At 37.3% G+C, this 57,671-nt stretch carries 47 protein-coding genes, 3 tRNA genes and 1 pseudogene (1 of these 51 cut by a window edge); 12 read left to right on the forward strand and 39 right to left on the reverse strand.

Translation table 11 applies throughout. The features are described 5' to 3' along the window. The 7 genes from AC106K_RS22670 to AC106K_RS22700 all read left to right on the forward strand — a co-directional run. Window positions 1–293 carry the 3' end of an ABC transporter substrate-binding protein gene (locus AC106K_RS22670; protein ID WP_482447748.1) on the forward strand. Its footprint begins 715 nt before the window's first position, so 293 of the gene's 1,008 nt are visible here — the last part of the coding sequence; its start codon lies beyond the left edge, outside the window; its stop codon occupies window positions 291–293. 2 nt (window positions 294–295) lie between these two features. Beyond that, on the forward strand, window positions 296–1,303 hold the full coding sequence (locus tag AC106K_RS22675) for a FecCD family ABC transporter permease (RefSeq protein ID WP_482447749.1): 1,008 nt from the start codon (window positions 296–298) through the stop codon (window positions 1,301–1,303). After that, a complete protein-coding gene (locus AC106K_RS22680; protein WP_482447750.1) occupies window positions 1,300–2,070 on the forward strand; it encodes an ABC transporter ATP-binding protein in 771 nt (256 codons plus the stop codon). Before AC106K_RS22675 ends, AC106K_RS22680 begins: the two co-directional genes overlap by 4 nt. Window positions 2,071–2,075: 5 nt before the next feature. Further along, window positions 2,076–2,597 carry a GNAT family N-acetyltransferase gene (locus tag AC106K_RS22685; RefSeq protein ID WP_482447751.1) on the forward strand — a complete coding sequence of 174 codons (522 nt, stop codon included), beginning with the start codon at window positions 2,076–2,078 and terminating at the stop codon, window positions 2,595–2,597. A gap of 19 nt (window positions 2,598–2,616) precedes the next feature. Beyond that, window positions 2,617–5,049, forward strand: coding sequence for a TonB-dependent siderophore receptor (locus AC106K_RS22690; protein WP_482447752.1), 2,433 nt, complete (start codon window positions 2,617–2,619; stop codon window positions 5,047–5,049). Window positions 5,050–5,555: 506 nt separating this feature from the next. Further along, on the forward strand, window positions 5,556–6,314 hold the full coding sequence (locus AC106K_RS22695; protein ID WP_482447753.1) for a helix-turn-helix domain-containing protein: 759 nt from the start codon (window positions 5,556–5,558) through the stop codon (window positions 6,312–6,314). Window positions 6,315–6,340: 26 nt separating this feature from the next. Further along, window positions 6,341–7,507: an FAD-dependent oxidoreductase gene (locus AC106K_RS22700; RefSeq protein WP_482447754.1), complete on the forward strand. Its 1,167-nt coding sequence runs from the start codon at window positions 6,341–6,343 to the stop codon at window positions 7,505–7,507. A 725-nt stretch (window positions 7,508–8,232) separates the two neighbouring features. On the opposite strand, the gene AC106K_RS22705 is transcribed toward AC106K_RS22700, so the two are convergent. Both AC106K_RS22705 and AC106K_RS22710 read right to left on the reverse strand, forming a co-directional pair. Continuing rightward, on the reverse strand, window positions 8,233–9,561 hold the full coding sequence (locus AC106K_RS22705; protein WP_482447756.1) for a tetratricopeptide repeat protein: 1,329 nt from the start codon (window positions 9,559–9,561) through the stop codon (window positions 8,233–8,235). Between the two features lie 250 nt (window positions 9,562–9,811). Next, window positions 9,812–11,251, reverse strand: a complete 1,440-nt coding sequence (locus tag AC106K_RS22710; protein WP_482447757.1) for a tetratricopeptide repeat protein — start codon at window positions 11,249–11,251, stop codon at window positions 9,812–9,814. Window positions 11,252–11,625: 374 nt separating this feature from the next. Here AC106K_RS22710 and AC106K_RS22715 point away from each other — a divergent pair, with 374 nt between their 5' ends. Then, on the forward strand, window positions 11,626–12,132 hold the full coding sequence (locus AC106K_RS22715) for a GNAT family N-acetyltransferase (RefSeq protein WP_482447759.1): 507 nt from the start codon (window positions 11,626–11,628) through the stop codon (window positions 12,130–12,132). Window positions 12,133–12,899: 767 nt separating this feature from the next. Here AC106K_RS22715 and AC106K_RS22720 read toward each other — a convergent pair. The 5 genes from AC106K_RS22720 to AC106K_RS22740 form a co-directional block, all read right to left on the reverse strand. Continuing rightward, window positions 12,900–12,972 (reverse strand) — tRNA-Lys (locus AC106K_RS22720). 434 nt (window positions 12,973–13,406) lie between these two features. Next, window positions 13,407–13,479, reverse strand: a tRNA-Lys gene (locus AC106K_RS22725). 259 nt (window positions 13,480–13,738) lie between these two features. Continuing rightward, window positions 13,739–14,440, reverse strand: coding sequence for a DAPG hydrolase family protein (locus AC106K_RS22730; RefSeq protein WP_482447760.1), 702 nt, complete (start codon window positions 14,438–14,440; stop codon window positions 13,739–13,741). Between the two features lie 271 nt (window positions 14,441–14,711). Then, window positions 14,712–15,503, reverse strand: a complete 792-nt coding sequence (locus tag AC106K_RS22735) for a helix-turn-helix domain-containing protein (protein ID WP_482447761.1) — start codon at window positions 15,501–15,503, stop codon at window positions 14,712–14,714. Between the two features lie 449 nt (window positions 15,504–15,952). Continuing rightward, a tRNA-Lys gene (locus tag AC106K_RS22740) sits at window positions 15,953–16,025 on the reverse strand. A 367-nt stretch (window positions 16,026–16,392) separates the two neighbouring features. On the opposite strand from AC106K_RS22740, the gene AC106K_RS22745 reads away from it, so the two are divergent. After that, window positions 16,393–17,427, forward strand: a complete 1,035-nt coding sequence (locus AC106K_RS22745) for a S66 family peptidase (RefSeq protein WP_482447762.1) — start codon at window positions 16,393–16,395, stop codon at window positions 17,425–17,427. 121 nt (window positions 17,428–17,548) lie between these two features. On the opposite strand, the gene AC106K_RS22750 is transcribed toward AC106K_RS22745, so the two are convergent. The 5 genes from AC106K_RS22750 to AC106K_RS22770 all read right to left on the reverse strand — a co-directional run bounded on the left by AC106K_RS22750 (window position 17,549) and on the right by AC106K_RS22770 (window position 23,467). Then, window positions 17,549–18,181 carry a DJ-1/PfpI family protein gene (locus tag AC106K_RS22750; protein ID WP_482447763.1) on the reverse strand — a complete coding sequence of 211 codons (633 nt, stop codon included), beginning with the start codon at window positions 18,179–18,181 and terminating at the stop codon, window positions 17,549–17,551. Between the two features lie 98 nt (window positions 18,182–18,279). Beyond that, window positions 18,280–19,281, reverse strand: coding sequence for a GlxA family transcriptional regulator (locus tag AC106K_RS22755; RefSeq protein ID WP_482447764.1), 1,002 nt, complete (start codon window positions 19,279–19,281; stop codon window positions 18,280–18,282). Window positions 19,282–19,489: 208 nt separating this feature from the next. Beyond that, window positions 19,490–21,082 (reverse strand): efflux MFS transporter permease, encoded by a 1,593-nt coding sequence (locus AC106K_RS22760; protein WP_482447765.1) that lies wholly within the window; start codon window positions 21,080–21,082, stop codon window positions 19,490–19,492. After that, the gene (locus AC106K_RS22765) at window positions 21,082–22,140 is read right to left on the reverse strand and encodes an HlyD family secretion protein (protein ID WP_482447766.1); all 1,059 of its coding nucleotides are present in this window, start codon (window positions 22,138–22,140) and stop codon (window positions 21,082–21,084) included. Before AC106K_RS22765 ends, AC106K_RS22760 begins: the two co-directional genes overlap by 1 nt. A gap of 4 nt (window positions 22,141–22,144) precedes the next feature. Further along, window positions 22,145–23,467, reverse strand: a complete 1,323-nt coding sequence (locus tag AC106K_RS22770; protein ID WP_482447767.1) for a TolC family protein — start codon at window positions 23,465–23,467, stop codon at window positions 22,145–22,147. 132 nt (window positions 23,468–23,599) lie between these two features. On the opposite strand from AC106K_RS22770, the gene AC106K_RS22775 reads away from it, so the two are divergent. Beyond that, the gene (locus AC106K_RS22775) at window positions 23,600–24,415 is read left to right on the forward strand and encodes a helix-turn-helix domain-containing protein (RefSeq protein WP_482447769.1); all 816 of its coding nucleotides are present in this window, start codon (window positions 23,600–23,602) and stop codon (window positions 24,413–24,415) included. 195 nt (window positions 24,416–24,610) lie between these two features. Here AC106K_RS22775 and AC106K_RS22780 read toward each other — a convergent pair whose 3' ends face one another. The 7 genes from AC106K_RS22780 to AC106K_RS22810 all read right to left on the reverse strand — a co-directional run bounded on the left by AC106K_RS22780 (window position 24,611) and on the right by AC106K_RS22810 (window position 32,465). Further along, complete coding sequence (locus tag AC106K_RS22780; protein WP_482447770.1) at window positions 24,611–28,096, reverse strand: glycosyltransferase family 117 protein; 3,486 nt, start codon at window positions 28,094–28,096, stop codon at window positions 24,611–24,613. 202 nt (window positions 28,097–28,298) lie between these two features. Next, complete coding sequence (locus AC106K_RS22785; protein ID WP_482447772.1) at window positions 28,299–29,087, reverse strand: SDR family oxidoreductase; 789 nt, start codon at window positions 29,085–29,087, stop codon at window positions 28,299–28,301. A gap of 94 nt (window positions 29,088–29,181) precedes the next feature. Further along, window positions 29,182–29,571 (reverse strand): RidA family protein, encoded by a 390-nt coding sequence (locus AC106K_RS22790; protein ID WP_482447773.1) that lies wholly within the window; start codon window positions 29,569–29,571, stop codon window positions 29,182–29,184. A gap of 104 nt (window positions 29,572–29,675) precedes the next feature. After that, window positions 29,676–30,239, reverse strand: coding sequence for a Crp/Fnr family transcriptional regulator (locus tag AC106K_RS22795; protein WP_482447774.1), 564 nt, complete (start codon window positions 30,237–30,239; stop codon window positions 29,676–29,678). A 341-nt stretch (window positions 30,240–30,580) separates the two neighbouring features. Next, the gene (locus AC106K_RS22800) at window positions 30,581–31,171 is read right to left on the reverse strand and encodes a hypothetical protein (protein ID WP_482447776.1); all 591 of its coding nucleotides are present in this window, start codon (window positions 31,169–31,171) and stop codon (window positions 30,581–30,583) included. A 133-nt stretch (window positions 31,172–31,304) separates the two neighbouring features. Beyond that, window positions 31,305–31,790: an SMI1/KNR4 family protein gene (locus AC106K_RS22805; RefSeq protein ID WP_482447777.1), complete on the reverse strand. Its 486-nt coding sequence runs from the start codon at window positions 31,788–31,790 to the stop codon at window positions 31,305–31,307. 90 nt (window positions 31,791–31,880) lie between these two features. Then, window positions 31,881–32,465, reverse strand: a complete 585-nt coding sequence (locus AC106K_RS22810; RefSeq protein ID WP_482447779.1) for a TlpA family protein disulfide reductase — start codon at window positions 32,463–32,465, stop codon at window positions 31,881–31,883. A 393-nt stretch (window positions 32,466–32,858) separates the two neighbouring features. Between AC106K_RS22810 and AC106K_RS22815 the strand changes: the two genes are divergently transcribed. Next, the gene (locus AC106K_RS22815; protein ID WP_482447780.1) at window positions 32,859–35,189 is read left to right on the forward strand and encodes a TonB-dependent receptor; all 2,331 of its coding nucleotides are present in this window, start codon (window positions 32,859–32,861) and stop codon (window positions 35,187–35,189) included. 3 nt (window positions 35,190–35,192) lie between these two features. Beyond that, window positions 35,193–36,011, forward strand: a complete 819-nt coding sequence (locus AC106K_RS22820; RefSeq protein WP_482447781.1) for a DUF4249 domain-containing protein — start codon at window positions 35,193–35,195, stop codon at window positions 36,009–36,011. A gap of 101 nt (window positions 36,012–36,112) precedes the next feature. Here AC106K_RS22820 and AC106K_RS22825 read toward each other — a convergent pair whose 3' ends face one another. The 20 genes and pseudogenes from AC106K_RS22825 to AC106K_RS22920 all read right to left on the reverse strand — a co-directional run bounded on the left by AC106K_RS22825 (window position 36,113) and on the right by AC106K_RS22920 (window position 57,580). Next, entirely contained in the window at window positions 36,113–36,379 is a 267-nt protein-coding gene (locus AC106K_RS22825; RefSeq protein WP_482447782.1) for a hypothetical protein, read from the reverse strand. Between the two features lie 43 nt (window positions 36,380–36,422). Continuing rightward, window positions 36,423–36,986 (reverse strand): hypothetical protein, encoded by a 564-nt coding sequence (locus tag AC106K_RS22830; RefSeq protein WP_482447783.1) that lies wholly within the window; start codon window positions 36,984–36,986, stop codon window positions 36,423–36,425. Window positions 36,987–37,058: 72 nt separating this feature from the next. Beyond that, complete coding sequence (locus tag AC106K_RS22835) at window positions 37,059–37,415, reverse strand: hypothetical protein (protein WP_482447785.1); 357 nt, start codon at window positions 37,413–37,415, stop codon at window positions 37,059–37,061. An 82-nt stretch (window positions 37,416–37,497) separates the two neighbouring features. After that, window positions 37,498–37,836: a hypothetical protein gene (locus tag AC106K_RS22840; protein WP_482447787.1), complete on the reverse strand. Its 339-nt coding sequence runs from the start codon at window positions 37,834–37,836 to the stop codon at window positions 37,498–37,500. A 60-nt stretch (window positions 37,837–37,896) separates the two neighbouring features. Beyond that, window positions 37,897–38,385, reverse strand: coding sequence for a hypothetical protein (locus AC106K_RS22845; RefSeq protein ID WP_482447789.1), 489 nt, complete (start codon window positions 38,383–38,385; stop codon window positions 37,897–37,899). A gap of 225 nt (window positions 38,386–38,610) precedes the next feature. Next, window positions 38,611–38,922 carry an RHS repeat domain-containing protein gene (locus AC106K_RS22850; RefSeq protein ID WP_482447883.1) on the reverse strand — a complete coding sequence of 104 codons (312 nt, stop codon included), beginning with the start codon at window positions 38,920–38,922 and terminating at the stop codon, window positions 38,611–38,613. A 109-nt stretch (window positions 38,923–39,031) separates the two neighbouring features. Further along, entirely contained in the window at window positions 39,032–39,553 is a 522-nt protein-coding gene (locus AC106K_RS22855; RefSeq protein ID WP_482447790.1) for a hypothetical protein, read from the reverse strand. Window positions 39,554–39,555: 2 nt separating this feature from the next. Next, window positions 39,556–40,254: a JAB-like toxin 1 domain-containing protein gene (locus tag AC106K_RS22860; protein WP_482447884.1), complete on the reverse strand. Its 699-nt coding sequence runs from the start codon at window positions 40,252–40,254 to the stop codon at window positions 39,556–39,558. A 57-nt stretch (window positions 40,255–40,311) separates the two neighbouring features. Next, window positions 40,312–40,374, reverse strand: a pseudogene (locus AC106K_RS22865) (hypothetical protein); the annotation flags it as partial. A 111-nt stretch (window positions 40,375–40,485) separates the two neighbouring features. Continuing rightward, window positions 40,486–40,920: a hypothetical protein gene (locus AC106K_RS22870; RefSeq protein ID WP_482447791.1), complete on the reverse strand. Its 435-nt coding sequence runs from the start codon at window positions 40,918–40,920 to the stop codon at window positions 40,486–40,488. 2 nt (window positions 40,921–40,922) lie between these two features. Next, the gene (locus AC106K_RS22875; protein WP_482447792.1) at window positions 40,923–41,825 is read right to left on the reverse strand and encodes an RHS repeat-associated core domain-containing protein; all 903 of its coding nucleotides are present in this window, start codon (window positions 41,823–41,825) and stop codon (window positions 40,923–40,925) included. A gap of 69 nt (window positions 41,826–41,894) precedes the next feature. Then, window positions 41,895–42,614 carry a hypothetical protein gene (locus AC106K_RS22880; RefSeq protein ID WP_482447794.1) on the reverse strand — a complete coding sequence of 240 codons (720 nt, stop codon included), beginning with the start codon at window positions 42,612–42,614 and terminating at the stop codon, window positions 41,895–41,897. Between the two features lies 1 nt (window position 42,615). Then, window positions 42,616–46,155, reverse strand: coding sequence for a DUF6443 domain-containing protein (locus tag AC106K_RS22885; protein WP_482447796.1), 3,540 nt, complete (start codon window positions 46,153–46,155; stop codon window positions 42,616–42,618). Window positions 46,156–46,161: 6 nt separating this feature from the next. Then, window positions 46,162–47,274 carry a hypothetical protein gene (locus AC106K_RS22890; protein WP_482447798.1) on the reverse strand — a complete coding sequence of 371 codons (1,113 nt, stop codon included), beginning with the start codon at window positions 47,272–47,274 and terminating at the stop codon, window positions 46,162–46,164. A 111-nt stretch (window positions 47,275–47,385) separates the two neighbouring features. Then, window positions 47,386–49,497: a hypothetical protein gene (locus AC106K_RS22895; RefSeq protein ID WP_482447800.1), complete on the reverse strand. Its 2,112-nt coding sequence runs from the start codon at window positions 49,495–49,497 to the stop codon at window positions 47,386–47,388. A 6-nt stretch (window positions 49,498–49,503) separates the two neighbouring features. After that, window positions 49,504–51,129, reverse strand: coding sequence for a T9SS type A sorting domain-containing protein (locus tag AC106K_RS22900; RefSeq protein WP_482447801.1), 1,626 nt, complete (start codon window positions 51,127–51,129; stop codon window positions 49,504–49,506). Window positions 51,130–51,738: 609 nt separating this feature from the next. Continuing rightward, window positions 51,739–53,037: a TolC family protein gene (locus AC106K_RS22905; RefSeq protein ID WP_482447802.1), complete on the reverse strand. Its 1,299-nt coding sequence runs from the start codon at window positions 53,035–53,037 to the stop codon at window positions 51,739–51,741. 41 nt (window positions 53,038–53,078) lie between these two features. Then, a complete protein-coding gene (locus AC106K_RS22910) occupies window positions 53,079–55,493 on the reverse strand; it encodes an ABC transporter permease (protein WP_482447804.1) in 2,415 nt (804 codons plus the stop codon). A gap of 44 nt (window positions 55,494–55,537) precedes the next feature. After that, a complete protein-coding gene (locus AC106K_RS22915; protein ID WP_482447806.1) occupies window positions 55,538–56,260 on the reverse strand; it encodes an ABC transporter ATP-binding protein in 723 nt (240 codons plus the stop codon). 78 nt (window positions 56,261–56,338) lie between these two features. Next, window positions 56,339–57,580, reverse strand: coding sequence for an efflux RND transporter periplasmic adaptor subunit (locus tag AC106K_RS22920; RefSeq protein WP_482447807.1), 1,242 nt, complete (start codon window positions 57,578–57,580; stop codon window positions 56,339–56,341). Window positions 57,581–57,671: the final 91 nt, after the last annotated feature.

The raw sequence follows: 57,671 nt of genomic DNA on the forward strand, positions 1-57,671 counted from the left end.
CCAACATCAGTGCAGAAACCATGTACAAATGGAATCCGGATCTGATTGTTTTATGGAATTCAAAGTTATCAGATGTCTATAGCCTTAAGGAGCTGGCAGCACTGCCGGCTGTGAAAAATAAACAAGTATTCGTCATGTCTCCATCTTTTCCATATGATCCGCATACCGTAAAATTTATGCTGTTTGCCAAGCAGCTCCGTCACTGGTGCATGCCCGGATATACCCAGGAGCAGCTGGATCAGGATGTAAAACAAGCCTTTGAAGTGATCTACGGCAAAAAAGGACTGATCTGATCATGGAAAACATCAAAAAAACAGCTTTATTAATTCTGCTGCCTTTCCTGCTTGGATTGGTTTCTCTGATTATGGGTTCCAGCCAGAATATAGGTTTCGGGGAATTGTTCCATCATATCGCCCTGGAATTAGGAATTTCTAAAGACGAAGCGGCACTACAGGGAAGTTTACATACCATTTTATGGCAGGTACGCTTGCCCAGGCTTATCCTTACCTTTCTGGTAGGGGCTTCTTTAGCTTCTTCAGGCGGTGTATTACAGGCTGTTTTCAGAAATCCTATTGTTGATCCGTTTACCTTGGGGATTTCCTCAGGTTCAGCATTCGGTGCAGCACTGGCTATGCTGTTTCCTGTGGTGGCGGTTAATATTTCCGCCTTTATCTTCGGAGTCATCGCTGTGGTGATCACCTATCTTGTTTCTTATGCTGGGGCCAAAACCTCCATCGTAAGCATGGTGCTTGCCGGAATGATTGTATCTGGTGTATTTACTGCCCTTCTGACGGTTCTTCAGTACCTGAGTGACCCTTATAAACTACAGGCTATTGTACAGTGGACCATGGGAAATCTACACACGGCCTCATGGCAAAAAGTAGATACCGCAATATTTCCGATCCTTTTCGGGCTGTTGGTCATCATTATGCTTCGCTGGAAACTGAATCTTCTGGCATTGGGAGACCACGAAGCCATGGCAGTTGGCGTAAACCCTACCCTTCTGAAACTAATCCTGATGGCCGTAGCTACGATGATCTCCGCTTCATCTGTGGCTGCCGTAGGGGTTATCAGCCTTTTTGGATTGATTGTTCCGCACATCAGCAGAATGATTTTCGGACCGAACAATACTATCGGAGTTTGGGCCAATATCAGTATTGGAGGAAGCTTTTTACTGATGATTGATGATTTTTCCCGTACGGTAATGCCGTTTGAGATTCCGATTGGTGTGTTTACAATGATCATCGGGGCCCCTGTTTTTATTTATTTAATGCGTCGAAATGCTATAAACTGGAACTCATGAATTCTATAATTTCTATCGAACAGCTTACATTCAGCTATGGGAAAGATGAAGTTCTGAACCATGTACAGGCAAAATTTCAGAAAGGAAAACTTTCTGTCATTCTGGGCAGAAACGGAAGTGGTAAATCTACTTTATTCAAAATTATTGCTGGACTGGAAAAAAACTACCGGGGCAATGTATGGATCGGAGACAAAGAACGCCGTAAGATTAAAGCTGGAACAACCGCTCCTGTCCGTCTCGGATTTTTAACTCAGTTTCATCAAACAACTTTTCCTTTCAAGGTTTCTGATGTAATTCTGACCGGGCGGGCTTCTTTTTCACGGTTTTCGCCCAAAGATTCTGATCATGAAGCCGTAGAAAATATCCTTCATAAGTTTAATCTGACTCATTTAAAAGACAAGCCTTACACCTCGCTTTCCGGAGGAGAACGTCAACTGGTACTTCTGTGCCGGGTATTGGTACAACAGCCTGATATTCTGATGCTGGATGAGCCTACGAATCACCTGGACCTGCACTATCAGGTTGCTGTGCTGGAAGTTATCCGTCAGCTGGTGAATGAAGGAACCACCGTGCTGTGTGTAATGCATGATCCTAATCTGGCCTTTCTTTTTGGTGATGATTTTTTTGTCATGCGCCAGAACCAACTGGTGGCTGTTCAGTCCCTCGAAAAGGGAGAGCTGAAAGAGCTGCTGGAAGAAACCTATCAGGTTCCTTTGTCGGTTTTAGACCATCAGGGAACCCCAATATTTGCACCTCAATTAAAATAAAATATATGAATAATCTTGAAGAAATATCCATTTCGAAGGTAGAAGACTACCATGTCTTTGAAGTACTTCCCTATGTCATGGAGTTCAGACGTCAGCTATATCCTTTGCTTGATCCGCTTATTGTTCCCAAAGACCTGGTCAATTTTGAGCAGAACTACCTGCACTCCCCTTCCGGAGCATTCTTACAAGCCAGAACAAAATGCGGAAAACTGATAGGTGTTATCGGGATGATGCCTTACGATTATCGTTTCCCACATCTTAATATTGATGAAAAAACTACGGTAGAGGTCGCCCGATTATTTGTAAATCCTGAATACCGGAGAGCAGGGATTGCCTCCCGTCTGTTCCAGGAACTGGTAAAAACAGCACAACAAAAACAAATAAAACGTTTGTATCTCCACACTCACCCTTTCCTTCAGGGAGCCTATGAATATTGGCTGAAGCAGGAATTTAAACTTCTGAAATCCTGCTATGAAGGAACCTATCCCACGCTTCATATGGAGCTTATGATTTCAGCCCAAGAATAAGTAATACAGAGAACAATATATGAATACAACTAAAAAAGTATTATCCCTTAATGGAATGATGCTCTTACTTCCTTTTGCCTTATCCGCACAGGAAACCCATCCTATTTTCGGAAAAGTTCTGAGCCAGGAAGGTAAAATAATTTCGAATGCCACCATTTCCATCAATCAGGGAACCTCAACGATAACCAGCAGAGATGGGAAGTTTTACTTTGACACACCCGTTCAGTATCCGGCTCAGCTAACGATTGATGCCAAGGGATATTCCGGATCGCATATTACCCTAGACTCACTTTCTTATGATGATAAAAACGGGATCATCATCCGACTGGCAGAAAATCAAACCGATATTCAGGAAGTTTTGATCACTGCCCGCAGAAACAATTCCTATCTTACCAATAATCTGGAGCTTGGAGGAAAGTTTTCAGGAAACCTGAAAGACCTTCCACAATCGGTTTCTATTGTCAGCAGTGAATTTATGGAAGACAAGCAGGCTTATACCACCCGTGAGGTTGCCCAGGATCTGGCAGGAGTAACAACAGCTTCGTCTTATGATGATCTTATTATCCGAGGTTTTAAAAGCGGCTATGAAACCGGAATCCGCCTTGTCAACGGGTTACGTTCAGGCTACAGCTACGGAAACAGTTATTACCGTTCTCCTTTGACGATCAATCTGGAAAGTGTTTCCGTTCTGAAAGGTCCTGGAGCATCATTATTCGGGGACATCACTCCCGGCGGAACCATCAATATGGTCACTAAAAAGCCTTTAGATCAACAAAAAGGTTCAGTCAATTTTTCAGTAGGCAGCTTTCAGACCATCCGTACAAGTATTGACCTGACCGGTCCGCTGGATAAAGAAAAAAAGATTCTGTACCGTTTGAATGCAGGATATGAGGACAGCAAAACATTCAGAAATGTGAATCAGCAGAAAAACTTCATGATTGCGCCGTCATTTACCTTTAGACCACTTGATGGTACTCAGGTGGATATTGACCTGGTATATGATCAGTTTCATGGGTATCTGGATCGTGGAATGGGACTAAGAAACAATGATTTTTATGCCCTGGACCGCTCTTTTACACTAAGCCAGCCTTCGGATTTTTACAATACGAAAACTCTGTCATTCAGTGCAAGACTCAGTCAGCGCCTTACGCACAATCTTTCTTTAAATGCAAGCTACATGAAATCGATCTATCAGGAAGACGTGAATGAGCACCGTACCCTGAACAGCTATGCAGATGCCCCGAATAATACCATCATGAATATGCGTTTCTTTGACCGCCATGGAAAAGATTATACAGATAATTCTGTTGTCTACCTGAAATGGGATCTGACGGGCGGAAAAACCGAACATCATATCATAGCCGGAGTAGATTATGCCCAATATGAAGGCGACAGTAATAATCAGCAACGGGAAGCCAGACAGCAAAAAATAGACGGTAAAACCATACCACTGACATTTGATCTCAATAATCCTACCTATACTACTCATGACCTGAGTAATTATATGTGGCTGCCACAGGGAAATTATCCTTTTTTAAGCCCTTACAAAACGACGGGAATCTATGTACAGGATCAGATTTCATTTGCTGACAGGCTTAAAATTATTCTGGGATTACGTCATGAGCATTATTATTCTGAAACGGTAAGTTCTTCCGATCGTTACCATGCTACACAGAATGCATGGCTGCCACGTATCGGCCTTACCTACCAGATCAATGATCAGATCAATTATTTTGCAAGTTATTCACAGGGGTTTGCTCCTGTAGGTGCCAATTTTATCCAGAACTATCAGGATTATGGTGCCGACAAGCCTTTTACCGCAGAACACAGTTTCCAGATCGAAACAGGGCTTAAGACTGGATTTTTTAAAAACCAGCTACAAATGGACCTTTCTCTCTTCCAGATCGAACGCCGGAATATGCTGATCGCTACCGGTGAGATCGCCACAACAGGGTTTCCGGTTTACAGACAATCCGGAGAGGCCGTTTCAAAAGGTGTAGAACTGGATATACGCGGGCAGCTGACAAAGGAGTTTCAGATCATGGGAAATTATACTTATAACGATACTGAGGTAAAATCCTCTTCTATCGCTTCGGAAGTGGGCCAGGCTTTACCCGGTGCTCCTAAAAATATGGCCAGTATGTGGGTAAAATATGTATTCTCCGATTCTGCTGTGAAAGGTTTAGGATTCGGAGCAGGAATTTATTATGTGGGGACCAGACGTATGGACAACAGTATCGGAAAAGACAGTTCCGGAAATGCCCTTTGGGGAAAATGGCCTTCTTATACCACTGTAAACGCGGCTATTTATTACCATATCGGAAAGATGAAAATGGCTGTGAATGTGAATAATATCTTTGATCAATATTATTTTCTGGGTGGGTTTGATTATACCCGGGCGTTCCCGGGAGCTCCAAGAAATGTGACGGTTTCTGTGGGATATTCTTTTTAATTTAGTTTTTTTTAATCTTGATAGACCTGGGTTATCTTTTGATAATCTGGGTTTTTTGTTGATTTTGGTTGTTGTAAGACGTAAAGAATTCTAAAAGGGTTGTGTTGTAAGGTGCAATAAAATCATAGATTTTCAGCAAATATTCTGTAGATTTTTATTTTGCCACGGATGCACGAATAAAAGTGTTGTAAAATACATAATTCGATCATTAATGCGATGTACTGTAAACCTGTCTATAGAATTGTTTGTGGTTGTAAAAAGAAATGAGTCTTTTGTAATCTTAACAAGATATAATTTGCAGATGTCTTAGAATACACAGGTAAGAGGAAAAAACTCGTGCATTCGTAGCGATTATATTCTCTTCCTCCGGATTGAACCAATTTTTTAACAGACTTTTGTATCATTTGTAACCAGAGAGATCAGCATCTCAAAAGATCTTTATTTTTATCTCCTACATCTGTTCTATTTTTGTAATTTAAACCGTTAAAAAACAAAGAGCATTTACCATGGCAGATCATGACTTTCAATTTCACTTTATTGAGCCTGATGAAAGTATTTCAGATTTTGTAGAGAATCTGGGAACGTTCTATAATGAGTCTCAGGAAGTGAAAGAAGTGGTTATTATTCCGGATGGGAGAATTGATCTGTTCTTTATGCAATCTTCTACACATTCTTTCCAGGTTGCCCTTATCGGTCTTGAGACCTATTCTGAGCAAAGGTTTATTCCTCCGTTTACCCGGGCTTTTGTAGTAAGTTTCAAACCTATTGCTGTGGAATATATTCTAAACACCTCTATTGCTGATGTATTAAATAGCGCAAGGGATCTTCCTGTTGGTTTCTGGAGTTTTCAGGCTGATGATCTTCAAAATTTTGAACTTTGCTGTGCAAAAGCAACACAAAAGATAAAAGAACTGATCCCTCAGAAAACAGATGACAGAAAACGTAAGCTTTTTGAACTTCTCTACACTTCAAAAGGCGAAATGAGTGTTCATGAACTTTCTGAAAAAGTAGGCTGGAGCAGCAGGCAGATCAACCGTTATTTCACCAAACAATTGGGATTATCTCTGAAAGCCTACTCTACGATTTTACGTTTCAGAGCCTCGCTGGAGCATATTGCCAAAGGAAAACTGTTTCCTGAACTGAATTACACAGATCAGAACCATTTCATCAAGGAAGTAAAAAAGTTTTCGGGAGTTGCCCCTAAAGAATTATCAAAAAATAAAAACGACCGATTTGTACTATTATCAGTGTTGAAGGGAAAGTAATTTTGTCCTGTAAAATTTAAATAAAAATGCTGATCAACAATAAATCAATAGCAATCGTTGGTGGTGGTCCCGCAGGACTTACCTTGGCCAGACTTTTACAATTGAAAAATGCCAATGTAAAAGTATATGAAAGAGATATAAACCAATATGCCCGTGTACAGGGCTCTCCGCTTGACATGCATGAAGATTCCGGGCTGGAGGCCATCCGTAAAGCTGAACTTTTGGAGGAGTTTAAAAAGACATACCGCCCCGGAGCAGACAAAATGCTGATCGTCAACGAGCAGGCGGAAATCGTTTTCAGTGATCATGAAGGAAAACCTGATGAAGATTTTGGTGCTGAACATTTCCGGCCTGAGATAGACAGGGGTCCTCTACGAAATATGCTGCTGGCTTCCCTGAAACCGGAAACTGTGGTATGGGACAGCCATTTTATCGCTATGGAGCCTCAGGGTGACGGCTGGCTTCTTCTTTTCAAAAACGGAACTTCGGCCTATGCAGATCTTGTCATTGCTTCAGATGGTGCCAATTCAAAGATTCGCCCTTATCTCACAGGTCATCAACCTGTTTATTCGGGAATCATTATGTTGGAAGGAAATGTTTCAAAAGAAAATGCACCTCACATCAATGCTCTGATCAATGGAGGCAAAATAATGGCTTTTGGAAATGCTAAAAATATATTGCTGGGACAAAAAGGCAACGGTGATCTTGGTTTTTATGCAAGCTTTAAAGCAAATGAAAACTGGGCTGCTGAAAGTGGTCTGAACTTTTCTGATCCTTTACAGGTTTTGGAGTGGTTTAAAAAATCCTATCCTGAGTGGAATGAAATATGGTACGAACTGTTTGAAAATGCAGCAATTCCTTTTATCCCCCGACCTATTTATTATATGCCTCTGGAGCAGACGTGGGAAACAAAATGCAACCTGACCCTGATGGGTGATGCTGCCCATGTAATGCCTCCGTTTGCAGGTGAAGGGGCTAATATGGCTATGCTTGATGCCCTGGAACTCAGTGAATATTTAACCAATAGCCACTATAGTACTCTACAGGAAGCTATTTCCGCTTATGAAAATAATATGTGCAAACGGGCTTCTGCCGCTACAAAAGAATCCCTTGAAAATGGGGAACGGATGCATTCTGAAAAAGCACTTGTCACAATGTTGAATTTTTTCGAAGGACATCTGCATTCAAAATAAAAAAAGAGGCTGTCTCAAAAGTACCCCCTCTCTCGGACTCCTGTCTGACAAATTTTGTCATTTAGGAGATTCTCAGAGCATTAGTTTACCTTTTGAGACAGCCTCAACTTTTTCCCTCTGAAAATAAATATTTTTCTCTCCGTTAGATCCTGATTCCGGAGATTCATTTGTGTCATTTCAATGATTATTCGAATAAATAATTCAAAAAATAAGCTTAGCAACTATTTTGTATTAAAATTCTTTCGCAAATCTATATTTTAAATTCAAAAAAGCATAAAAACACCCTACTACACATATACAACATTGATATAAAACACTAATTATCAGAGTATTAAAAAACAAACTATTGATCATTTGATTTTAAGAGAAAAACAGCAATATTGAAATAACTGTACCATACGCAGAAAAATACAAGACTGATGTAAAGAAGAATTTACTCTGAAAGAAATCTTGATTTCAACTCCTTATTTCTAAAAAACAACTCTGTTATCTTAATAAATCCCACTTTATACAAATCTGACATCGAATTTAGCCAAACACCACAACATCCTAAACATCAAATATTTAAACATTGAATTATTGATTGTAGTATCTGTGTAGTAGAGCTTTTTTTCCTTATTTGAACAAAATTTTTCAAATTTGAGCACAAAGCCACTAAAAAAATACAGGTGGTGAAAAGAGAATATTTCGAACACTGTCTGACCTGATGAATCAGACAGTTTTTTTTATCCTAAAGCATCAAAGAAATCATAAATATCGGTTTCACCCGGAATGTTCAGTTTTTTTCGGATTCTGTATTTTTTTTGCTGAACGGTCCTATGCTGAACTAAAATATAGCTTGCAATTTCTTTGGAGGTAAAATGCAGTTTCAGCATAGCACAAAAGGCCAATTCTGAATTTTCAAGGCCTGGATTGATGGTGAGCAGCTGATCTATGAATTCCGGATAGATTTCTTTAAAGCGTTTCAGAAAATCAGGATCATTATTTCTGCCCAGCTCCATGATCTCTTCTTGTTTATTATCTGTCATACGGGCTTTCAGATGTTCTGCTTCAAGTTTGAGGTCTGTTTTCCGTTTTCTGAGTATACTGATGGCCCTCCAGGCATATATTCCTAATAATGAAAGACCTGCAAGTGAAAAAAGGATCACCCACTGTATCCTGCTTTTATGTTTTTCCGTATTTTCCTGGGTAAGTGTAATAAAGGACTCCATATCATGGTTTATCGTAGCCAGTAAAGCGGTATTGGTCTTATTTTTTGCTTCTGTATAGGCATTCAGATAAAAATAGGCCTTTTCTTTGTCTCCCATCTTGTCATACAATCTCCTAAGATCATTATAGATATATTTGGTATATTGGGAAAAGATTCGCCGTGTTTTTTTATCGATCTCCAAAGCCTGCAAAAATTCTTTTTCTGCCTTTTCATATTCTCCATAGGCAAGATAGTATTCTCCCATGATCGTACGTATATTGAGCGCAATAGCATCCTCCTGCCTGATTAAGCTCATTTGTTGATAGGCCCTTACAATATATTTATACGCAGAATCTTTATTTTTATACATATAGACATAATCACTTATGGCACAATCAGCAATACCTGTATTGTCAAACTTTCTTGCTTTATTAAAAAATTCCAGTGCTTTGTTATATTGATTTTTCTGTACGTAATATTGGCCTTGTCTTATATAAACATTATAAAGCACTCTATTTTTTAGCTTGGAGCGTGAATCTTTTTCAACACAGTTTAAGGCAGTATTATTATATGCAAATGCTTTATCAATTCTTCCCAGCTCATTATTTAATCGGCCGTAATTGTTATAAAATATAGCCTTATGGATATTATTTTCTGAGTTTTTCAGTATCTTTTCTGCCTTATCAAAAAGGATCTTTGACTTTTGATAATTTTCCAGTGAGATATTAATTTGGGCCAGATTTATATAACACAAAGCTTTCCCCTCTTCATATCCTGTTTCTTCTGCTTTCTTATAATATTTTTTATTGAGGTTAACCAGAGAATCATATTCACCTGAAAGCCGCAGTCTTTCATTTTGTGTCATCAACGGCACGTCAAAGTTTTTTTCACGTTCCTTCTGAGAATGGGACTGGCATGAAACCAAGATGATCAATAAAACCAAAAGAAAAATACGCACCATATGCTATCTTTATTTAAACTGAATTTCCTGTATAAATTATCATAAAAGAATAACTTTATAAAGCGAATAATATTATATTTTCTTTAATTATTATTTGATTACACGATATAGTTTACAGTATTTTCATTTGTAAAGAAAAAATTCGGTACTTTTTTTACATTTTCACATTTTCAAAAAATTCATAAATGTCCATTTCCCCCGGAATATTAAGCCTTTTTCTTATTCTGTATTTTTTCTGCTGAACAGATCTATGCTGCACAAAGGTATAATTTGCAATTTCCTTAGATGAAAAACGCAGCTTCAGCATTGCACAAAAGGCCAGTTCCGAGTTTTCAAGTTCAGGATTGATCTTTAAAAGCTCACTGATAAAATCCGGATATAAATCTCTGAATTTCAACAAAAAAGAAGAATCATTCTTCTTAGCAAGCTCAATAACCTCGTCCAGCTGTTTGGTATACATATGGTCTTTCAGTTCTTCGGTCTCCATCTTTAAAGTCTTCTTTTTCAGTTTCAGAACGTTGATCACCTTTCTTACGTATACTCCTGAAACCGTGAGTACTGTAATGGATAGTGCAATGAATAACGGAAGATCATTTTTGTGCCAGTCAGACTCGTTCTTCATTTCTGAAATAAAATTTTCAGTAGCTTTATTCATGGTAGCCAGCCGAACTTCATCAATTTTCCCTTCTTCTTCCATATATTTTTTTAAATAGTAATAGGCTCTGCCACCATCATTCTTTTTCCTGTACAGTTCTGCCAGTGCCTTATACACCCCATTGATATGGGTAGAATAGGTACGTCTTGTTTTTATATTAATCTCAAGAGCTTTTTTCAGGTTTTTTTCAGCCTTATCATGGTTATTGACCTCGTTATAATAATAGCCCAGAGTATAATAGACCCACAGAGATTCTACATCACTTGTTTTCTCACTTAGCATTTTTTCATCTGCTCTGGATATGTATATTCCGGCTGAATCCGGCTGATGAAAATACAGATAATATTGGGCAACCATACAATTGCTGTATGCAGAATGCTCTAATTCATTTCCTTTAAGAATACATTTCAGAGAGGTACCCGGCCATCTTTTTTTGGCAAAATAGATTCCCCGGTTGATATAGAGTCTTGACTGAAGTTTCGTTTTAAGCTCAGATTTTTTTGCTTTTCTTATAAAAGAAAATGCTTTACTGTTATAGGCGACAGCCTTATCATACAATTCAAGATGGTGATAATACAAACTATAATCGTTATAATACAGTGCTTTATGATAATAGTTGCCCGAGTCTTCCAGGTCTCTTTCCGCCTTATTGAAAAAGAATAACGCCTTTTCGTAGTTTCCTGTAGAAACATTGACGTCTGCCAGATTGAGATAGCAAAGCCCCTTCCCTGCTTTATAATTCATTTTAGCAGCTTTTTTAAGGTAGTCTACATTGAGAGCGATAAGCGCTTCATATTCTCCGGAAAGATGGAGTTCTGAGTTTCGGTTGATGAGTGAGGTATCAAATTTTTCTCTATCCTTTTCTGCTGAATTTCGTTTACAGGAAAGCATTAACAGCAATAGACCCACAAAAAACATGCAGATCATTGTTTTCATCATGATTACCGGATATGTTATATTTTTTTTAATGGGACTTGCTTTTTGATATAATTACAGCTTTTCCTCTATACCTACCTAAGCATCAATAAATGATCCGGTAAGAGTATCTGCCGATTTGCTATTCTGACTATCTCTTCTATAAATATACATAATTTAAGTAAAAATATAGGGGATTCTTACCAAATATTAATATAGGCTATGCTTAATTTTATAAATAAAAACAGACTGATTTTTAAGAACGGGCAAGAGGATTTATTAACAGAAAATCGACTGTACAAAAGAAAATACCAGCAGCCTCCGCTTACCTGATAGCTGATAAAATCAGTTTTTTATTTATTTTTAAAAAACGAATTATTAACAATGAAAACAGAGCCATGAAGATCAGCTACCGCAAACTTCTCCCGGAAGAAAGTAAAATATACAGAACCATCCGTCTGGAAAGCCTTAAAAAATACCCGGATTCATTTGCAGCCACCTACCAGGAAGCTCTGAACACCAAAAAACTCAGAATGGAAACCGATATTGAAAATTCAGTACCGGGCATGTTTATGATGGGAGCTTTTGCCAATCAGGAACTTATCGGTATCTGTGCTTTTGTAAAAAAAGAAGACAGCATGGGAAGTATCTACCAGATGTATGCGAAAGAGGAATTCCATGGGAAAGGTATAGGTTTGGAGCTGATACAAGCGGTCATTCAGCAAGCGATCAACGAATTCGGCTGCTCTGAAATCACCCTGGAAGTAAGTCCCGGAAATGACAGTGCCTATTTTCTTTATAAAAAGGCAGGATTCACAGAGATTGAAGGTCATGAAACAGATGGAATTCCCGGATTAGATTCAAATGTCCCGCCAGTGATACGATTACAATACCATGTCGGCTAAAATTTACCTGCCAAGGTTTATTTTGGATCAATTGCAAAAGCAGGGGGGATAATATTGTATTATTTATAGAATTTAGTTTAACACAAAGTTTTTAGCCTCTTATCTCATATTTTCAAGGGAGCAAAGGATGGAACCAATTTCATTAATTCTTTCTAAGCGAATGTATATCTATGAAGCTTCATCAGCAACAAAGTCGCTCTTCTTTGCTCCCTAAAATAAAACATTCAAATGAGCTTACTTTGCGTTTTTTAAAATACATTGTTTCATTCAATAAGAATAGTGTATGTTTTGTACTGTTCCCAAATTTTTGAACCTGATCCGTTTTTATGGATTAGTACCAAAGGTTGTGGGGCCAGCAAAAAGTTGAGTTCATCTGAACAGAAAAAATGTGATGTTCTTTACCAATTAGAATCAACAATTGTGGAGATGGGGTTTCACGCAAAGTTTCAAGTTTGTGTATGCTTTATTTTAAGTGGGGTAAGAAGGGATCGATTTTCAATCGATCTGAAGAAGCGAGCGCATAATCACAAAGCTTCATCAGCGACGAAGTCGCATTACTTAGCCTCCTAAAATAAAGTATTCGAATCACTAATTCTTTGCGTTTATAAAATTTAGAATAATCAATCGCTATTCAATTGTTTTATCACAGCTTTTGAGCATGATCCGTTTTTATCTTGTCACATGAAAATCAAGCTGCAACAATCACCATAGTTTGTCTGCTATAAAAGCAAAAAAAGAACCACTGAAACAGTAGTTCTTTTTGATTGTGACCCGGCTGGGATTCGAACCCAGGACCCATACATTAAAAGTGTATTGCTCTACCAGCTGAGCTACCGAGTCGGCCACTTAATTTTTTAAGTAAATCCCTTTGTTTAAGGGACTGCAAAGATAAAAACTTTTTCTCTAACTCCAAATTTTTTCCGACTTTTTATCCCAATAAATTTCATCAAAATCCATAAGTCAAATATTTTCATTGCTTTACATTTTAAAAAAATTAATCCTTTAAAAAGAGTCAATATTTATGATGACTTTTAGGGAACATTACCACGCCTGGAGAACACTTCCGTTTCTAATAAGAAAGCTGGAGATATTATTACGATGGCTTTCCATTAGAAAGGTCTTTAAAACAGTAATTTATGCCATTTTTCAGGGCAATATTGTCTGCAAATTATATAACAATCTGAGTTTTTATGGATCAAGCTGCAACAATTATTATAATTTGTCTGCTATAAAAACAAAAAAAGAACCACTGAAACAGTAGTTCTTTTTGATTGTGACCCGGCTGGGATTCGAACCCAGGACCCATACATTAAAAGTGTATTGCTCTACCAGCTGAGCTACCGAGTCGGCCACTTACTTTTTTAAGTAAATCCCTTTGTTTAAGGGACTGCAAAGATAGAAACTTTTTCTTTAACTCCAAATTTTTACCAGACATTTTTAGTATAAAATTTCTTTCTTTTGGCCTCACGAACGAAATGTTTTTAAGCAAGAGGGTTAATAAAAAAATACAATCAACTGATAAAAAACAAGTTGAAAAATAACACTACATGAAAACAGTCACATAGTGTTATCGTCATTTTTTTCGTAAAAATTATTTTTTCTGTTGTTACCAAAGAAGAGGTGCTTGATCTCCAGCCTTGTTTTTAGCATAATAAAGAGAGGGAAGAACTTTGGACAGGTAAGTAAATTCACTGTAACAATGCTCCATTAAACCAAACCCTATTTCATCAGGCAATGAACTTTCAGTATCTGCCGATAAAGCACCAAGAAAAAAATGACTTCTCAAGGTACATCCCTGTACAGTATCTCTTGCTACATGAAACATATAGCCATCTAAAGGATCTCCATTGGTATCTATCGGTGTATGGTCTCCAAAACCAATTCTCGCATAGACCACAGCACTCACTTCCCCATGAGTGTACGCATTTTTTAGAATATCAGAATTAAAAATTTCTGCCGGATCATGAAATTTAATGGTAGCAGCTACAGGAGGAATATCACCCAGAGATTCTGTAGCATGGATGGTAGCTCCTATATAATTTTCATGTTTAATCCATTGATGATCCCAGCCACTGTGCTCTACGTGGTCATGGGGATGCCACAGCTTCAAATCTTCAGTTGTTTCAAAATACTTGAACCACCAGTCCAGCATTTTACCGTTGCAATTCTGCAGCACATTTCTCATCGCAACATGAAGCATTCCGTTTTCCAGTCTTTTGATCCCGGCTTCCAGAGCAAGGGGTTTGGGGGATAAAAGGTTATTTATATCCTTAAACATTACTTCTTCGGTTTCTTTTGTCAATTTCATACTCGATATTTTTAATTGTATTTTATCATTAAAAGTCTCCAGCATACAGATTCAGAGCCTGCATATACCTACTCTATCCTTTTATAGGTAAGCCTTTTAACGTATTAATCACAGTACAAATTTAAATCAGACAGAAACCGGAATTCATGCACTATCTCCTAATCGACCTGTACAATCTGGAAATAATGCGTCATAGAAATTCACTTCAAAGAATTTATGTGATAAAAATAGATGATGGAAAGAATAACCGAAGATGAAAAGCAGGACAATATTATGGGTAATCAATATCTTTTTTAAAATCCTCAGGACTTTGCCCCTTCTGTTTTTTATAAAACCGGGAAAAATAAGCGGGATCATCAAAATTTAAATGAAAGGCAATTTCCTTGATGGTCAGTTCACTGGCCTTCAACATCCTGTCTGCTTCTATCATAAGCCTTTCATGCAACAACTGGGTAAGGGTTTTATTCATTTTCTCCTTCAGGATCTGATTGATTCTTTTTTCGCTGATCCCCATTTTCGAAGCATAAAAATCAGCTTTTCGTTCTGTTTTATAGTGTTCGTCCATCAGCATGATAAACTGATAGACCCGCTTCTGATTGACATCCTGATGTAAAAAATAATGTTGACTGATACGAATCAGATTCAGCAGAAATACTTTCAACAAAGCCTTTAAAACAAGATAGGTCCCCATAGCATTGTGGCACTCCTTCTCCATCAATCCTTTTAAAAGCTGAAGTGTCTCCAGGGTATTCTGATCTATAAGAAAACTGGTAGACTGCCCATGCATATTGAAAAGGTTGAAAACATCCAATGCGTATTCTTTATCATCTTCTTCCAGATAATCTCTTTTAAAAGCAATGATAACCCCGTCTTTATCATGAATATCCAATTCTACAAACCGATACGGAGGAATAAGAAACATTCGGAAATCTCCTGAAAGCTCTCTGAGCCAGATCATTTCAAAAAAATCTGCCCGCTGAGGATTCTGCATATAGTTTTCCGTACAGTGACGAAGTTCAGAAAGGATAAATTTGGTAGAATCAATGGGATGAATGAATTTCATATTCCGGCTCAATTTTCATGATAGAGTACAAATATACAGGATCAAGCGCAAAAGCTGGGGGATAATATTGTTTGTGTTTATTGAATTTAATTGACGCAAAGAATTAGTGATTCGAGTGTTTTATTTTAGGAGGCTAAGTAATGCGACTTCGTCGCTGATGAAGCTTTGTGATTATGCGCTCGCTTCTTCAGATCGATTCAAAATTGATCCCTTCTTAGCTCACTTAAAATAAAGTACACACAAACATGAAACTTTGCGTGAAACCCTATCTCCACAACTGTTGATTCTAATTGGTAAAGAACATCACATTTTTTCTATTCGGATGAACTCAACTTTTTGCTGGGTCAACAACCTTTTGTACTGATCCAATATACGTCACAACGGCTTCAAATCCGGAAGGGACAAAAAACAAAAAAAGAACCACTGAAACAGTAGTTCTTTTTTGATTGTGACCCGGCTGGGATTCGAACCCAGGACCCATACATTAAAAGTGTATTGCTCTACCAGCTGAGCTACCGAGTCGGCCACTTACTTTTTTAAGTAAATCCCTTTATTTAAGGGACTGCAAAGATAGTAAAACCCTCTTAAATTCCAAATTTTTCAGTGCTTTTTTCGCATAAAATTTCAGCTAAAATAATTAAACAGCTGTTTATAAATTAATTACAAAAAAAATAATTTATGAGAAATTTTATCTGAAAACAATCAATATAATACCTGGTCCTATTTTTTCCATAAAACTTATTGGATGGGATGACAAACTTATCTTGCATTTCTTCTCAAGATGTCCTATTTTTGAAAGAAATGAGGGTCAAAAGCCTTTAGCGATTTATCTTTTCAACAGGTGAATCATCATCATCTCAGTTTTCTGTTTTTTAATAGTCTGATATTTATGAAATTAATTACTCCCAAAAGATTAACCAGCGGTGATAAAGTAGCAGCCATTTCAATGTCATGGGGAGCAGCCGGCGATTTACCACACCGATATTCAAAAGGCAAAGAGCGTTTAATCCTAATGTTCAATCTGGAAGTAACTGAAACAAAACATGCTCTGCAATCGGCAGAATGGATCTATAATCATCCGGAAGCAAGAGCCAATGATCTCATGGAAGCCTTTGCTGATCCTTCCATAAAGGCGGTTATCTCAAATATTGGCGGTGATGACAGTATCAGAATGCTAAAGTATATTGATCTGGATGTGATCAGAAATAATCCCAAAATATTTCTGGGATTTTCCGACAGTACGGTTACTCATTTTATTTGTCTTAAAGCAGGTCTAAGTTCATTTTATGGCACTTCTTTACTGGTAGGATTTGCTGAAAATGGTGCGATGCATGATTATCAGATCAATGACCTCAACAAAGTCTTATTCTCCCCAGCCGTTATCGGGCAGATTCATCCGAATCAGGAAGGCTGGACCACGGAATTTCTAGACTGGTTTGATGTTTCTTTACAGGATGTACAACGAAAACTGACTCCATCTTCAGGCTGGCGTTTCATCAGGGGCAATTCTATTGCTCAGGGCCCATTGATCGGCGGCTGTATGGAGGTATTGGAAATGTTGAAAGGAACTGATTACTGGCCGGATCTGGAAACATGGAAAGGAGGTATTTTATTTTTTGAAACTTCAGAAGATAAACCAAAACCGGAGTATGTAAGATGGTGGCTAAGAAACTATGCTTCTATGGGAATTCTTGCTCATGCTAAAGGAATTATTTTCGGCCGGCCTTACGACAATCTCTATGCGGAAGAATATGAAACGGAACTCTTGAAAGTACTTGACGAAGAAGGCTTATATGATCTTCCTGTCATCACCCGGATGGATTTTGGCCACACCTGCCCTACCTTCACGCTTCCCTACGGAAAACTCGCAGAAATCAACTGTATTGATCAAACCTTTTCAATATTGGAAAGCGGAGTTTTATAAAACGTTATTCCCAATACCATAAAATGTTTTTGCTGGCCTGGGGCCAGCAAAAACACCTCATCATTCTCTTTATCTTTTTACGGAGAATAAAGGTTGCCATTTATGAATCTAATCTTTGGAATCAGGCATTCAAACCTCTCTGCTGATATTCAAAAAGTTTCACAATGGTATCTGTCATTTCCGATCCGTAATGTTTGCCTACCAGATAAAGAGCGGCATCTATTCCGGCCGTAATTCCGGCAGTTGTAATCAGTCTGTCCTGATCTACAAAACGAACATTTCTCTTTACGATACTTTTCGGATTATGCTGTTCCAACACATCCAACAACATGGAATGGGTAGTAATCTCATAATGATCCAGAATACCTGTCCGGGACAGATGCATACTTCCTGTACAGATCGTAAATATGGTGGTCCCTTTGTTATAATGATCTTTGATCCATCCCATTACGGTTTCCTGAAAATCATCATCCTGCAGATATTTCATTACCTGATCCGGATTTGCTCCCGGAATTACGATCATATCCGGCCTGGGAGCAGTCTGCAGATCATATGTTGGGGTAATTGCCATTGTATTGGCTTCCATATACACTGCTTCTCCGGTTTTTCCGACGGTAAAACAGTTATAACTTCCAGGATGTATGACATTTGCTTTTACGAAAACATCTAAAGGTCCGGTCAGATCGAGCGCTTCTACCTGATCATAAATTAAAAATGCAACGTTCATTGTTTTGCCATTTTGTTTCTGCGTCATAATGATATATTTAAAAATTATTGTGTTTAGAATAGACATGGCTTTTCCCTGCTGACAAATAATCATCAGCCTTACTAAGTCTCAAAAAGTGAAAAAAATTATGGGGTTCCTTTACAGTTTTTACGATACTGTGCCGGAGACAGGGACAAATATTTTAAGAACAGCCGGCGGAGGGAAATTATACTTCCGAAACCACACTTTTCAGTAATCATTTCGATAGTCATATCCGTGTATTCCAGCATATTTTTTGCCTGATCCAGTCTCATTTTTTCAAGAAATTTTCCGGGCGTCATTCCTGATTCTTTCAAAAATACTCTTGAGAAATTGCGGACACTCATATTTACAGATTCTGCCATATATTCTATACTAATGGCCTTATCTAGTTTATCTTTCAGCAAATCCCGGATCTGTTTGGTAAAAGGAGACAGCATTTCATACTCAGGCAGAACATTTCCAAACTGAGATTGCACTCCAGGCCTTTTTAAATGTAATACAAGGTGCTTGGCCACTTCCGAGGCCAGTGGTTTTCCAAAATCCTCTTCCAATAATGCCAATGCCAGATCCATCCCCGAGGAAACACCGCCTGACGTATAAATCTGCTGATCCCGGATAAAAAACGGGTTGACATTCACCTTAAGGTCAGGGTAAGTCTGCTGCAGTAAATCGGCATATTTCCAGTGAGTAGTTACCTGTTTTCCGTTCAGAAGGCCTGCTTTTGCCAGCACAAATGCTCCGACACAGACTGATCCTATGCGCTTTGCGTGGGTTGTCAGACTCTGCAGATACTCATAAAGACCGGGATTGATCTCGTCCAATACAGTTAATGTAGTTCCTGCAACCAGTAAGGTATCTATAGGAAAATCTATATCATCAATCGTATGACTGCAGGTTAAAGGTATTCCTGAGCCTGAGCAGATGATTTTATCTGAAGTACCGGATACCATATGAACACGATACCTCAACTCAGAGGTATCATCTGACAAAAAGAGATTAGCCGATGTAAAAACATCGCAGGGACCTGCCACATCCAACAATTGCACCTGTGGTAAAACCAGGAGTACTATATTTTTTGTGCTGATCATCTTTTCCTGCATTTCCATCTCTTAATATTTATGATACAAATGTAGCGACAATGCACCATGGCTGCAATGACAAAAAAATAACAGTTTCGGACAAAAAAAAGACTGCCTTCTCAAGACAGTCTTACCACTCTTACTATAAAATTAGCTATAACAGCTATACTTTCTGATGGTATTTAAAATCCTGAATTAAAAAAAATTCACATCGGGGAAAAGTTCCACCATATATCTATGCAGGTGATAGTCTGCGGGATTTTAAATAAAGTGCCGTACGGTTCAGGTATGGAAAAAGAAGAATCAATAATAGGAAGCCTGCAAGAAGCCAAACCATTATTTCGTAATAATCCATCGCAAAGCGTACGTGATCCTGAACATTAAGCCTTGCCACTAATAATTTGTTGGAGGCTTTTACTGCATGATCTTCCAGCATTCCTTTAGCCGTAAGTTTAGCCGTCTGCTTATGAAGAAAATCTTTTACAAAAGGGTCTACAGCACTCAAATGATCCTGAAAAGCATTATAATGACGGCTCTTCTCATACAATTCAAAAAAATTGATCAGCGCTATGCTGACACAGAACCCCAAATAACGGATCGCCAATGCCGTAGCCGCCGCCGATGGCCCAATGGACGCCGGAACGGATGATATAATGAAAATAATCGTAGGAACCATGATCAATCCTACTCCCAATCCCTGAAGGAACAAAGGAATATAATAATTGAATTCATTCGCCTGAACATCAAACGAATAATACATCAGTGCATGAAACAGCAACAACATCAAAAACCCCGGCACCCATATATACTGTATCTTTTTTTTCTGCAAAACCATACAGCAGGCAATAATGACCCCAATAATAAGCCCTGAAAGATTGAAAATATTGATATAGGAAATATAAAACGGGTCAAGGTGCAGCTCTGTCGCAAAATAAGTATTGGTAATCCCTGATGCAAAACGACAGATATACATGATGAACAGAATCATCAGACCTACTTTGAAGTTCCTGTATCTGAAAACTCTGAGATCAATATAAGGTCTTTTAATAGAATGCTGGCGAAAAACCGATATTCCCCCCAAAACAATGATCCCTATTACACTTCCTAAGATCCGGGGATCTTCCAGCCAATAATATTCCTGCCCGAAAATGGTAATATATCCTATGAGCACTAATATTGTACTGAAAACTGCAAAACTCTGCCAGTCCAGTTTATACAGGTGAAATCTGGCATGTGTTCTGTAATTACTCATGGCAAGGGTCAGGAAGACAAGTCCCGGAAGGTATGAAAAGATCGCTGTTTTATAGACGATATTAAAGTTATAAGAGTCTATAAGATCTGCCGTAATCAGATTATTGAAAGGTAAAGCACAAAGCAGGATGCCAAAAAATACGGAAAAACTGATTTCCCGCCCTCTTTCACTATTTAATCTTGTAAAAATCTGTGTAAGGGAAAGATTGACATTTCCGGCAAACAGCATTCCCTGAAGAAAACGTACAGGAAAAAGAATATATACTTCACGAGTACAGTAGCACACCAGGCAGGCGAATATCTGCAAGGTGGTAAACAGAAGAAAATATTCCTTAGCGGCCAGAAAACTGAAAAATCTTCTTTCCAGGCTGTAAAACCCTACATAGCCAGCATAGAACAGGGCTACTGAAAACTGAATATCAGCAGGCTCACATCCATAATATCCTGCAGCAGCATTGATGTTGGTAAGGGGTAAGAAAAATATGATGATCCCGGGTAAGGTCATGGAGAAAAGAATGATTTTCACCAGCCATTCCGGTGCCCATCTTTTAAAAAAGGGCATTTGTCTTCTTCCCATCAGGAATGTTTTTTATTGGCGTATACGTTTACGTTCATTCCCATTTTGAGAATGTCAATATCTTTTCTTTTACCATCCACCCGGATTCTTACGGGAATACGCTGTACAATTTTCACATAGTTTCCGGTAGAATTATCTGGTGGCAGCAGCGAAAAACTTGAACCTGTTGCGGGTGATAATGAAATAATGGTTCCCTGAAATTCCTGGTCAGGATAAGAATCGGCTACTATTTTCACACGGTCCCCGATATGCATATCCTTGATCTGCGTTTCCTTATAATTGGCAACCACCCATTTATCGGTTTCATTATTCACGATAAAGGCAAGGGTTTCTCCGGCATCAATCATCTGCCCCACTTCTACTGTTCTGCGTCCCATTCTGCCATCATATGATGCAACGACAGCTGTATAACTTACATCCAGTTTATGACGGTCCAGTAAAGCTTCTAATCTTACTATCTCAGCCTGTACCACCGTTTTTTCGGCCTGAATATCATTGATTTTGGAAACAGAAGCCGCATAATTATCCTGAGAAGATTTATAGTCACTTTCGTTCACATCCAGTGTAGCTTTTACATCTTCCAGCCTTTGTCGGGTAGCAGATTCTTCATCATAAAGCTTTTTGTATCGGTTATAATCAAGCTGTTGCTTCCATACTTTTGCTTTACTGGCATCTACCTGAGCCTGCGCTGAAGCCGCTTCTTTCTCTGTAGTACCGGTATTGCTTTCCAACACTTTCAGTTGTGCACGGGCTTTCTGAAGGGCGGCCTGGGTTTGTTTCTGCTGAAGAACATATTCGCGGTTATCGATCAGTAAAAGGGTGTCCCCTTTCTTTACTTCCTGATTTTCCTCAAATTTTACGGCTACAATGAATCCGCCTGCTCTTGAGATGACAGGGTTTACATATTCCTGGATCTGGGCATCATTGGTCTGTTCATATTTATAGTAGCTTTTAAGGGTAAAACCGCCCCAGACAATAAGTGCGGCAACGATAAAAACGGAGATCCATCCTGTAATCTTTGTGATCAGTCTGTCGGTAGGGGTGTATTTTTTTTTCATTGTTTTATAAAACGCCTGTGATATTTTGTAATAAATAATAATTGTTTTGTGCCATAATCTTTGCTGCTTCCAGTTCAAATTTGGTCTGAAGAAGCTGTATATCAGCATCCAGAAGTTCTGTAATAAGGGAAGTCTGGCTGAAGTAAGTATTTTTGATAATACGGGCATTTTCTTTTGCCTGAGCTACATTGGTTTCAGCGACTTTGATCTGCTCAAGTGCTTCCTGATAGCGTAAATAGGCTTCTTTTACCTGTTGTCTTATCTTATCTTCGGTATCTTTATGTACTTCTTCTTCTTTTTCAAATTCCAGAGCTGCGGCTTTTACCTTCTGCGTATTGTGATAAAGGGAGGAAATGGAAAACGAAGCTTTAATCCCTACAATACCCAATGAGTACCAATAAGGGTTGTAAGGATAAAGGAAGATCTGCGGATTGGCATAATAAAATTCTCCGTACATTCCTATTTTCGGTCTTACATTGGCTTTTACCTGCTTCAGTTTGATCATGCTCAATTCTGTCTGCTGTTCAGAAACATGATAGTCAAATGAGTGATCCAGTGCCTGCTTCAGATAGTCTGCATAGGTTGTATTTTCATTCCACTGATTGAATGGCACATCCGGAATAACGATCTGATCATCAGGAATTCCTAAAATAATATTCAGTTTCTGGGTCGCAATGAGAATATCATTTTCTATGGTGACCAGGGTCATTTTACGTTTGGAAAGCTCCAGTTCGATTCTTAAAACATCACTTTTCAGCACTACCCCGTTTTTGTACAAGGCCTGTATTTCTTTAAGCTGTGTTTTCTGGTCTTCAATATCCTTTTTGATAAGGTCTCTGAAAATTAAGGTTTTCTGCAGCTCAAGATAAAGGGTTGCTGTTTTGTAATGAATGTCAGAAACAGACTGTTCTTTCTGTATATTTTTGATTTTCTGAAGGGTTTGGTTTTCCCTGATTTTAAGATTCAGTTTATTTCCGTTGTAAATATTTAAATAAAAATCCGCTCCGGCTCTGTAAAGGGTGTGGATGACTTCATGCTGGGTAGGTTTAGAAAAAATTCCGTTTTCATAGATAGGAATATTGGAAGCTTTTTCTGCAGAACCTTTCACTTCTATTTCCGGAAGCCGTTCCCGTTTGGCATCTTTTACTTCGGCTTCGGCGATGTCTACATTGATGGTTTTGATTTTAATATGACGGCTGTTTTCTTCAGCTCTTTGCCATGCGTCTTTTAGAGAGATCCGGATGGTATCATTCTTTGAACTGCCTGCTTGGGCTGATATTGTGTAGGAAACTCCCAGCATCAGCAGTCCGGTGACATAGATTTTCATTTGAATTTTTCGAAATTATTGCACTGCAAATTTATCTTCAATCCGGATATTATTTTTATCTAAAATAGTCAAGTTTTACATGATTCCGGCCAAATGATTATATTTGCATTTTCATCTCAAATTATTTTTCACATGGGGTTAATTGCTGCACTTCCGGATATTGATAAACACGATAAAAGTGTGTTTGTGATGCATGAAAAATCGGAGAAACTGATCCCGTTTCATAAGCATACCAAGGGCCAGCTAAGCTATGTAGAAGGCGGTATTGCCTATATCACCATCGATAACAGAACGTACGTAGTGCCTGCCAGACACTTCTTCTGGATTCCGCAGGGCATGGAGCATATTTTAGAAGTTGGGCACACCGCTACTGTTCTGCGTTCTCTTTATTTTTATGCCCACGATGATGCTTCTGACCCGTTTTATGGCAAGTTGGGAATTTATCCGGCATCCGAACTTTTGATTCAGATGATCAAGTATACGGAGATATGGGATGAAAAACATGTGACGGAACGGGACGAAAATTTTGAATTTTTAGTGGCGTTAAAAAAAATCTTACCCAAAACCCACAAACAGCCTTTACCGATCATTCTTCCTGCCACGCATAATAAACAGATGATGAAAATTGTCTCTTATCTTGAATGGAATATCGGAGAAAAGCTGACCCTAGCGAATGTAAGTGCCAGATTCGGGTTGAGTGAGCGCTCTATGTCTCGCCTTTTTAAAGCTGATATGGATATTTCTTTTCTTCAGTATCTGAAAACCTTAAGGATCATCAAAGCAATCGAATTGCTTTTAAATACAGACAAACCGATCAACGAAATTGCAAATGACGTGGGCTATAGCTCCATCAGCGCATTTAGTGATACGTTCAGTGAGTTTACCCAATCCAGACCGTCAGATCTGAGAAAAAGCAGCAAAGTATACCGTAATCCTACGCCCATTTAGAATGAATTCTATATTTCAGAAAGGTAGTTACAAACTGATAGATTGGTGCTCAGAATAGTCCTTTTGAAACCGATTTTTAACCATCAAGAAGATAAGGTTGAAAAGAAATAAGGTAAAGTCAAGTGACTTTAAAACAAAACGATAAAACAAATCCTTCTTTCTTAAACCTTATCTGGTCTTAATGGTCCTATTTTTTTATTGGGTAGCCCTCATCATCGCAGTCGTGATCTGCTCTTCCTTCTTTTTTGAATAATTGGAATCCAAAGGTTTCATCACATCAAATAAGTACTGATAGAAAGGAACAATCTGCTGAACTTTCCCAGCTTCTTTCATCGCTTTTTCTTTGTTCATCTGCTGAAGCGCATGGATAAAGGCATTGAACTTTTTATCAATAGGTTGTACTGATTTCAGCAGATACGCATATGCCTTGTCATTCTGCCCCAGCGTTCTGTAAGCGTCTGTAACTGCAGAAATCACCAGTGCATATTCCATTGGCTTCGATCTTATTTGTCGGCGGGCAGCAGCCTGAAATGATGGAGTAAGTTTCATATAATAGTCATATTCATCAAATATTCCTTTTTTAAGGTTTTCTGCCAGCTGAAGTCCTTTCTGTTCCTGCCCTGTAACGATATATCCGTTTACAATGGAACTCAATGAACGCGGATCATTGTATTTTTCCGCAGGAATTTCTCTGGCTGCAAGATTCAGTAATTCGATGGCTTTAGCTTTTTGCCCACTAGTAACGAGTGCAGAAACAGCTCTTCCTACAGACATTCTGTAGCCTAGAATATTGGAAGTTGCCGTTTCGTCATAATAAATACTCAGGTCTTTGAAATTCCCCCATTTGTAGTTTTTCACCACGTTGTAAAGAGAATTGGCATCTACCCTTCCCTTATCTCCATCCGGGCTCTGCGGAGTACGGATCGGTACCAGTCTGTAACTGAAACCGTCAAATTGAAGGTAATCATCGAGATAGAAAATATTTTCACTGTCGTACATCCCTCCTGATGAAAAGTTAACAGGACGTTTCCAATCGAAATTGGCAAGCATGTCCAGCATCATAAGATGGCTTTTGTAAAGGGTAGATCCTTCGTAGTTGATGGTGATCTGATCAACGGTATTCGGAAGATCAGACGGGTTGATAATTCCTGCCTTCACTGCATTTTCCTTATTGACAGGAAGAATGAATTTGTTTACCGGAATAATATTATACTTTTCATATTCATTTTCGCCGAAGTACATTTTCAGTAATTCATCTTTTGCAGGAGATTTAGACTTAAGAAACTTCATGGCCTCTTTCAGTGTCAGAGAATCCTGTGTTAGATATTTTCTGAATTCCTGAAATTCCGTTTCAGGAGCTCCCTGTTCTTTTAACATTGCAAAAAGCCCTTCCCAGTCTTGTTTTTTCATCAGATACACCTGGTCATTCACCCCATCTCTATACTCTTCATGCGTCAGTTCACCCGGAATTCCCATAGCATTGTATGTTCTTCTTTTTACCTGATCAATATTCCATGGAGTGGCTAGCAGGGTAAAGTTGACGGTTTTCACATCATCTCTGAATCTTTCCGTCTCCTGAATTGCCCAGACCGGGAAAGTATCATTGTCACCATAAATAAAAATAATATCATTCTTAGGCAACGATGCCAGGAAAGAATATGCGGAATCATAGGCTGCAGACTTTTTGCTCCTGTCATGCGCGGTGTAATTCTGGAATCCCATCATCAAAGGAATTCCCAACAAAACTACTCCTAATACCATATTGACTGCATTAGATTTTATTTTTGATTGCAAGAACCAGAGAACAGCTCCTGCTCCCAATCCGATCCAGATGGCAAAAGCGTAAAATGATCCTACCATGGCATAGTCTCTTTCTCTTACTTCAAAAGGTTTCACTCCTGTATAGAAAACAATTCCGACACTGGTGAGGATAAAAAGGGAAAGAAGCGCATAAAACCGTCCAAAATCTCTGTTGAGCTGAAAAAAGAAACCAATTAATCCTAAAATTAACGGCAGGAAGAAGAATTTAACCGTACTTTCATTTTTAAATTTAGCCGGAATATGATCCTGATCTCCCCATAGGGCATTATCAATAAACGAGAAGCCTGAAATCCAGTTTCCCTGGGTATTTTCCATATGTCCCTGAAGGTCATTCTGCCTTCCCACAAAGTTCCACATCAGGTATCTCACAAAATAATAGCCGTTCTGAAAGGAAATAAAATAATCCATATTCTGAGCCAGAGAAGGCTTCTGCACCTTGATGAGATCATAAGGCTTTACCTTCAGATAATCGGCTGCAGTAATGGAATCATCTTCATATTTTGCTCTTAATTCCTCAAAAATTCTTTTGGCTTCGGGATTATCTGCAACATCTTCATTATCATAATTAAAGGTAAAATCAGGTGCTCCATACATCGCAATATAATTGGCCATTACATCCTTATCTTCATTGAACATCCTTGGCATGAAGCTTATATGTGACTTATTGAATACATAATTGAAACGCTCACCGGTTTTTCTATAGGTTCCGGTTTTTTCATCTTTCTCATAAATATCCCCTGTTATATTCCTTTTATAACTCCCGTCTTCATTTTTTTCTATTCCGTTTTTATCAAGGAAGGCGGTATAATTTTGGCCATAGATTGTTGGCCAGTCTCCGTACTGTTCTCTATTGTAATAATCTCTCATACCAATTGCTGTATCCGGATCATTAAGGTTCATTGGCGGATTGGCATTCGCCCTGATCGGAATCACCATCCAGCACGAAAAACCTATAATCATATATACAATCGACAGCGCAACGGTCTGATAGATGTTTTTCTTTGTTTTTCCCGCATATCTGATGATAAGATAACTAATAGCCGCCATGATCATAAAAGCAGCAACGGTTCCTGAATGGAAAGGAAGACCCAATCCGTTCACAAAGAAAATCTCAAGCTTCCCAAACATCGTCATGATCAGTGGGAAAATTATTTTGAATACAAAGGCAAGAACGCCAAGGGTAATCAGGTTGGCCAGAATGAAGCTCTTCCAGGTAAAAGTATAGTTTCTGGCATAATACACCAGACATACCGCCGGAATGGCCAGCATACACATCATGTGAACGCCTACGGAAAGCCCTATGATAAAGAAAATAAGAATGATCCACCGCTCACTGTCAGCTGCTTTGTACTCATTCTCCCATTTCGTGATGAGCCACACCAGCAAAGCAATGAACATAGACGCCATAGAATACACCTCTCCTTCTACTGCTGAAAACCAGAAGGTATCGGAGAAAGTAAAACACAAAGCTCCGATCACACCGGCAAACAGAATGGCAATCTCCTGATGTTGGCTGATCTCTTCAAAATCCTTGTTTAAAAGCCTTCTTACAAAATGGGTAATGGTCCAGAAGAGGAACAAAATAGTGAATGCACTGAATAATGCTGACATGGCATTGATGACAATGGAATACTTCTCTACATTGCCCAAAGCAAAAATACTGGCCACCGCTCCCATAATCTGGAACAAAGCAGCTCCCGGAGCATGGGTAACTTCGAGCTTTACAGCAGAAGAAATATATTCTCCACAATCCCAGAAGCTCAGAGAATGCTCCATGGTAGACCAATACGTGATTAATGCAACAGCAAAGAGGAACCACCCGAGTACGGTGTTCCATTTTTTAAAAGACCAGTTTTTCATATACTATTTTCCAATAATATCTGTAAGACAACTGGGGAAAAGAGTTTATTACATGAAAAATTGAAAAAAATTGCATTCAGAACAAATATATGGGTCTAAAACTGAAAAAAGAACCCATATTACTGATCATGTAAGAACTTACAATATTGAAATCCTCCTGAAAATCAATGTTCTGAATAAAGTTCGTTTTGTCTGATAAATATTAATAGGTATTATTCAACCCACCATCTAAAGGGATGCTAGTTCCGGTAAGGTATGAGGCATATTCTGAGGCCAGGAAAGCAACGAGATGCCCATATTCTTCCGGTTTTCCAAATCTTTTCATCGGGATTTTATTTTCCCTGGCTTTTCTGATGCCTTCTGTAGAGGCTCCGGTCTGCACGGCTTCATGGTGGATCAGATTTTGAATTCTTTCGGTATCAAAATACCCGGTAAGGATATTATTGACGGTAATATTATGTTCTGCGACTTCTTTAGATAAAGTTTTTGCCCAGCCTATTACCGCAGAGCGAATGGAATTGGAAAGGGCCAGATTTCCGATGGGCTCTTTCACCGATAGTGAGGAAACATTGATGATCCGTCCATTTCCTTTCTTGATCATATGTGGTAAGGCCAGCAAAGTTGTTTCACAAACGGTTTTAAAAAGCAAATCAAATGCTGTCTGGTAATCATCTGTATTTTTGTCCAACGCTAGGCCAGGTTCCGGACCATTGGTATTATTGACCAGAATATCGATGGAATGAGCATTAAAATATTCTGTGATTATTTTTTTATAGTTTTCAAAATCAGAAAAATCGACTACAAGATATTGATGTTTCTGATCAGCATTTGGCCGGGGTAATGATTCTACGAAATCTTTAAGTTTAGCCTCATTGCGTGACATTACCGTGACATTGGCTCCGCATTTTGCCAACTCAATGGCGATTCCTGCTCCTATTCCCTGGGTAGCACCTCCTACGAGTGCATTTTTTGAAGAAAGTTGAATATTCATATCTTCTTGATCATTATGATTTAATGTAGATAAAGGTAAGAAAAAACCTCCGAAATACATCCGGAGGTTGAGTTTTAAGCACAATTATGAATGGCTATTTAACCGCTGTAGCTTCTAATTCCACTTTTAAAGTTTCAAAGAGCCTGTTGACTTCAAGCATCGTAACAGCCTGCTCAATCTGATGTTTTGCAATCCATTCCTGAAGGATAGGAAAATGAGGCCAGAGTTCTTCTTCAGAGGTAGTGTATATGTTTAACCTTACAATTCCTTTACATTCATAGCCTGCTGTTGTGATCACTTCCTCAAGGTTGGCTATAGCCTGCTCCAGCTGACTTTTCATGTCTTTATTACTCGAGGTACCGTCAGGATCAATGGCTGCCTGACCGGAACAATATAAAGTGGCTTCCACATTTTTTACTTCAACAGCCTGCGAATAGCTGCGTCCTTCCTGCCATTTCCATGGGTTTACGGTTCTTTTTTCCATTGTATTCATTAGATTTTGTTATACATGACTTTGCAAAATTGCAGAAGATGTACAGCAAATCACTGTGATCGGGATCACAATTATGAAGTGACAGAAATCACTATTTACAGAGGCAGACGGCTCAATGTTTCCCTGGAAACTCCCAGATAGGCAGCAAGAAGGGATTTCGGAACCCGCTGAATGAGTGAAGGGTATTTTTTTAATAACTGATCGTAACGTTCTTTTATGCCTATCGTCATCGTAGAAATAATCCGTTGCTGAGCTGCAATAAATCCCATATAAGCTTTTTCAAGGAAGAAGTGCTCCAATTTCGGAAGTTCAGTGCAAAGTTTTCTGTAGTCCTCCAGTTTCAGGCACAATACTTCCGTATCTTCCAGACATTCCAGTGACATGGTTGCCGGTGTCTGATGATAATAAGCCGGAAAATCGGTTTCCCACCAATCTTCCATGGCAAATCCTATGATATGTTCTTTTCCTGCTTCGTCTGTGTACACGAGTTTCAATAGTCCTTTCAGTACAAAATAATTATAGGGTACCACCTGACCTTCCTGAACCAGGAACTGATGTTTCTTGTATTTCTTATGAGTAAAACAGGACGATATAAGCTCATATTCTTCATCATTGAGGGGAAGTATTTTTTCGATGTGATTCCTTAGCTGATCCGGCATATCCTATTTCTTAACCTATAAAAATACTGTTTTTTCATAAAGGAACTCATTGCCGCCATTTGTATTTCAGTAAATATATCATAATGAATGCCATTCAATATTTTGATATACTGATCAAAAGAAGTTTTCCAATCACGACAACAGGATTCTGGGTGAACTTGAAAGCCGTTTCGAAGATGAACTTTCTCACCAATCATGAAAAGGCCTTAAAAATCTTCCTGAAAGACAGAGCTTCTGCGGGAGCCAACGTACAGATGCAGTTTCTGTATGAGTACACCCATTATCATTTAACTATTCCTGTACAGCAGGCGGTGGACATCCTCCGATGGAAGACCTTTATTCTATGTATAGCGTTCTATGCAAGTATACGTTTTGTTTTTCCGGTCATAGAAAACTTCTATAAACGGTTCATCCTGAACTCCAATTTGAAAGAGAAATTCAAGGTTTTCATCCCATTCCATCGGTACATCATCTTCTGGCCATATCATCGCCCAGCCTCCCTGATAGGCAAAAATCCCGTCATTGGAGTAGATAGGGTGTGAATCCATCCAAATATCCGTGTATTCCTCAGGCACAAAAGCTGCTAAGCTACACAGGTCATCCCGATCGCCATCATTTTCGGCAATCCATGCCTGAATTTCTTCATCGCCGTAATGCATCAATGTTTCAAAAGGCGGATAGACTTCCGTTGTTTTTTCTGTCAGCGGGGTATATGAAGTCAGATCAACAGATTCTATATCGATTGGTATAAAGCTGAATTCGTCCTGAGTTTCCGTGAGCCCCATCCATTGATTCAAATGCTTTACAATAAAGCGGGTGGGTAAATCTTCGTTAGCATATGCTGTTTTTTCATCCGGGCCATCAGCCTCCATAAATAACTGTACCTTGCGGATCAGTGGCCGGGCTTTCTCCTTCAACTGTTCTATTGTCATATGAAATGTGGAAAATGGTGTTAATTCTTTTGATTCAAAAATAGGGCTTTTTACCGGGTTCGACAATCTTTAAAAAGGAAAGGTGTGTGAATTCATAACTTTCTACTTTCAGTTTCCATCCTCTCATCCAATTCTAAATGCTAAAAGGATAATTTTCTCCCAGTGTGGGATGAATGCTATTCAAAGTATCATAAAAACTTTGTTGAATGGCTTCCGGAATCTCATCATATTCATCAAAATACTGATCCAGCTGCTGAATGACAAATGCCATTTGCAGCCATTGTTCAAAACTGATGTGCATAGTTCGTAGTTTTTCATCATCGTGATCATAGAAAAATACCTCATCACGCCGACCTAAAAACCATCGGTCGCCCTGTCCGTTACCTGCAAAGCACCAATAATCCGGCAGTTCGGATTCTTTATTTTCGTTAACCGCTTCAACCGAATTATACAGAATGGCTTCTGATGCCAGCTCAATGGTTTTTATTGAAGTCACCAGCTTTTTATATCGTTCAGGGAAAGGGAAATCAACCGTTGCAGGAAAGTTTTGAAAACTATTCTGAGCTTTTAAAATCTGTTTTTCGATAGCTTCAATGGGCTGTATTTTAAATAAAATCATAGGATGAAATTCGTCATGTATACTCAATTTTCAAATGATGACTGTTGATGATTCTCCAGCCGCTTAACTTTGCAACGGATCATCATTCTGTTATTTCAATAATGCCTCCATATCTGCATAAAAGGAGTCTTTACTGTAATCAGCAACTCCTGTATGCCGAAGTCTTATGGTTCCTTGTTTATCGAGAACCACAGTGGTAGGCAATGAACCGTCATATATTTCTTTCGGAATGTTTCCTGATAGCGTCAAAAATGGAATGGTAAAGCCTTTTTCTTTAAGATAAGCTTTTCCCAATGCCTGATCGTCATCCAGATTAATGGTCAGAAAAACCATATCGGGATGGGAACGGTATTTGTCATACAGCTTTTGAATGGAAGGAAATTCTGCCCGGCATGGAGGGCACCATGATGCCCAAAAGTTGATAAAAACCACTTTCCCTCTCAGATCTGATGTATTTGTAGGGATTCCTGCTTCATTTTTCACCGTAAAATCATGGTAAGAAATAGCGACCTCCCCAGCTTTAGGCTCTGATATACCGGAGTTTAATAATCCTGTGGAGGCCACCTGCCTCATCAGCCATGCTCTGGCGTCTGTATTCACAAGTATCACCACAAACAAGACCGTCAGAATTGCTGTAGACCAATTATTCTGTACCCATTTCTTCAAATCACCCATATTTTTTATTATAATGTTTTTAAATCCATACGTTTTGCTTCTGATCCGAGAACCATGCTCTATAAAAAGGCGCTTTCGCTTTCATGGATTTTAAATTTAGTTTGTCAAAAATAGAACATTCCTTCTCTTCACAGCAATATAATTTATCCTGTTCCGTTTAATTAACTGAAAATTAAAATAATAATAGTCTGAATATTATACGATGCTTTACATAAGTTCTGTTATCTTTGCTGCCGGAGTTTTCGGATATTTTGAGACGAAATCGCCGCTCAGGGAATTAAATTATTCAATAATAAGCTTTTGCGTGTAACTAATCTCCTGTTCGTTCAACTAATTCTACATCAATAAACTATTTAATATAGAAAAAGATCTACTTCTTTTTAAATAAAACTAATGCAAACATCCTTTTTAAAGATTACCGCAGCCACTGCGGCGCTCTGTTTCAGTACTTTTGTAATCGCCCAGCAAACCTACTCCGTAAGCGGAACGGTGAAAGACAAAAAAAACGGTGAACTACTGATCGGAGTAACGGTAAAAGTAAGTGAAAACCCGTCTATTAATGTTGTTGCCAATGAATATGGTTTTTATTCTTTATCACTTCCTGAAGGCAGCTATACGATTGTGATTTCAAATCCGGGATATCAGGATTTTGAACAACAGATCAAGGTGGATCAGAACATAAAGCTTGATCTTCCGCTTATCCAGCAGGAAGCCATCTCGAAATCGATTGATGAAGTTGTCATCACAGGAATCAGGAAGGACAAGAATCTGTCGTCTGCCCAAATGGGAACGGAAACCTTAAATATTAAAAGTATAGAAAAGCTTCCGGTTCTTTTTGGTGAAAAAGACGTAATGAAAACGATACAGCTGCTACCGGGAATTAAGAGCAGTGGTGAGGGAAACAGCGGATTCAGTGTACGGGGAGGTGCTACTGACCAGAACCTGATCCTTCTGGATGAAGCTCCGGTTTACAATGCTTCTCACCTGCTTGGATTTTTCAGTACCTTCAACAGTGATGCGCTGAAAGATGCCAGCATTATCAAAGGAAACAGCCCTGCACAATATGGAGGCAGGCTAGCTTCTGTACTGGACGTGAAAATGAAGGACGGAAATAATCAGAATTATAATGTGAATGGAGGAATTGGTTTGATCAGCAGCAGACTGAGTGTGGAAGGTCCGATTCAAAAGGAAAAATCTTCGTTCATCGTTTCAGGAAGAAGAACCTATGCCGATCTGTTTCTTAAAACATCCAAAGACTACAAGGACAATAAGTTATATTTTTACGATCTCAATTTAAAGGCTAATTATCAGCTGAATGAGAACAACCGTCTTTATCTTTCGGGATATTTCGGGAGGGATGTACTGGGATTAGGAGATACGTTCTCTACAGACTGGGGAAATTCTACGGCAACATTACGCTGGAACAGCATTATCAACAGTAAATTATTCTCCAACACGTCTTTTATTTACAGCAATTATGATTATAAGATCAGTCTGAAAAATGATGACAGCGTCTTTGATCTGAATTCTAAAATACAGGACTGGAACCTTAAACAGGATTTCACGTGGTTTGCCGGCAATAAGCATTCTGTACGCTTTGGTCTTCAGTCGATCTATCATACTATTACTCCAAGCAGTGCGGGAGGGACGAGTGTAAGCAGCTATCCAAGAAATCCAAGAAAATCATGGGAGAATGCTTTATATATCAATGATGATTTTAAAGCGACAGAAAAGCTGACCATCAATTATGGAGCAAGGCTTTCGATGTTCAGTGTTCTGGGAGGTGATACTTTCAATACGTATGAGAATGGGGTTCTTACGGACAGCAGATTCCTTGAGAAGGGAAAATTCGGGAAAACCTATGTGAATATTGAGCCAAGAGTTTCCGCCAACTACCGAATCAATGAGGTAAGCAGTGTGAAAGGAGCTTATGCCCGCAATACGCAGAACCTGCACCTTTTAAGCAACAGCAACAGCGGAAATCCTACAGACCAGTGGATCGGAAGCAGTTATACCGTGAAGCCCGAAATTGCAGACCAGATCAGCTTAGGCTACAGCAGAAATTTCAACAATAACAATTATGAACTGAATGCTGAGATTTACTATAAATCTATGCAAAACCAGATCGACTTCAAAAACGGAGCGCAAATCGCCTTTGATACGGGTGCAGATGTGGAAAGTGAACTTCTGTTTGGAAAAGGCAGAGCCTATGGTCTGGAAATTATTGCCAAAAAGAAAAGCGGAAAGCTTACGGGATGGATTTCCTATACTTTATCTAAAACGGAAAGAAAGATCAACGGCATCAATGATAACAACTGGTATAATGCCAGAATGGACAAAACACATGATCTTTCTATTGTAGCCACTTATCAACTGAATCCAAAATGGACCCTTTCCGGACTTTTTGTTTACAGTACCGGAAATGCTGTAACCTTCCCTACCGGAAAATATGAACTGAACGGGCAAACAGTATTCCAGTACAGCAACAGAAATGCAGACAGAATGCCTGCTTACCACCGAATGGATCTGAGTGCTACTTATGAACCGGAATCCAACAAACGTTTCCGCGGTTCCTGGACTTTCGGAATTTATAACCTGTATGGCCGTGAGAATGCTTACATTATCAATTTCGAAGATAATCCTGACCGTCCCGGAACTACCCGCGCCATGCAGACTTCTTTATTCCGATGGGTACCTAACATCACTTATAACTTTAAATTCTAAATCATGAAAAAATCATTTTTTATCATATTGTCCGCGTTTGCCCTTGCTTCCTGTGAAAAGGAAATTGATGTAGACCTTAACGATCAGAGCGGAAATATTGTCATTGAAGGCAATGTAACGGATAAACCAGGACCTTATACGGTGAAAATTACAAAATCCGTAGGGTTTTCGAGCCCTAATCAATATCCTGCTATTGCCGGAGCTGAAGTGGTTTTAAGTGATGATGCCGGCCAAACCGAAACGCTTCACTATGTAGGTAATGGGGAATATCAAACCTCCACATTCTATGGTGATCCCGGCAGAACATACACTCTGAAAGTAAAGGCTGAAGGAAAAGAATATACCGCACAGAGCACCATGCCTGAACCGGTACCGTTAATGGGTCTGGTACAGAGTTCTTTTAAATTCGGAGACAAGACTTCTTATACTCTTCTACCCGTTTTTACAGACCCTGCCCCACTGGGAAACCGTTATCTTTTTAGTTTTACCATCAATAATCTTACTAAGAAATACATGAATGTTTTTTCAGACAATGTGAATAACGGCCTACCCAATCAACAACCTCTTATTCTTCCTAATGACGACAATAAAGGAAGGGATCATGAGGTGAAACCAGGCGATAAGATCCATGTAGAAATGCAGTGTATCAGTACCAATATATTTACGTATTACAATGCTCTTCTTCAAATCACAGGAGGCAATGGTGGCAGTGCAACCCCAGCCAACCCGCCGAGTAATATCAACAACGGAGCATTGGGCTATTTTTCTGCTCATACGGAAAGTAAAGAGAGTTTTGAAATTGTAGACATGACTACTCCATAGATTAAGAAAGGATATTCCAGTGTTGGAATATCCTTTTTTATAGGGTATTTCTGCAGAAACGCTGTTCTTATTTTATCGGGATACGAGCAAGACCTTTGTATTTATTTTAAAGTCTTATCAGAGCATTCATCAATAATGTCAAAGATTTGATTTCTAAACGCTTCCACCTTTTCTTTTTCATCTTTCCAGGTTTCCGAGTTTAGAATTAACTGATCTGCTTCTGTAATACTTATTTTAAATTTTAAAACTAATAGCATTGTTGATTGTACCATGGATAAACCTTCTTTTCTCATCATGGATAATAAATCTTCTCTATTATCAATAGTATATTTTTCATATTTTTCTAACAGTTCTTCAGTATTCATCATTTTATAATTTCAAGAGTTGACAGAAAGAAATGGACAAACTTTCTTAAAATTTTTTATAAAATCCGGAAGTTATTTGTTCCTCTGTATTCAAAGACAGCAACTTTTCAATGATATCACTTTTTTTAATGTCCTTCAAAAGTAAAAATCTATTTAAGACAAAGGCAATGTCGGTAGAATAATATTGAACAAATATATCTTCCAATCTTTTATGGGTTGTTTCAATTAAATAATTCATGGTAGAATAGGTCCAATAATAACTATTCTGGCTAATTTTTGAGACTGCTTCAATCATTATAATTTCCAATTCCTCCTTATCCTTATCAATCTGAAAGTTTGTATAAAACCAAAAGCTTTCATTTTCTGTCAGTAAGAATTTCTTTTTTATTTTAAAAAAGAAACCTCCATTCTCATTAATTTCCGTAGGGCTATAAAAATTAACGTTTTCATCTTGATAATCATAAAAATGACCATCCTCTTTAAATTCTAATAATTCGCATATAAGTTTATTTCTGTATGCATACCCTTTTGTGAACGCATATCCTATCAAAAAGTTCTCAAACTCATAAGGTTGAAAGCCAAAAAGTTCTTTATTTATTTCTAATTTCATTTATTATTTCAGATAAGAATGTACACCACGAAGATATTCGAGGATTTTATCGATGCATATTCTCATTTATTTTTAAAAAAAATCTTCGAATGAATCTCCAAACTCCAATTCTTCACCCATTGCAAGAATAACTCCTCCAGTAGAAACAAGCTGAAAATCTGCATTAGCCTCTACAACCGTAAATGTAACCTCTGAAGTTTCTTTATTAATATGCCGCTTTACCGATAATTGGGGCAACTTTAATGTAAAAGGTCCTTTCATATATTGACAGCCTGGCAATATTAAATACATCACATTCTCATTTTTGTATGAATAAAGCTTTAGGGCCAGTTTTACGTGAGTTATATCAAATAACCATATTCTGGCAGTATCATAATGAGGCTCTTTTAAAATTTCATTGATATGCTCTAAATCAGTTATAATTTCCATAGTTATTGATGAATTTGAAAGACTAATTATATACTCTAAAATCTTACTCCGGACTCAATATTTCATTAGCCAATTATTTTTCTCAAGTCATATCTTCTATATCCATGTATTGTGTTTTCGGATCAGGAAATACATCTTCTATATGACCAATTTCAGAGCAAATATGTCCGATGTGTCCTTCATTGACAATTTCCGTTATAACCTTTTTAATTTCCAGCTTGGTAACATTCTTAGCAATAATCATATCTATCGCCCAAAAATAACTTTCCGGTCCCTCATCCAATAAATATCTGACATTTTCCAAAGTAAATATTGTAGCAAAAAAGACTTTTCTATTTTCTAAAACAATATTTATATCAATATTGTCATTATCAGGATCTGTCACATTATATCCGGCTGGAAAAATTATTTTAAAATTCATATTAAAAATGATCTAATAGTCAATGAATTACTTGTTTGGGGTTGTGTGGTCAGAATATCTCTATTCATAATTCCTTTTGCCAGGGTTAAGATACCATCGCCCTTCTTTCTTAAACAATAATGCATTACATATTAACATTTTGGAAAAAAATGCTGGATAATAAGAATCAATTATGGCTAATAATTTAGTTTTGTTGGTCTTTTTTATACAGATAAAATTAGTCTTTGGATGTTGATCATTTTCTGTTTTATAATTAAATTTTTCATAATCATTGCATAATTCTTCAAAGTCTTTAGAATAGACCTCGTCGTAATGGCTATCTATTATCGAAATCACTCTTTCAGTAGTAACTAGCATACAAGAGCTATCCAAACTACATTCTAAAATAGGCAATTCATTTTTCTCTAATAAAACAAACTCAGATTGATAATTGTCGTCTACTAAAACTGTATTCATACAATCATTAAAAGTAAGCCAATCCTTTGGCTCTTTGTCTATACATTTAAGACTAACCTCAAGCACTTTATCTTTAAATTCTTTTGCATTCATAAACATTAACCTATTCCTAATATTTATCCGGGAGTACCGAGTTGGGCATATTTTAGTTTTTTTTCTTTTATTTAAATTTACCCAAGCTGGTGCGAGCATCTTGCTCGTACCAACAATAACAATTTTAAAACTACACTTATTTTCTATATTTCAAAAATATAGATTCGTACTTACAGCTTTAAATAACCAATCCCTTACTATTTGTAAAGGGTTGATGCTATTTTATCAGATACGAGCGTGACGCTCGCACCAGCAGGGGGACCAACGTCTCATCTTCTCTGCCAGCGGGTCAGCAACACCCCATCTTCCAATATCCGGCATATAGAATCTCGCACCATAATCATACATACCCGTCTCCTGCAACTCCTTACCATTGTACTTATAATTCAAATACCCTCCCAACTGGCTTTTAATTCCACCTATATGGTTCATTCCAAATGGGTAGTAATTATTGGTATCGGTTATTTCAAGAGCGCTTGCGCTGTTTTTTGCAAAGTTTACCCGGGTATTGCCAAGGTGATCTTTGTAGTGATAAATATAACGATTTTCTTAGATTGAAAATGATAAAACCATCACAATAGCAATGGTTTTTATCACTAACTACACAAAAAGATTCTTGTTGGTACATTTTTTGTGCTTATGAAGATTAATCTGTATAATCCTTTGAAAATTTTATACTTTTCTTTTCTAAAAGACTTTTGATTTCATTTGACTTTTCCTGAGGTAAAATTTCAACAACTTCATTTCTACTATTCAATGTAATATGCCAATTGGTTGTATTGTATGTGATAGCCATTTTAGCTAAGTTAAGATTTTCATATGGAACTTCTTTAAACGTATTTTCTAATAAGTAAGATTTATCTAAATCCTCGCTGATAATTAATTTATACCCATTAATTTCATACACTTTAGAATATTTAAAATCCATTAATAATGCTGGATTTACAAAACATAAATCAATCCAATAATTTCCATTTTTAGCATCATCACTTTGTGCTCCGATAATAATAATATTTGTTTTTGGACTTACTACTTTTTGTTGATTTCTATATTCTATGTAACTGGCAACAATGTTTCTTGCTGCATTATTTTCCTTATTAAAAATTGCTGTATTACAACTAAGTATTAAAACAAAGAAAATCAGTAGATAATATATATTCTTTTTCATTTTTAATTCTTTTTACCACCTATAAATATTGCATTTTTTGAGTCGTATTTAAAATACCCTTTGCCAGGAGTTGGCCATTTCCAAGTACCATATTGATATGTATTTGTAATTTGAGGGTTATTACTTCTAAATTTCGCATCTCCTTGCTTTAAACCATAAGTCATTACTGGAACATTATTTATAAATCTATCATTCCAACCTGAAGGCCCCACATTTGCACCAGGAGGATGAGAGTGTACATTTTCAAAATGGGTTCCATCTTGTATAGTATGTCCTCCAAAACTATATGCTCCCAACATAGCACCTGCATTCACACTTTGATTAACAGAATGATTGGTACTTACAATACTGGTACTATATCCATCACTAAAATTAAATGTATCTTGAGAAAACTCTACTTTTGTATTTTCTGCTGCAAATTCAAAGAATTGAGTTGCTGCATCATAATTCTGTATTTGCAGATAACTGTATGTTGAGCTTGCGCTTCCTTCCACTCCATCACTTTCAGGTAATTCAAAGGGCAATGATTTCATTTCTCCAATCTGCGAATTTCCTGTTGGATTTTCCTTTGTTACATTTGTTCTTGCAATTTGGATTGATTTAGATTCATCTTCGTTAGTAATAGTATCATAAGCATTGTTATCCTTTGTTCTTTCTATATTACCATTATTAAAAATCTTGATCTTATCTTCTGCTTGCATACCATCAGGATCAATGAATCGTATAGGATTATTATAAGCATATGTATATGTCGACCCCCTTCTCGAAGTTTCCGCCAACGGATCTACAACTCCCCATCTGCCTAGATCAGGCATATACATCCTCGCTCCAGAATCATAAATATCCTTTTCCTACAACTCCTTTCCATTATATTTGTAACTCAATCAATTTCTTATAAAAACATGTAAGAGCCCAGTTGCCAAATATCATACTTATTTTGAGTAATAACTACATTTAATATATTCTGCTATATCTGGTAATAATTCAATCCCTTTGTATATTTGTATCTCTATAGAATAATTTTTATTGGAAAAATTTCCTTTTCCAATAATTTCGTTCTTCTTAATTAATTGTTGAGGAGTTATTTTTTTAGGAATATTTACAATATTTGAATATATAAAAAATAAACTATCACTTTTTATTACAATACTATTTGAATTACCATTTTTAATTATTTTTGAAACGATTCCATCTGATAACGAAAATACTTTAGAATTTTTAGAACTGATAGAAAGTGAATGATTCGGATTGTAATACTTTCTTAATGTATTCGAACTTGGATATGTATTACAAAAACAATCTCGCATAGGCTCTACTCTTTGAGCATTTAAAGAACAAAATAAGAAGAAAAATAATATCCTTACCATAGTTAATTTATTAATTCATTAATCATTTTCTGTGCTTTTTGTTTTGCATCAATTTCATGTTGTCTTTCATTATATGATTTGGTATTTTGATTTTCTATAAACTTTCCTGTAGAAGGATTTTTCGTTTTTTGATTAAAATCCAAACTATTTTGAGTAGAGTGAACAGCTTCCTCGCCACCTGTTTTTAGATCCCCCATCAAGCTTCCTTTTTCTCCATACATAGATTCTCCAACAGCATTCCCTATATCTACTTGAGTTTCGCTTAATACAATGTGTGTATCTTTCCAATCATCTGTTTTATTATATTCCCCAGTTTCCTCATTAAATTTCCCCATCGTATCCATTGATTTTGAAGAAATGTTTCCACTGGTTTTTAATTCATTGTACATTTTTCCAGTCATTGTTTCACCATTTGCTCCAGATAGCGAAAGATATTTTGATTCTACTTGCGTAGTAGAGTTTCCAACATAATGTATATATATTGTATTCTCTGAATCAACCATTTTTTGCCAAGTTTCTCTACCTGTTTGGGTTTTTGATAATGCATTTTGTAATCTTTTTGCATCAGCACTTTCAGGATTCCCTATTTTTAAAGGACTTCGCCCATCAGGATCAATAAACCTAATAGGATTATTAAATGCATAGTTATAAGGACTATGTCTTGTCATTTTTTCTGCTAGCGGATCAATCACACCCCATCTTCCAATATCCGGCATGTACATTCTCGCTCCATAATCATACATTCCAGTTTCTTGGAGCTCCTTACCATTATATTTGTAGCTATATAATCCTCCCAAATTAGAAAGACTCACCATTCCTGTGATATGGTTTAATCCAAATGGATAATAATTGTTGGTATCCGTAACTTCAAGGATTCCTTCATTATTTTTAGCAAAACTAATCATATCATTCCCAAGATGATCCTTGCATTGATAAATCTAATTGAAACCACTCAAAGAGTGGCTTCAATTACATCATTTTGGATTAAAAAGTCTAATAGTTTCGGTAGGGAGCTTTTGATTTAAGCTAAGGTCATCTAACACATATATATCATTTTGCCCAAGCTTTTTATCTTTGTCTTCAAATAATTCCGAAAATAAACCTTTTAAAATAATATGCTTGTTTGTGTTAGAAAAAGGGATATCAATAAAAAAAACATTATCCTGCTTTTTACATTCAACAATCTTACTTGTAATTAGTTTATTGTCAATAAAAATATAATATTCAAACTTTCCTACAGAGTTAACTTTTTCATATTCACTAGGAGTGTAAAAAGAATATCTCAAAGTATTTTTATTTTTTTTCTTTAAAAAAAATTTACTATTTATTTTGTAACTACCATGTTTTGGATGATAAAAAATAAATTGATTTACTTTTTCTTTATTATCAATAATCCTGTACTCAAGTCTTACATTATATCCGTCATCTTTTTTTAAATCAATGATATTCCACCAATTTATTTTTTGACCTAAATTATTTATAAATCCATTAATTTCATATTGATTAAATCTACCTGATACTTTTTTTATCGTATCGTTTATAGGTACTTCCTTATAATTTTTTAATGTTTTTAAATTAGTTGCAATTGAAAAATAATCCGAGGATAGAATATCTTTCTTATCATCTTTTTGACATGATAGCAATGTAATTGTGATTATTAGAAGAAATAATGTTTTACACATCTTAATTTTCATACTATTTTAAAGCTTTAATTTTCGCACTTCTTGCAGAATCTGTTGTTGTCATAAAACGAATATACCTTTCACTATCCCATTTTTTTCCCATAGGAATACCTGGAAGCGTATCTTTAATTTTACCTTGTTTGTCAATTGTCCAAGTATCATAATACACAGAATCAATTTTCTTATTTCCTGTTAGGGCAGATACCCCCAAATCAACTAATGACATTACATCTACCATAAAGTTTATTTTATCTTTCCCATCATTTCCTCTACTCAAACTATTAACCATTCCCATAAAACCATCCAAACTCACAATTTTGTCTATATCCCCTCTAAAAAAAGGATTCGTATAATTTAAAGGAGCTGCACCCCCTAAATTTGTATAAAAATTACCACCTTCATCTCCTAAATGAGATAGATATTTTGTAAGATCAAAAGCACCTTGGCCTTTTATATACATTCCTCCTGCTGTTGTCTTCGCTCCATATGAAGTATTACCATCTGCATCTGTATAAGTTCCATCTGCATTTAAAGTATATGTTACATTACCATTAGTTTCGTCAGTAACCTGACCTGTTTCAGCTACTCCATATACATTTGCATACCCTGCATCCAAGGCTTCTTGGGTAGTATTAATATTAGCATTATATATTAAATTATGTTGTTCTCCTATAACCTGATGTATCCATCCTTTTCCTTCTCTTCCATCTGGATCTATAAAGCTTATAGGATTATTAAAAGCATAATTATACGGACTAAATCTTGTCATCTTCTCCGCCAGCGGATCAACAACACCCCATCTTCCAATATCCGGCATATAGATCCTCGCTCCATAATCATACATACCCGTCTCCTGCAACTCTTTGCCGTTATACTTATAATTCAAATATCCTCCCAACTGGCTTTTAATCCCACCTATATGGTTCATTCCAAATGGGTAGTAATTATTGGTATCGGTTATTTCAAGAGCGCCTGCGCTGTTTTTGGCAAAGTTTACCCGAGTATTGCCAAGATGATCTTTGTACTGATAAATATAACGATTTTCTTCAAAACTATAAAAACCTTCTGCTGTAGGGACAAAATCTAGCTTCCATGTTGGTGGTTCTCCTAGATCAGGAATGGTTTGTCCGATACCCTTATAAGCTTGTTCTTCAAAAGCAGATGCAGTGCGGCACCCCAGACATATTCCACCACTGTCTCTATATGTATACTGGAACCCATCCAGATAATCGGTTATAGTGGTACTTGTTATTCCTCTTGGAGGTGTAGTTGAATACATTTTTCTCAACTTGGTTCCATCTGCACGATAAAGATAATTCAAACCTATATACATAGTAATTCCAAAAACCTCATTTTCAACCGAATAAGCATTTGGTAAATTAAGATAATTATACGTAATGGTATTAATACCTTTATCCTTCATATTAATCATGCTGCCATTCAGATTATAATCAATAAGATTATTTCCACCTTCATAGCCGGTATCATTCATTCCATCTTCTATTACCTTATTCAAACGGTTTCCAACGTATTGATAAGTAAGATCATCCACCAAAGTAGAAGTTAGCCCATATACTGGAACTGCCCAACGTTTCAGGGTACCGATGTTTCCGTTCAGATCATAGGTTAGATGTTCATCAAAGGTTCCGCTGATACCCGTTGAAGGTTCTTTATAAAAAGCTTTGGTCAATCTATTGACCTTGTCATATTCGTAATCATAGCGTTTCAATAGATTTTCAGAGCCATTGTTCCAGTCTACTTCTGCTATATTTCCATTGTATCTGCCAACTACCTGAGTATTGGCCGGATTGTGATACTTTATTTCATATCCAAACAGTTTTCCGTTCAGATTAGAAGGATCATTGATTCTGGTCATCCAGCCTCTGATATTGTATCGGTAATCAATCTGCTGAAGTGGTGAAGCCGCTGCAATACCTCCTACTTTCTTAGATTCAAGCTGCGAAAGTTCATTGTATTTGTTCTGGGTAAGGTATTCTACAGGATTATTGTCTACCTGATGTTTGTGTACCAACAGTCTGTTTTGTGAATCGTATTCAAAATTCTCTGTGATCACCCTTTCTGTATCGGAAGTCAATCTTTTATGTCGGGTAAGGGCCTGTAGTGGTAAACCTGCAAAATCCAGTTTGGATTCTGTTCGGGTATAGCCTCCCAAATGATTAATGGAATGGGTTCCTATTACTCTTGCTTTCTGATCATAATACGTGTAATTCTTCGTCCAGTTGTCATCTTCAATATTCTTTACAAAACTCATGACAGGTAAGCCTTTGGTGCTTCTCCCATCTGAAGTAGGGGTAGCCGTTAAAACGGTCATTTCAGGGGTATTGGCCGGAAGTGCGGGGTTAAAACCATAGGAAGGATAGCTGTCATAATAGTTTAAGGATAATAAAGTCACCCATTTCGTTGAATTGGGATAAGTAGTATCAGGATTATCATAGTACACATTCATTCCCTGTCTTTCGAAAAAAGCAGTATTGATTCTATTGACACTGTTTGAAGCATATCCGTTAGCAATACTTTGTTCCTGAGATCTTTCTCCACCTGTACTTATACCGGTAATCGCGACTCTTCCAAATGCGTCATATTTAGTGTACAGCCAGTGACCTTTGAGCTTTAATTCTGCATCCTGAGTGGCTACCAATCGGTCTTGTTTGTCATATATCATAAATTCCCAACCTTTTCCGGGAAGTTTTTTCTCCACAAGTCTGCCCCTGCCATCATAGCGGTATTGATAGCAGAGTTCATCTTGTTTTGTGGTATTGGGAACAATATCACCTCTCATACTGGCTATAGGAGGTATAACAAAGGCTAGCTGGTCATATTCATTATATACATAATAGGTACTGCTTTCATCTTCTTTTCTCACCATTATAAGCTGGCCATTGCCATTTTTGAATTCTATGGTTTTATTCCCATCTTCATCAGTAACCGTATTTTTATATAATTGGTTATCCGTATACAGCCAGTTTTCACCTAATACCGATTTCGTGGCTCCATTTTCCCAGGTGGTAACGGTTGTAAATTTTCTTACCTGGTCATTAACGGAAACAGCTGAATATTCAAACTTCACAGGTTTGGTATTCCAGGCATTTCCTACCTGAATCTGCTGCTGTATCCTATCCAAAGGAGAATTTTCCAGTACTTTTTCTGAATAGATCTTTTCGCCTGTATAGATTCCTGTAGCATCACTTACGGGAAAGTTTACCATACCCGGTGTCTGGGGATAAATTGTCCCGTTTTGGGTTCCGGACTGAGGAATGGGAAGATAATCTCTGGTCTGTCGCCCAAAATTATCATAGACTATAGGCGTTACTATATCTCTGCCTAATGGTGACGCTTTTACATTTACCACCTGTTTAGCTCTGCCTAATCCATCGAAATACTGAACGGTTTCCGCCGATTTGGTCGCCTGGGTTCCGTTATAATCAAGATAGGTTTTTGTCTGTATATAGTTTTCAGTATTAGGAAGCGGGGTAAGCTGGGACTTCACAGTACCTACCACCAAGATTCCTATGGGGATTAATATTTTTTTCATCAGGTATTAGTTTTTATAGTTGTATTTCATTTCTTTCAGGATCTTGCCATCCATATCAATCACTTTTTCCAATCTGCCGGCTGCATCATAGATATAGTTTTCTCTGATACCGGACGGTGGGGTAATGCTTCTTACTCCGATCAATGGATCATAAGTATAGGTCGTAATCTGATAATTTGGTAAATTATCTCTGAATGTTTTAAATGCAGTAAATAAGGCGGTTTCATCATTGTTTGGCCCAGCAGAAGCATCAGTATTGGATGCATTAACAATTGCATCTATTGTGGATTGTGAAATATCTGATAGTTGTGCTCCTTCTATTTTTGCAATGGGTTGCGTTTTATTGTATCCCCAGATTACAGTTACTGAAGTACCCCCTCTTGTAGTATACTGTTGAAGGTTTCCTTTGTCATCGTATTTATCAAACTTTACATCTGTGGATGGTGTGTTATCTGATATATCGTAAGAGATTGATGACAATGGTAATATCAAATTTCCTGTTTGTGCTGTTGGAAGTACTGTAGGATAAATTGTTTCTGATTTACCTAATATTTTTGTGACATTTCCAATAGTTCGGGTTGCCATTGTTTCTAATGGAATACCAATCATATTTCGGTCGATCATTAATTGGTTGCCTTTTTCAGTAGCATAAGAGTAGACGGTTTTTAATTTTTCCCCACTCGACATTATATTTTCTGTGCTTTGGAGATTGATAGGTTTATTGATATCCGTATCTGAATAAAGATTTTTGGAAACCGTTTCTATTGTATGATTGGGAAAATATTCAACTGTTTTGGATTCAACATTTTCTATTTTTCCAGAGTTTATTGATATAATTTCTTTATTAACGGGATAGAATGAGGTATAGATGGGTTGTTGGCCCGGATACGTAATGCTAGTTGTAACTAGTTTTGGAAATTTGTCTATATCCAGATTTAATGCAAAGGCTATTTGATCGGGTTCATAAATTGTAAAGCCAGACTTAGGATTTTTTAAACTATTAAAAACATATTTGTTGGTTTGCACCCTTACCGTATCACCCGCTTTATTGAGTATGATATTTTTTTCTAATAACCCATTCTTCCATTCATCGTAATTTGAATAAATATGAGTGTACATTTTATCACTATCTGAATTATTAGTTCGGGAAAAAACATTCACAGTCTGACCCAAATCATTATATTCTGTAACCTGCTTGTAAGTAACGACATCGGAGGAATTATATCCACTTTAATTGGTACTTGAATTATTAATAACCAAATACTTTTGTATAGATGGAGGATATATTTCTTTTCCGTCAGTACTCTGAGTTATATACCTTTTTAATAAACTTGTATATTCAAATGGCATATTTAAAACACCACTACTTTTGTAAGTATTTGTTGATGGATCTAATACCTCATATTTATAATTGTAAGTATTAACAAAATTATTCTCATTTTTGTCTTCAACCTTCTTAATTCTAAGCCCGCCAATAGGAAGATTAGTGTTCACTTTATTATATTGTCCATAAATAACATCTATTCCGTAGCCACATGTACATTTTCCCATTCTTGATAATGAAATATTAATAGGGCTGCTTAGGTCATTGATTTCAAAGATTCCCGGTTTACCATTAGTTCCATAATGCATACCATTAGCAGTAGCATTTCCATAACATGATGTGTCATGAATCTGACTTGTTTCGTCATCTACATTATTTTCACATGTATTTCCAAATACTAATCTTATTTTTGGGTTCTCTTTTCCAATAAAAAAGCCAGGGGGAATTGTTACAGATTGATTGACATTTCCAAAAGTATCGCTAAGACCTCCTGCAGGTTCTGAAAGAACGTTTTTGAAATTATCAATATACCCCCACTGGTAATCCGTTCGGGTAAAAAACTTATTCGCATTTTCATAGTAAAGATATTTGCTTCCACCTGTAGGATAATCAATCCTATTTAAGACACCAATTTGTGTATACATAGGATTGGTATTCCTGTCTCTTGTATATTGGCTTGGAATTGTAATATTTTTAGAAGTATAATCTGTATAAATTTTATCCGGAATATTAGAAGTTGTTTCACCATACATTGTAGAGTTAATATACCCCCAATAATCATCGTTACTGGAATTACGTGCAGGAAATAACTGACTTTCATCATAATAGAATTTATGATAGGTATTCTTTAAATCATCATAAACGTTTAATAATTTAAGTCTATAATCCTGAAAATTGCTGCTTCCGGAATTTGAGACAAAGTAGGCAAAATTCAAATGATAATTTTTGATAACCTTTTCATATTTATCTTTTATCAGAATTTGGCGTAGAGCAACACCATCATTTGCCCAAATATCCTTTCTTAAGCTTGTGCCGTCTGAAAATGGTAAGCCATCATTAGAGTAATTAAAATAAACGACTCCATCCGGAAAGATAATTTTTGTAATAAGTTTTTCTGTATTTAATACTGTACCAGAATATCTTTCGTAATCTGGCAAGCTTAAAGGCATTTCTGCAGAAGGATCAATTTCATTTGCATTAGTAATATTAACATTCACTTTTTCTGTTGTACTCTTTTCTGTATAAGAATAACCTTTTCCATATTCAAATAAAACCTTTTTATTCGTTACTGTTCTTATACTATCAATTTGATACATCGTTTCGCTGCTTGCAGTAGTACTGCCGGGAATGCCTGAATCTACAATTGTTCTATTTTTGGTGCTTAAGAAGTAAGAAGTACCATCTGTTCCTACAATCTTAATGTTCTTTTTATTATTTGTAGCAGTAATGAGTAAATCTTCATGGGGAATAGTGTATCCGGTACTATTATTAAAAATGAAATTACCGCTTCCTAAAGGAAGAGAATAATTAAATAAATCCGGTCTCGTATCATACACTCCTTCATAATGATCCTCGATAATTTGTCGAATATCATCATCATACATCCCTACAGACCTAATTTTTGCATTTACAACATTTATATCTTTAGTATACAGAGAAGAATATTTATCATCCTTATCCATAATATTTTGGCTAATGGTATTTGGAATACTTAATGACCAGCCTAAACCGACAGTACTGGCTACTTCATTCAATTTTATTCCACCGGTATTATAAGATAGGGCAATTGGAATATTAATTCCATCAACATTTATAGTGTAAAAAGGAATATTAATATTGGCTTTTCCTCTAAATAAATCAATCGGTAACTTACCCACCTTGTCAATTGCATAAGCATTTGCAGATGTTGGAAAAGCTACAATATTTTTTTTCTGTTCTGAACTTCCATTACTCATTTGAGCTGAAATTTTACAGCTAAGGACGGTAATGAAAATTATAAATAATTTAATTAATTTCATCTTCGTTTATTTCTTTATGAGCTTTGCATTCGCTGTTTTATTATTATCCGTTTTGATCGTCACCAGATAAGCTCCCTGCACCAAAGCCTGAGTATTAATCTTCGTAACATTGTTCTTTGTTTTCAAACTCTGAAGCTGTCTTCCACTCATATCGTACAACAGAATATCCGCTTCCTTGAAATCAAAACCAATTTCTACATAGGCATAATCAGATACAGGGTTTGGATAAATCTTGATGTCTTGTTTTTCGATCAGCTGATTAACTTGTTTGTCTCCAAGTTTTACAATCTTCCAATTCTCTTTTCCAAGTTCTGTTGCGCTGGTTCCGGCTAAAATGATAGAGCCATCTCTGTTCAGCTTCAAATCTGAAAGTCTCTCTTCTCTCTGTCTTGATTCTCCTGTTACGTGTTTTCTCCATTGCTCATTTCCGTTCTGATCCAGATACAGCATCCAGAACGTTTCATCATCTTTTTCTATTCTACCTTCTGCCTGAGTATAACCACCTAAAAGAATTCCTTTGGAAGATTTGTCATCTGAAGAATGGATCACACTCATTCCCATCAAAACATCACGATTTTTGAAGTTGTAGGATTTTTGCCACTGTTCTTCACCTCTTTCATTCAGGGAAATCAACCAAAGGTCTGTTCCTTCTTCAATACCTACTGTTTTGTTACCTGATCTTTCTGATCTGGATTCGCCACCGATGATATAACCGGTTGATGTCAAGGCTAAAGTTCTGATATGATCATCGCCTTTTCCACCATAATTCTTTTCCCATTCTACTTTTCCGTTTCTGTCAAGTTTTACGATCCAGTAGTCGCCTTCACCGAAGTTGGTGCTTTGTTTGGAAGTGGCAGATGTTAGGTTGCGGGTAGCAGTACTTTCGGTTGAGGATTTACTTTCAGGATTTCTTACTCCGGAACCCGTCTCACGAACCTCAGAGCTTCGGGAATAAATTCCCAGTAATGCCCCACCGTCTTTCGTTGGAATCATTTTTTCAACTTCATCCAGACCTTTTCCGCCTAAAATCAGTTGTGAAAGTTCTTTTCCATCTTTATCCAACCTGGTGATCCAAACATCTTTGGAACCAAAGCCTTTGGAGGAGTTTTGTACATTTCCAGCCACAAAAAAACCTAAATCGGTCGTTTGAATCACTGATCTTGCTTCTTCATCAGAGGAAGTCCCTAAAGTTTTTTGCCATAATTCATCGCCAAATTCATTAATTCTGATCAGCCAGATGTCTGATCCCCCTTTAGAATCCTCTTTTTTATCCAGACCTTTTCCTGAATAAGAAGTTCCGGCCAAAAGGAATCCACCATCCTGAGTGGTAACTGTTGCTGATAAATAGTCATGATTTTGCCCTGAAAAATACTTTTCCCAGACTTCATCTCCTTGTTGATTCAATTTTACAAGATGGAAATCGTAGCCGTTGTTTTGCTTACTGCCTGAAGTCTGTTGCTTATCACTTTGAATAGAGCTTCCTGTGATCAAATATTGCTGATCGATTGTAGTGGTAATCTGGCTTAGAAAATCCTGTGTAGAGGATTTGATGTCTTTTTGCCATACTACTTCCTGGGCAGACATACCGAGGAACATGCATAATGTCAATGCACTGAAATAAACTTTTTTCATTCCTGTGTTGTTTTTTGAGTTAACAGTTTTAGTTTTTTTTACAAATTTATCTTGTAACGCTTAAAAGTAAAATTAATTGTATTCAATACAAACAATTATGACTTATTAATATGTATTCAATAAAAATAACTCAACTTTCATGATCTTATGCAAAGCTATCAATATACTGCGACAAAACTTGACGCAATAAATGACAATGTGTGTATGCTTCATATTACGTATCAAAAATTCATTCGTGTGTATTCTAAAACATCCATGTTAAATTGACAAAAGACCCTTCTTTTTTTACCACAGCAAATATTCTATAGACGAGCTTACAACATACTGTATTAGTAATAGAATTATGCCACGAATACACTAATAAAAATTCGTAAATTCGTGGTTATACAAAGCATAGAAACATCAAAAAACTTCAATACAATTGAGTACACAAAGTCCTCATTATTTTCTACCATCTATCGCAGATCTTCTTGAAGAGTATTGGAAAACCCAAAAAGCGCTGATATTGATCTGTTTTATGTCTTTAAGAAAGCTATCCCGGCCACAAAATAAAAGCAGCCTTCAAAATCATGAAGACTGCTTTCTTAAAAAATATGACTGATTTGAAACTTAAAATTCCGATTGAAGTACTTTCAGCAATTCTGTCTGCTGAATGACATCATTTTTGCTGCTGATGAGATTATAATTGGCCTGGAGCCATCCATTCCGGACCACAAAAAATGTATAGGCATCCATTAATCCCTCTTTGTATTTTTCTTCAGATTTCTGGAAGGATAATTTTTGATTTTCAAAATTGGCATCCAATAAGTTGTATTTTTCCTGAGCATTTAAAAACTGAGCTTTGATGGAATTGATATTCTGTGTCAGATCATTGACGACCAATTCTTTATCATAATTTGCATTAATAATATTCAGTTTGGCTATTTCCACATTGGTTTTCACCTGTAGCTTATTAAAAACAGGAATGCTGAGACCAAAATTCAAAGACTGATTTTTATTTTGTGAAAACTGATCGGAAAAACTGATCGTGGAACCGTTATCCTTTCCCAACACTTTATTATAAAATGTAGACCAGCTATAACTCCCGTTCAAAGTAGGCAGATAATCTGCCCTGGCCATATCTTCTCTTTTCTCCTGCCCTTTTATTTCTGCCATTACAGATTGATAAGCCGGATTTTTTTCCAGCAGTTTTTTAGTAAAATCCGGATCCTGAAATTCTGCTGCAGCTGAAAGGTTTTCGTTGGCCATCACAAAATCCAGAGTATCTCCATTAAAAGCCAACGCATTCAACAGATTGATTTTTGACTGATCCCGCTGGTTCTTGGCAGACACCCACTGCTCCTGCAAAGTTCCCAGGTTTGCTTTAATGTCATACACATCACTTTTGGGCCTATTCCCTATTTCCACTTCTTTTTCAGTACGCCTGATCTGCTCTTCCATTCCGGAGATCTGCGTTTCCAGTACTTCCAGCCAGCTTCTGCTGTTCTGGTAGGCAAAGAACATTTGAATAACATTCAGTTTTACTTTATTCTGAGCTAATTTAAGTTTATAAATACTGGTATCTTTATTCAGTTTAGACAAAGAAATGTCCAGAATATTTTTCCAGTTGAACAGGCTCCAGTCTGCCTGGGCATAGAACTGATCATACTGAGTATTGAGCGCCTCCCTCTGGTTACTGGACTGGTTGATAGAAGACCCAAAACTATAGGTATGTCTTACTCCCGCTTCCACGGAAGGCAGCAGCATTCCTTTTGATCCCGTAATAAGTTTTTCATTTTTACTGACATTCACTGTAGCCTGCTTTACCAGAGGGTGATGCGTAGACGCATATTCGAGACATTGCTGCAGGTTCCATGTTTGCTGTGCCGGATAAAGGCCAACAAAAAACAGGAAAATAAGATTTTTCATGAGTACGTTCCGGTTTTAATCATTAATGAGCAATGGCTCCATTATTCATACTTCAGGTATTTTACCAGATCTACTTTGGTCGCTTTATAAGCTTTGATGCTTACTACTGCAAAGGTTAATCCCAGCAAGATCAGAAAACTTGCAATAAACGGCCACACCGGCATATCAATCCTGTAGGCAAAATCTTTCAGCCATTCATTCATCAGATAATAACAGATCGGAACACTGATCAGAACGGCAATCACTGCGATCCAAAGGAACTGACGTGTCAATCCGAATACCAGCGTATGATCTGAAGCCCCCAATGTTTTTCTGATGGCCACATCTTTCAGCTTCTGCTCAATCATCAACGAAGAAAGTGCAAAAAGTCCCAGTAAAGCTACCATCAATACCATGGCATTCAGAATTGTAAACAGCTGCTGCTGTTTTTGATAGGCTTTAAAGGTTTTGGCAAATTTCTGATCCAGGAAATAATAATCGACAGGATAACCAGGCTCCACATGAGTCTGCCAGTAGGTTTTCAGCCTTTTTACGGTTCCGTCAATATCATTAGGATCTATTTTCAGCTGAATATTATAGACCGTGGATCTCTTCCATTCCGTCTGCTTGTAATGGAAAAACACCACCGGTTCTATTTCTGTTTTTAAATTTCTCAGGTTAAAATCTTTTACGATGCCCACGATTTTATACTTTTTATTATCAAACCCCGGCTGAATCAAATTTTTCAAAGCCTCATCATCATTCCATCCGAATTTTCTTACAAAAGCTTCGTTGACCAAAATATTGCTGATCGTGTCTGAGGCAAGGTTCGGATCCAGCCAACGTCCTTTTTTAAGCTTTACATTCAGAAATTTCAGATAATTAAAATCCATAGAGCCATGTTGAGCCTGGATGCTCTTATCTCTAAAATCCATATTGGAACTGCCAAACCTTCCACTTCCCGGTACTGCTTCTCCATAAGAGACATCATTCACGCCCTGGATCTTTTTCATTTCTGTTTTAAGGCGTTCATACTTCAGCCATGGTTTCGGATTACTCTCGCTGAAGTTGATCATAATAATCTGTTTACCATTGTAGCCAAGATCTTTATTCATCATATATTTTACCTGCTGATTAACGATCAGGCCGCCGATGATGAAGAATGAAGAGATAATCAGCTGTAAAGTCAGAATTCCGTTTCTCAGCCACGCCCCGTGTTTACTTCTTGCAAAATTTCCCTTCAACGTTTCTATGGCTTTGAAATTCGACAGATAAATGGCCGGAATAAGCCCGGAAATCAATGTAACGATCATGACCATTCCAAAAGAATAAAGGTAAATATGCCAGTCATTCATTTTTATTTCCTTATTATAAAACTTGTTGAAACCTGGTAGTAAAAGCTCTGTCAAAGCCAATGAAAGCAGATAAGAAGCCATACAGATCACAAATGTTTCCAACAGAAACTGCAGAACAAGATCCGCTTTGGTACTACCAATTGCTTTTCTCACTCCAATTTCTTTAGCCCGCTGAGAAGCCTGTGCCGTTTTCAGATTGATGAAATTAATGGCTGATAAAATCACAATCAGAACAGACAGGGTAAATAGAATCATCAGTGTTTTGAAATCCGGATTGGAAAACCACGAAGCTTTCACATGCAGTTTCATCTCATCCAATGGAGTCAGCAAACTATCTGTGGGTCCATATAGGTCCATATATTGCTTTACAGATAATCCGGCAGATTTCCCATCCAGTGCTGCACGGTATTCGAAAATATCTTTTACAAACTTTTTTTGTACCGTAACCGGATCTGTTCCTTTTTTCAACATAAAAAAACAGCCATAACTGAAGTTCCCCCAGCTGTTTTCATCATTTTTAATATTTTCAACAGGATTGATCAGAAATTCCGGCTTTACCTGAGAGTTTTCTTTAGGCAGCTCATATACAGCGGTAACAATATAATTTTTATCATCGAATTTGACACTTTCTCCTGCCACATTGGTTTTTCCAAAAATATTTTTGGCAGCAGCCGTGGAAAGCGCAATGGTACTTGCCCCCTTCAACGCATCTTTATAGCTTCCGGCAACCAGTTTAAACGGAAAAAAGTTGAAAAAGTTTTCAGAAGCCGACATCCCATCCTGCTGAAAGGCTGTTTTATTTTTTGTGATCATTTTCACGCCTATTCCTGATGAACCTAGCAAAACATAATCCTCAACTCCCGGGATCACTTCTTTGGCACGCCTTGCCATCGGAACAGAGATATTATTCCCATAAGAATTCTCTTTCTTGGAATAAGACTGGAAAGCATAGATATTATCTCTTTTAGGATTCCATCTCTCATAAGATTCTTCATCATTCCAATGCATGAGAATGAGCATAAACCCCGTTAATCCTATGGTGAGTCCAAATAAATTGATAAAGGTGGACAGCCAGTTCTTTTTATAATTGATCAAGGCAATTTTGAGCCAGTTGGTAAGCATAATAATAGTATTGTAGTTAATGATTTTGATGAAAGCCTTCCGATTTATTCGAATACTCCGGCATCTGCTTTGGCAAAGACATCTTTTCTTTGGGAAGCATGTTCTTCACTGAAAATTTCACCGTCTTTCATATTGATAATACGGGAGGCAAAACCGGCATCATATGAAGAGTGTGTCACCATGACAATCGTAGATCCTTCTCTGTGAAGTTCGGCCAGAAGATTCATCACTTCATTACCGTTCGAGCTGTCCAGATTTCCTGTGGGCTCATCCGCCAGGATCAGTTTAGGTTTGGTCACCAAGGCTCTCGCTACTGCCGCTCTTTGCTGTTGCCCTCCTGAAAGCTGTTGTGGATAATGTTTGGCACGATGCGCAATATTGATTTTTTCCATGATTTCCTCCACTTTGCTTTTTCTTTCGGAAGAAGAAACACCATTATAGATCAGAGGCAGTTCAATGTTTTCATAAACAGTCAATTCATCAATCAGATTAAAATTCTGGAAAATAAAACCTATATTTTTTTTACGGACTTCTGATTTTTTTCTTTCGTTCAATCCCATCATTTCTGCCGTTTCAAATTTGTAAGAGCCTGATGAAGCGGTATCGAGCAGTCCGATAATATTTAAGAATGTAGATTTACCACATCCTGAAGGGCCCATTATAGCAAGGAATTCACCTTCTTTAATGCTCATACTCACCTCATTTAAGGCATGAGTCTGCACATCTTCTGCTCTGTAAATTTTTGAAAGATTATGTATATTGATCATGATAATGTTTTTTATGGGTTTAATTGATTAAGTTCTTTTATAAATGACAAGAATGAAAGGTTAAAAATATTCATCTTTTTACTTTTTAATATCAAGGGTTTCATATTTTTTCAGATCCGAATAATCTGATATAATAACGGTCTCCCCTGCCTTCAATCCTGATAATACTTCATAATAAAGCGGGTTTTCTCTTCCAAGACTGATGGTTCTCTTTTCGGCTCTGTTTCCTTTGACTACAAAGATCCATTTTCCATTGGTATCTTTTGAGAAATTTCCTTTGGGAACCATGATACTCCGGGTATCGGCTGAAAGTTTCAGTTTCACACCGAAAGTCATCCCTATTTTCAGGTTTTCCGGCTTTTTGTCAGTGAAATTAAGTTCTACCTGAAACTGCCCGTCTTTTACTTCCGGCAGAATTTTGGAGATAATGACGTTATAAGCCTCGTTATTATTATCAAGCATTCCCTTGATCCCGGTGTGAAGTTTATTGATATAGTATTCATCCACTTTGGCTACCAGCTTATATCCATCCATCAGGTCTATTTTCCCTATACTCTGACCGGTGGTGAGGTTTTCTCCCAATGAAATAGCAAATGAAGAAAGCCTTCCGGAAGCAGGTGCCATGATCAGGAAATTGTTTTTGTTGGAACGTAAAACCTGAAGACTTCTATCCATCTGTCCCATTGAAGTATTAATGGCCAACATCTGGGCATTCCTTGAATTTTTCTCCGTAGAAAAACCTTTTTCAACAATTGCTTTTCTCTGTTTCTGATAATTAAGGTTCTGTACGCTAATATCATAATCTGTCTTTTTCCCGATCTCCGCATCATAAAGCCTCTTCTGCAGGCTGAAGTTCTGAAGGGCCGTATTGTAATCATTTTGTGCCTGCAGCAGCTCTTTATCCTGGGCCAGCTCCTGATTTTTCAATTCAAGGAGTGTATTCCGCATCTGGCTGATCTGTTGCATAATTCCCGTTTCCTGATTCATATAAGTAAATTCCGTATTAGGATTATATACTCTTGCAATCGGTTGGTCTTTGGTAAGCATTTGTCCATCTTCTGCAAAGATCTCTTTTACTGCTCCACCTTCCAGAACATTGACCAGTGAAGAATTGAGTGACTGGGTTTGTGCCGTTACCATCAGCATATCTTCAAATTTTCCCTCAGTAACCTGATCAGTCTGAATATTTTCTGCTGAAACATTATATGTTTTTTTCTGGTTCATAAAATACCAGCTGGAGAGAATCACCATCGTCAATATGATCAATCCGCCTAAAACAAATTTTAATTTCGATTTCTTTTTTACTATTTTCGTATCCATATTAAAGATAACTCATTTTGTTACAATAGATTACACAAGGCAGATGCCAGAAAAATATAAACTTATAAGTCCTTGAAAATCTGCAATAACC

This window comes from Chryseobacterium sp. FR048, from assembly GCF_056844665.1.

What these genes read in the sequence shown, in the direction of transcription:
- AC106K_RS22675 (WP_482447749.1), top strand. Translation starts at nt 296, where the DNA reads ATGGAAAACATCAAAAAAACAGCTTTATTAATTCTGCTGCCTTTCCTG.
- AC106K_RS22680 (WP_482447750.1), top strand. Translation starts at nt 1,300, where the DNA reads ATGAATTCTATAATTTCTATCGAACAGCTTACATTCAGCTATGGGAAA.
- AC106K_RS22685 (WP_482447751.1), top strand. Translation starts at nt 2,076, where the DNA reads ATGAATAATCTTGAAGAAATATCCATTTCGAAGGTAGAAGACTACCAT.
- AC106K_RS22690 (WP_482447752.1), top strand. Translation starts at nt 2,617, where the DNA reads ATGAATACAACTAAAAAAGTATTATCCCTTAATGGAATGATGCTCTTA.
- AC106K_RS22695 (WP_482447753.1), top strand. Translation starts at nt 5,556, where the DNA reads ATGGCAGATCATGACTTTCAATTTCACTTTATTGAGCCTGATGAAAGT.
- AC106K_RS22700 (WP_482447754.1), top strand. Translation starts at nt 6,341, where the DNA reads ATGCTGATCAACAATAAATCAATAGCAATCGTTGGTGGTGGTCCCGCA.
- AC106K_RS22705 (WP_482447756.1), bottom strand. Translation starts at nt 9,561, where the DNA reads ATGACACAAAATGAAAGACTGCGGCTTTCAGGTGAATATGATTCTCTG.
- AC106K_RS22710 (WP_482447757.1), bottom strand. Translation starts at nt 11,251, where the DNA reads ATGATGAAAACAATGATCTGCATGTTTTTTGTGGGTCTATTGCTGTTA.
- AC106K_RS22715 (WP_482447759.1), top strand. Translation starts at nt 11,626, where the DNA reads ATGAAGATCAGCTACCGCAAACTTCTCCCGGAAGAAAGTAAAATATAC.
- AC106K_RS22730 (WP_482447760.1), bottom strand. Translation starts at nt 14,440, where the DNA reads ATGAAATTGACAAAAGAAACCGAAGAAGTAATGTTTAAGGATATAAAT.
- AC106K_RS22735 (WP_482447761.1), bottom strand. Translation starts at nt 15,503, where the DNA reads ATGAAATTCATTCATCCCATTGATTCTACCAAATTTATCCTTTCTGAA.
- AC106K_RS22745 (WP_482447762.1), top strand. Translation starts at nt 16,393, where the DNA reads ATGAAATTAATTACTCCCAAAAGATTAACCAGCGGTGATAAAGTAGCA.
- AC106K_RS22750 (WP_482447763.1), bottom strand. Translation starts at nt 18,181, where the DNA reads ATGACGCAGAAACAAAATGGCAAAACAATGAACGTTGCATTTTTAATT.
- AC106K_RS22755 (WP_482447764.1), bottom strand. Translation starts at nt 19,281, where the DNA reads ATGGAAATGCAGGAAAAGATGATCAGCACAAAAAATATAGTACTCCTG.
- AC106K_RS22760 (WP_482447765.1), bottom strand. Translation starts at nt 21,082, where the DNA reads ATGGGAAGAAGACAAATGCCCTTTTTTAAAAGATGGGCACCGGAATGG.
- AC106K_RS22765 (WP_482447766.1), bottom strand. Translation starts at nt 22,140, where the DNA reads ATGAAAAAAAAATACACCCCTACCGACAGACTGATCACAAAGATTACA.
- AC106K_RS22770 (WP_482447767.1), bottom strand. Translation starts at nt 23,467, where the DNA reads ATGAAAATCTATGTCACCGGACTGCTGATGCTGGGAGTTTCCTACACA.
- AC106K_RS22775 (WP_482447769.1), top strand. Translation starts at nt 23,600, where the DNA reads ATGGGGTTAATTGCTGCACTTCCGGATATTGATAAACACGATAAAAGT.
- AC106K_RS22780 (WP_482447770.1), bottom strand. Translation starts at nt 28,096, where the DNA reads ATGAAAAACTGGTCTTTTAAAAAATGGAACACCGTACTCGGGTGGTTC.
- AC106K_RS22785 (WP_482447772.1), bottom strand. Translation starts at nt 29,087, where the DNA reads ATGAATATTCAACTTTCTTCAAAAAATGCACTCGTAGGAGGTGCTACC.
- AC106K_RS22790 (WP_482447773.1), bottom strand. Translation starts at nt 29,571, where the DNA reads ATGGAAAAAAGAACCGTAAACCCATGGAAATGGCAGGAAGGACGCAGC.
- AC106K_RS22795 (WP_482447774.1), bottom strand. Translation starts at nt 30,239, where the DNA reads ATGCCGGATCAGCTAAGGAATCACATCGAAAAAATACTTCCCCTCAAT.
- AC106K_RS22800 (WP_482447776.1), bottom strand. Translation starts at nt 31,171, where the DNA reads ATGACAATAGAACAGTTGAAGGAGAAAGCCCGGCCACTGATCCGCAAG.
- AC106K_RS22805 (WP_482447777.1), bottom strand. Translation starts at nt 31,790, where the DNA reads ATGATTTTATTTAAAATACAGCCCATTGAAGCTATCGAAAAACAGATT.
- AC106K_RS22810 (WP_482447779.1), bottom strand. Translation starts at nt 32,465, where the DNA reads ATGGGTGATTTGAAGAAATGGGTACAGAATAATTGGTCTACAGCAATT.
- AC106K_RS22815 (WP_482447780.1), top strand. Translation starts at nt 32,859, where the DNA reads ATGCAAACATCCTTTTTAAAGATTACCGCAGCCACTGCGGCGCTCTGT.
- AC106K_RS22820 (WP_482447781.1), top strand. Translation starts at nt 35,193, where the DNA reads ATGAAAAAATCATTTTTTATCATATTGTCCGCGTTTGCCCTTGCTTCC.
- AC106K_RS22825 (WP_482447782.1), bottom strand. Translation starts at nt 36,379, where the DNA reads ATGATGAATACTGAAGAACTGTTAGAAAAATATGAAAAATATACTATT.
- AC106K_RS22830 (WP_482447783.1), bottom strand. Translation starts at nt 36,986, where the DNA reads ATGAAATTAGAAATAAATAAAGAACTTTTTGGCTTTCAACCTTATGAG.
- AC106K_RS22835 (WP_482447785.1), bottom strand. Translation starts at nt 37,415, where the DNA reads ATGGAAATTATAACTGATTTAGAGCATATCAATGAAATTTTAAAAGAG.
- AC106K_RS22840 (WP_482447787.1), bottom strand. Translation starts at nt 37,836, where the DNA reads ATGAATTTTAAAATAATTTTTCCAGCCGGATATAATGTGACAGATCCT.
- AC106K_RS22845 (WP_482447789.1), bottom strand. Translation starts at nt 38,385, where the DNA reads ATGAATGCAAAAGAATTTAAAGATAAAGTGCTTGAGGTTAGTCTTAAA.
- AC106K_RS22855 (WP_482447790.1), bottom strand. Translation starts at nt 39,553, where the DNA reads ATGAAAAAGAATATATATTATCTACTGATTTTCTTTGTTTTAATACTT.
- AC106K_RS22860 (WP_482447884.1), bottom strand. Translation starts at nt 40,254, where the DNA reads ATGCAAGCAGAAGATAAGATCAAGATTTTTAATAATGGTAATATAGAA.
- AC106K_RS22870 (WP_482447791.1), bottom strand. Translation starts at nt 40,920, where the DNA reads ATGGTAAGGATATTATTTTTCTTCTTATTTTGTTCTTTAAATGCTCAA.
- AC106K_RS22875 (WP_482447792.1), bottom strand. Translation starts at nt 41,825, where the DNA reads ATGATTAGTTTTGCTAAAAATAATGAAGGAATCCTTGAAGTTACGGAT.
- AC106K_RS22880 (WP_482447794.1), bottom strand. Translation starts at nt 42,614, where the DNA reads ATGAAAATTAAGATGTGTAAAACATTATTTCTTCTAATAATCACAATT.
- AC106K_RS22885 (WP_482447796.1), bottom strand. Translation starts at nt 46,155, where the DNA reads ATGAAAAAAATATTAATCCCCATAGGAATCTTGGTGGTAGGTACTGTG.
- AC106K_RS22890 (WP_482447798.1), bottom strand. Translation starts at nt 47,274, where the DNA reads ATGTACACTCATATTTATTCAAATTACGATGAATGGAAGAATGGGTTA.
- AC106K_RS22895 (WP_482447800.1), bottom strand. Translation starts at nt 49,497, where the DNA reads ATGAAATTAATTAAATTATTTATAATTTTCATTACCGTCCTTAGCTGT.
- AC106K_RS22900 (WP_482447801.1), bottom strand. Translation starts at nt 51,129, where the DNA reads ATGAAAAAAGTTTATTTCAGTGCATTGACATTATGCATGTTCCTCGGT.
- AC106K_RS22905 (WP_482447802.1), bottom strand. Translation starts at nt 53,037, where the DNA reads ATGAAAAATCTTATTTTCCTGTTTTTTGTTGGCCTTTATCCGGCACAG.
- AC106K_RS22910 (WP_482447804.1), bottom strand. Translation starts at nt 55,493, where the DNA reads ATGCTTACCAACTGGCTCAAAATTGCCTTGATCAATTATAAAAAGAAC.
- AC106K_RS22915 (WP_482447806.1), bottom strand. Translation starts at nt 56,260, where the DNA reads ATGATCAATATACATAATCTTTCAAAAATTTACAGAGCAGAAGATGTG.
- AC106K_RS22920 (WP_482447807.1), bottom strand. Translation starts at nt 57,580, where the DNA reads ATGGATACGAAAATAGTAAAAAAGAAATCGAAATTAAAATTTGTTTTA.